Consider the following 56,236-nt stretch of genomic DNA (forward strand, 5'->3'; position numbering starts at 1 on the left):
GGGGGGGGGGGGGGGGGGGGGGGGGGGGGGGGGGGGGGGGGGGGGGGGGGGGCGGTCCCCGAGGAGGGGGTGGTCGTAGTGGCCGGTGCCCTCTCCCCCGGTCCAGGTGGCGGGGGTGCCGTTCCAGTGGCGTTCGTGTTGCCAGGGGTAGGTGGGGAGGTCGGTGACCTTGCCGGGGCGGGGGAAGTGGGTGCGGGGGTGGGGGCCTGCGCCTGCTGCGAGGAGGTGGGCGCGGGTGGTGTGGAGGGCGTCGGTTGCGGGGGTGTCGCGGGTGAGGGTGGTGGGGAGGGCGATGGGGGTGGGGGTGTTCTCGGTGAGGCGGCGGAGGTAGGGGCGCAGGACGGGGTGGGGTCCGATGTCGATGAGGACGTCGTGGTGGTGGTCGAGCAGGTGGTGGACGGCGGGGGCGAAGAGGACGGGGTGGCGGATGTTGTGCCACCAGTAGCCGGCGTCGAGTTCGGTGCCGTGGACGGGCCGGCCGGTGACGGTGGAGATCATCGGGATGCGGGTGGGGCGGGGTGTGAGGCCTTCGAGGGCGGTGCGCAGGGGTTTTTCGATGGGGTCCATGGCGCGGCTGTGGAAGGCGTGGTCGAGGGGGAGCAGGGTGCAGTCGGTGCCTTGTGCGGAGAGGTGTTCCACGAGTCGGGTGATGTGTTCGTGGGGGCCGGTGAGGGTGACGTCGCGGTGGGTGTTGTGACAGGCGAGTTCGAGGTGGGGGTGGCCGGCGACGAGGTCGGTGGCCTGCCGGGGTGAGAGGGGGACGGCGGCCATGGTGCCGCTGCCGGCGGTGGGGGCCTGGGCGGTGGCGCGGGCGGCGACGACGCGGGCGGCGTCGGTGAGGGTGAGTGCTCCTGCGGTGTGGGCGGCGGCGATTTCGCCGACGCTGTGGCCGGTGACGGCGTCGGGGTGGATGCCGTGGTGGTGCAGCCAGGTGACGAGTGCGGCCTGGACGGTGAACAGCAGGGGCTGGGCGGTCTCGGTGCGGTCGAGGGGGGCGCGGGTGGTGAGGGCTTCGAGGGCGGACCAGCCGAGGTGGGGGGCGAGTGCTTCGTCGATCTCCTCGACGGCCCGGTGGAAGAGGGGGTCGGTGGCGAGGAGGTCGGCGGCCATGCCGGTCCATTGGGCGCCGTTGCCGGAGAAGGCGAAGACGATGCGGCCGTGGGCGACGCGTGCGGCGCGTGCTCCGGCGGGGGTGGTGGGGGTGCGGGTGAGCTGGGTGAGGCGTTGGGCGGCCTGTGCGGGGGTGGTGGCGAGGACGGCTGCCCGGTGGGGGTGCTGTGCGCGCCTGAGGCAGGCGGTGTGGGCGAGGTCGTAGTAGGTGTGCGCGGTGCTGCTCTGAAGGTGTGCGGCGTGGCGGTGCAGTGCTTGGTCGAGGGCGGCCGGGGTGCGGGCGGAGACGAGGAAGGGCAGTTCGGGCTCGGGTCCCCGGAGGCGTACGGGGCCGGGTTCGGGGCCGGATCCGGGTTCGGGGCCGGGTCCGGGTTCGGGGCCGGGGCCGGGTTCGGCTTCAGGTACGGGCGGTGCCGGCGGTGGGGTGAGGATGGCGTGGGCGTTGGTGCCGCCGAAGCCGAAGGAGTTGACGCCGACGGCGCTGCGCGGGGTGAGGTGCAGGGGCAGGGGGTGCAGGACGGGGGCGAGGCGCAGGGCGGTGAAGTCGATGCGGGGGTTGGGCGGGGTGGCGTGCAGGGTGGGCGGGGCGGTGCCGTGGCGCAGGACGAGCAGGGCCTTGAGGAGGCCGGCGATGCCGGAGGCGGGTTCGAGGTGGCCGAGGTTGGATTTCACGGAGCCGACGGGCAGGTCGCCGGAGCGGGTGCGGTGCACGGCCAGGGCGTGTCCGACGGCCTGGCATTCGGCGGGGTCGCCGGCGGGGGTGCCGGTGCCGTGGGCTTCGAGGTAGGCGATGTCGTCGGGGTCGGTGCCGGTGCGGGCGTACAGGTCGCGCAGGAGGGCTTCCTGGGCCTCGGGGCGGGGCAGGGCGATGCCGGGGGTGCGGCCGTCGCAGTTGGTGGCGGTGCCGGTGATGACGGCGTGGATGCGGTCGCCGTCGGCGAGGGCGGTGGCCAGGGGTTTGAGCAGGAGCATGCCGCCGCCTTCGGCGCGTACGTAGCCGTCGGCGTGGGCGGAGAAGGAGCGGCAGCGGCCGGTCGGGGAGAGCATGGCGGCCTGGGAGAAGCCGATGTAGTGGTAGGGGCTCAGGAGCAGGTTGGCGCCGCCGGCGAGGGCGGTGGTGCAGCGGCCGGTGAGCAGGTCCCGGCAGGCCTGGTCGAGGGCGACGAGGGAGGAGGAGCAGGCGGTGTCGACGGCGATGCTGGGGCCGCGCAGGTCGAGGGCGTGGGAGATGCGGTTGGCGGCGAGGGAGGAGGCGGCGCCGAGGAGGGTGTAGGCGTTGACCCTGTCGGTCATGAGCATTTGCAGGGCGCCGTAGGAGTGGTCGGAGATGCCGATGTGGACGGCGGTGTCGGTGCCGGCGAGGGTGTCGGGGGCGATGGCGGCGTCGTCGAGGGCTTCGGCGGCGAGTTCGAGCAGGAGCCGGTGCTGGGGGTCCATCTGTGCGGCTTCCTTCGGCGAGATGCCGAAGTGGGCGGCGTCGAATCCGGCGATGTCGGTGAGGAAGCCGCCGGCGTGCGTGTAGCTCTTGCCGGGGCGGGGGCGGGAGGTGTCGACGAACCGTTCCGTCAGGAAGCGGTCGGGGGGTACGTCGCCGATGAGGTCGGCTCCGTCGTGGAGGGCTTGCCAGAAGGTGGTGAGGTCGGTGATGCCGCCGGGGAGGCGGCAGGAGACGCCCACGATGGCTATGGCCCGGTCGGCCGGGCTGGTTGTGTACCCGTCACGGCTCATGCGACATGGATGGGCGCGTCGCAGGCCCATGAAACGACTTGTCACTCCATGGGATTGCTTGCGGGGATTCGTCCGTGCGACGGCCGGATGCATGCGCGGTGAGCGGTCCGGCGGGCGGTGAAGGTTTGGTGCTTCGTACGTGGTGCGCGGGGCGGTGGCTGGTTCAGAATCAACGCGCGAATCCACGCGAATCTACGCGCGTTGACCACGCCACGCTGCTTCGCGTCGACCACTACTTGGGGAGAACAGCACACATGCCGCTCAACCGCAGGGACTTTCTGGGGCGTACGGCCGTCACGGGCGCCGGAGTGGCGCTCGCCGGGGCGTCGGGGGTGGCCCAGGCGGCTCCGGCCGCCGCCGGGGACCGGGGCCACGGCCGGCCGAAGAAGCGGTACGCGTTCACGGTGATGGGCACCACCGACCTGCACGGCAACGTCTTCAACTGGGACTACTTCACCGACGCGGAATTCGACGACAAGGCGCACAACGACGTGGGCCTGGCGAAGATTTCCACGCTCGTGAACCAGGTGCGGGGCGAGAAGGGCCGCGCCAACACCCTGCTGATCGATGCGGGTGACACGATCCAGGGCACGCAGCTGTCGTACTACTACGCCCGGGTCGATCCGATCACCGGTGCGCACGGTCCGGTGCACCCGATGGCGCGGGCGATGAACGCGATGGGGTACGACGCGGCGGCGCTGGGCAATCACGAATTCAATTACGGCATTCCGACGCTGCGGAAGTTCGAGGAGCAGTGCCGTTTCCCACTGCTCGGTGCGAACGCACTGGACGCGAAGACGCTGAAGCCGGCGTTCCGTCCGTACGTGATGAAGCGGGTGTGCACGCCGCACGGGCGGGACGTGAAGGTGGCGGTCCTGGGGCTGACGAATCCGGGCATCGCGATCTGGGACAAGGCGAACGTGCAGGGGAAGATGGTCTTCCCGGGCCTGGAGGAGCAGGCGGCGAAGTGGGTGCCGAAGCTGCGGTCCATGGGTGCGGACGTGGTGATCGTGGCGGCGCACTCGGGTGCGAGCGGCACGTCCTCGTACGGTGATGCGCTGCCGTACGTGGAGAACGCGGCGGCACTGGTGGCCGAGCAGGTGCCGGGGATCGACGCGATCCTGGTGGGGCACGCCCACACGGAGATCCCGGAGTACCGGGTAACAAACAAGAAGACCGGCAAGCAGGTCGTGCTCTCCGAGCCGCTGAAGTGGGGGCAGCGGCTGACGCTGTTCGACTTCTCCGTGGTGTGGGAGCGGGGCTCCTGGCAGGTGGAGTCGGTGTCGGCGAAGGTGCTGAACTCGAACACGGTCGCCGAGGACCCGAAGATCACGAAGCTGCTGGGTGCGGAGCACCGCAAGGTGGTGGCCTACGTCAATGAGGTGATCGGCACGTCGACGGCGGCGATGAGCGCGGCGGAGGCGGCGTACAAGGACACGCCGATCATCGATTTCATCAACCACGTGCAGGTGGAGACGGTGCGGGCGGCGCTGGCGGGTACGCAGTACGCCGCGCTGCCGGTCCTCTCGCAGGCGTCGTGCTTCTCGCGGACGGCGGGGGTGCCGTCGGGGAAGGTGTCGATCCGGCAGGTGGCGGGTCTGTACCCGTTCGAGAACACGCTGGAGGCGCGGGTGATGACCGGCGCACAGCTGCGGGACTACCTGGAGTTCTCGGCGCGGTACTACGTGCGGACGCCGTCCGGTGGGCCGGTGGACCCGGCGAAGCTGACGAATGCGGACGGCGTTCCGGACTACAACTACGACGTGGTGGGCGGCCTGTCGTACGAGATCGACATCGCGAAGGCGCCGGGGGCGCGGATCGTCAATCTCTCCTTCGACGGCAAGCCGCTCGACGACTCGGCGCAGTTCGTGCTGGCGGTGAACAATTACCGGGCCAGCGGTGGGGGCAATTTCCCGCACGTGGCGGGGGCGAAGCAGGTGTGGGCGAATTCGGAGGAGATCCGTAACACGATCATCGGCTGGGTGAAGGCGAAGGGCTCGATCGAGGTGGAGCGTTTCGCGTCAGTGGACTGGAAGCTGACGCGGGATGGTGTGCCGGTTTTCTGAGCCGGGGCCGCCGATGGCGTTCTGGGGTCGCGGCGCGGGCCGCGGCTCCAGGCCGAAGGTGGTGAAGGCGGTCCGGTCGGGCAGGGCGTAGACCGTCTTGCCGGCGAGGGCGTTGAGGATGACGGCGCTGCGCCAGGCGGCGAGGCCGAGGTCGGGGGTGCCGATGCCGTGGGTGTGGGACTCGGCGTTCTGGACGTGGATGGCGCCCTTGACGGAGGGGTCGAGGACGAGCCGGTGGTGTTCGTCGATGCGGGGGCGGCCGTTGGAGTCGCGGCGGATGTAGGGGTCGAGGGCGGCGAGGAGGGTGTCGACGCGGCGTTCGCGGTAGCCGGTGGCGAGGACGACGGCGTCGGTGGTCAGGCGGGAGCGGCTGCCCTGCTGGATGTGTTCGAGGTGGAGTTCGACGCGGGTGGTGCCGACGCGGCCGGCGGTGCGGACGAAGACGCCGGGGGTGAGGGTCACGTCGGGCCAGCCGCCGTGGAGGCTGCGGCGGTAGAGCTCGTCGTGGATGGCGGTGATGGTGTTGTTGTCGATGCCCTGGTGGAGCTGCCACTGCCGGGGCAGGACCTGGTCGCGCACGGGCTCGGGGAGCGTGCGGAAGTAGTGGGTGTAGTCGGGGGTGAAGTGCTCCAGGCCGAGCTTGCTGTACTCCATGGGCGCGAAGGCGGGGGTGCGGGCGAGCCAGTGGAGCTTCTCGCGGCCGGCGGGGCGGTTGCGCAGGAGGTCCAGGAGGACTTCGGCGCCGGACTGGCCGGAGCCGATGACGGTGATGTGCTCGGCGGCGAGCAGGGCGTCGCGGTGGTCGAGGTAGTCGGCGGAGTGCAGGACGGGGACGCCGGGGGCCTCGGCGAGGGGGCGCAGGGGTTCGGGGACGTAGGGGGCGGTGCCGACGCCGAGGACGAGGTTGCGGGCGTAGGCGCGGCCGAGGGCGTCGGCTTCGCCCTCGGGGTCGAGCTGGGTGTAGTCGATTTCGAACAGGACGCGTTCGGGGTTCCAGCGGACGGCGTCGATGTGGTGGTTGAAGTGCAGGCCGGTCAGCTGCCGGCTGACCCAGCGGCAGTAGGCGTCGTATTCGGCGCGGTGGATGTGCTGGCGCTCGGCGAAGTAGAAGGGGAAGAGGCGGTCTCGGCTTTTGAGGTAGTTGAGGAATGACCAGGGGCTGGTGGGGTCGACGAGGGTGACGAGGTCGGCGAGCCAGGGGACCTGGAGGGTGGTGTCGTCGATGAGCAGGCCGGGATGCCAGTGGAAGGCGGGGTTCTGGTCGTAGAAGGCGATGCGCAGGTCGGCCAGGGGCTGGGCGAGGGCGGCGAGGGAGAGGTTGAAGGGGCCGATGCCGACGCCGACGAGGTCGAGGGGTTGGTCGGGGGCGGAGGTGGGGGGCTGCGGGGTCATCGGGTGGTGTGGCCTTCCACGAGTGTCAGCAGGTGTCGGAGGTCGTCGGGGCGGGTGTGGGGGTTGAGCAGGGTGGCCTTGAGCCAGAGGCCCTGGGGGGTGGTGGCGCGGCCGAGGACGGCGTGGCCGGTGTGCAGCAGGCGGCGACGGATGCGGGCGGTGGTGTGGGGATCGGCACCGATGGGGCGGAAGAGAACGGTGCTGATGGTGGGGCGTGAGTGGAGTTCGAGGGCGGGGTGGGCCTCGACGAGGTCGGCGAGGTGCTGGGCGCTGGCGCAGACGTGTTCGACGAGGGCCGCGATGCCGCGGCGTCCGAGGGCGCGCAGGGTGACGGCGATCTTGACGATGTCGGGGCGGCGGGTGGTGCGCAGGGAGCGGTGCAGCAGGTCGGGCAGGCCGGCCTCGGTGTCGTCGGCGGGGTTGAGGTAGTCGGCGCGGTGCGCCAGGGGGCGCAGGTCGGCCGCGTCGGGGACGGCGAGCAGCCCGGCGGCGACGGGCTGCCAGCCGAGTTTGTGCAGGTCGAGGGCGACGGTGTGGGCGCGCTCGAGTCCGGTGAGGGCCGGTTTGAGGGTGTCGCTGAAGAGCAGGGGCCCGCCGTAGGCGGCGTCGACGTGCAGGCGGGCGCCGTGGGCGTCGCACAGGTCGGCGAGGGCGGGCAGGGGGTCGATGCGGCCGGCGTCGGTGGTGCCGGCGGTGGCGACGACGAGGGTGCGGCCGGGGTGGCGGCGGGCGAGGGCGGCGCGCAGGTCGTCGGGGTGCAGGACGCCGCTCGGCGTGGGCAGGACCTCGGGTGCGGGCAGGCCCAGCAGCCAGGCGGAGCGGTGGATGCTGTGGTGCGCGTTGGCCCCGCAGAGGACCCGCAGCGGCCCGGGCGGCGCGGCCCGGTGCCCCGGGGCGGTACGGGCGGCGGGGAGGGTGGCGCCCTCGTCCGCGGTGACCGGCGCCGCAGTGACCGGCGCCGCGGGGCCGTGCGCCACGGGGCCGTGCGCCGCCTCCCGGGCCAGGAGCAGCGCCAGCTGGTTGGACTCGGTGCCGCCGGTGGTGACGAGGGCGTCGGGTGCGGGGCGGTCGGGGTAGGCGAGGGCGGCGAGGGCGCGGGTGGTGAGGGCTTCGAGGGCGGTGGCGGAGGGCGACTGGTCCCAGGAGTCGAGGGAGGGGTTGAGGGCGCTGACGGCGAGGTCGGCGGCTGCGGCGAGGGCGAGGGGCGGGCTGTGCAGGTGGGCGGCGCAGCGGGGGTCGGCGGGGTCGGCGGCGCCTTCGGCGAGGGCTTGCAGGAGAGTGTGGAGGGCTTCGTCGGCGCCGGTGCCGTCCTCGGGGAGGACGGGGGTGGCGGTGGCGCGGATGCGGGCGGCGACGGCGTGGGGGCCGCCGGTGGGCAGCGGGCCGCCGCGGGCGGTGGCGCCGCGGGCGAGGGCGTTCAGGGCGATGTCGACGAGGGGGCGCAGGGCGTGGGTGCCTTGGGTGCCGCCCGCGAGGGGGGGTGCGGGGGTGAGGCGGGCCGGGGGCGGCGCGGGCATGGGGGTGCCCCTTCGGTCGGTGGTGCGGTGGTGCGTCGGACGGGTGGGGTGGGGGTCGTCCGGGCGGGGTGGTGGTGCGGGTGCGGCCCTTTCGGTCGGGGCGGCCGCACCAGCCGTTGAAGGTACCTGTGCGTGTACGTTCGGTGACATGGGGTGGGGGAGGTTTCGCCCGATGGTGGGTATTGGGGCGCCGATGCCTTGTGGTGGGGGCGGGTTGACCCCTTCGGTCGGGGTGGGTGGCGCGGGGCGGGGTGGGCGGCCCGGTATTGTGCACACCATGGCCATGACTTTTGCTCTCGACGTGGGGCCGCTGAAGCCCGACCTCGCACCGCTCGTTCTGGGTCTGGTGCTCTTCTTCCTCGTGTTCGCCGTGATGGCGAAGGTGATCCTGCCCCGGATCAACAAGGTGCTGGTCGAGCGCGAGCAGGCCACCGAGGGCCGGATGGACGAGGCGGAGGAGACGCGTGCCGAGGCGGCGCGGGTCCACGCCGAGTACCAGGAGCTGCTGGCCGAGGCCCGGCACGAGGCGGCGCGGCTGCGTCAGGAGTCGGTGGAGCAGGGTACGGCGATCATCGCCGAGCTGCGGGCCGAGGGTCAGCGGCAGCGGGACGAGATCATCGCCGCCGGTCACGCGGTGATCGACGCGGAGCGTGCGGTGGCCGAGGCGGAGCTGCGCGAGCAGGTCGGCGCGCTGGCGACGGAGCTGGCGGGCCGGATCGTCGGCGAGTCGATGGTGGAGTACGCGCAGCGCAGCGGCATCGTCGACCGTTACCTGGAGGAGCTGCGCACGGCGAAGGTGTCGGACGCGGCGGCGGGCGAAGCCCGCGACTGATCAGCCGGCGAAGCCATAGGCCCGGGCTCCCCGCACCCGTCAGGGTGCGGGGAGCCTTGTCTTTTGCGGGGTCGGTCAGGAGCGGGCGATGGTCTCGTGGTGGCGGATGACCTCGGCGATGATGAAGTTGAGGAACTTCTCCGCGAAGGCGGGGTCGAGCTTCGCGTTCTCCGCCAGCTGCCGCAGGCGCGCGATCTGGCGCGCCTCGCGGGACGGGTCGGCGGGCGGCATCTTGTGGGCCGCCTTGAGGTGCCCCACCTGCTGGGTGCACTTGAAGCGCTCGGCGAGCATGTGGATCACTGCGGCGTCGATGTTGTCGATGCTGTCCCGCAGCCGGACGAGTTCGGCCAGGACGGCCTCGTCGAGGGTGCCGGCGTCGGCGGCGGGGGCACGGTTGTTCTTGTCTTCCACGTCACCGACCCTATGCGGAAGTCGGCGGGGTGATGACCGGCGGGTGCTCCGGAGAGGGGACGCGGGCGCCGTGCCGGGCGCGGAAGCGGACGGGCGGGGTGCCGATGCGGCGGGTGAACAGGCGGCTGAAGTAGGCGGGGTCGGTGTAGCCGACGCGGCGGGCGACGGCGGCGACGGGCAGTTCGGTGGCGGCGAGGAGTTCCTTGGCGCGGCCGATCCGGATGCCGAGGAGGTAGTCCTTGGGGCTGCAGCCGGCGCCGCGTCGTACGGCCGAGCGCAGCTCGGCGGGGGTCATGCCGTGGCGGGCGGCGTGCTGGGCGACGGACAGGGGCAGGAAGGCGTCGCGGGCGAGGGCCTGCAGCAGGGGGTCGGCCGCGCGGGGGGCGTCGGCGCGGGCGCGGCACAGGGCGACGAGGAGTTCGTGGACGGCGGCGGAGGTCTCGACTTCGAGCAGGGGGTTGCCGGGGCGGGCGGCGCGGGCGATGCGGGTGACGGCGGCGCGGGCGGCGGTGGTGTCGGTGAGCGGTACGAGGGGGCGGTCGGGGTCGATGCAGCCGAGTTCGGTGTAGGCGTCGGCGGCGGGGCCGGTGAAGTCGACGTAGGCCTCGTCCCAGCCGGCGCCGCGGGCCGCACCGTAGTGGTGGGGGGTGCCGGGCAGCAGCCACAGCAGGCAGGGGGCGGTGACGGGGCGGGTGCGGCCGTCGGGGGTGCGCAGCCAGCCGCTGCCGGCGCTGATGACGACGGCGGTGTGGTGGTCGGGGGTGCGGGGGCCGACGGGGGGCAGGGCGCCGTGCTGGAGGCCGACGCCGAGGCAGACCAGGCCGAGGCGGTGGTGGACGGGGCGGGGGCTGAAGGAGCGCGCCCAGGAGTGGTACATGCCGCCCTCCGCCCGGTCGCCGGCGTCCCATCAGCGTCGATCTTCGTCCATGGTCCGCTCCCCCGCCAGAGGGCGACGGCGGCGGTCTTCACCGGGCCGGAAGCCGAGCCCCGTCCCGCTGGTCACCGGCCGATGACGGTGACCAACGGGACGGAACCCCGTTGCCTGTCTATTGCCCGACGGCGGCGGCGGTGAAGCCATTTTTTTGTGCGGGTACGAGGCGGGGTGTGGCACCGTGGGTTCATGATCGCGAAACTGCAGTGCCTCGTCGTCGACTGCCCCGATCCGCTGGCCCTCGCGGAGTTCTACGCGGCGATCCTCGGGTGGCGCGTCGAGGCCGACGAGGAGCCGGACTGGGTGTGGCTGACCGAGCCGGGCACCGGGCGGCGCATCGCCTTCCAGGGGGTGAAGGGCGAGTACGTTCCTGCGCGCTGGCCGCATCCGGAGCATCCGCAGCAGATGCACCTGGACTTCGATGTGCCGTCCCGGGAGGACGTGGAGCGGGCGCGGGAGCAGGTCGTCGCGCTGGGGGCGGTGTTCCTGCACGACAGCGGCGGAAAGGAGCGGGGGTTCGTGGTCTTCTCGGACCCCGCGGGGCATCCGTTCTGCCTGTGCTACGGGCAAGAGGGCTAGGGCGCGCCCCGTAGGGGCGCGGGGAACTGCGCGATCGGCCACCGACGGCCCGCAGCCGACGTGCCACCCCGGGGCCCGGGCGCAGCACGGCTCTCCGTCTGCGGGCGCGTCGTGGCTTGTCGCGCAGTTCCCCGCGCCCCTACGGGGCGCCGGACACCGTCCCCATCCGGTGGCCGAAGGGCACCGTGCCTACGCCGGCAGGCGTTCCGCTGCCGCGCGGAGTGCGGGGCCCGCGTTGCCGGTGAGGGGGGCGCCGTGGCCGAAACAGGCCGTTTGAACGTCGAGTGCGCACTGACGGTGGAAGGAGGCAACGGCCTGCCGCCGGTCGGTGTTGAAGACGCCCAGCATCACGTCCGGGTGCCGGGCGATCGTGTCGCCGGTGAAGAGCACCCGTGAGGGCGTCAGGTGCAGGGCGATGCTGCCCGGGGTGTGGCCCGGTACGGCGATAACTCGGACGGTCTCCTCGCCCCATTGCAGGGTGTCGCCGTCGGTGAGTTCCCGGTCGACGGGGCACGGCGGGACGGGCGGGACGTCGCGCAGGTTCGCGTGGACGGACTCGTACAGGGGGACCTCCCAGTCCTCCAGCACCGGCGGGGGGCCCGGTCGTTCGCCGCGGATGAAGGGGGCGTCGCCGGCGCCCGCCAGGACGCGGGCGCCGGTAGCCGCGGCGAGGTCGGCCGCGGAGCCGGCGTGGTCCATGTGGAAGTGGGTCAGCACGATGTCGCGGACGTCCTGCGGGCGCGCGCCCAGCCGGGCCAGCTCGTCGAGGAGCGGCTCGGCGTGACCGGGCAGGCCCGTGTCCACCAGGGACCAGCCGTCGCGGGAGCGCACCGCGTAGGACTGGCCGGCGGCGAAGGTGAACATCCATATGTCGGGCGTCACTTGGGTGGTGGTGATCTTCATGGGGGCACGCTAACCAGTCGCACTCCCCCGCCCCACCACTTTGCGCCTTGGGCGGATTGAGCCGAAGGCGAAGCGGGCGACGGAGCCGGCAGCCTCACGAGCCGTCGCCGCGGTCCACCGGGAAGAGGGCGGTGACCTGCCAGCCGCCCTCGGGGGCGGGGCCGGCGGTCAGGCGGCCGCCCATGGCCTTGGCGCGTTCGGCCAGGCCCACGAGGCCGAAGCCGCCGCCGCGGGCCTTCTCGGCGAGCTGGGCGGCGTGCTTGCCGTCGTCGGCGATGCGCAGTTCGACGCCGGCGGGCACGCCGCGTACGCCGATGCGCACGGCGGTGGCGTCGGCGGCGTGCTTGCGGATGTTGGTGAGGGACTCGCGCACGACGCGGTGGACGCCGGCGGCGACTTCGCCGGGGATCCAGGTCTCCATGCCCTTTTCGATGTAGAGGGCGACGGGTGGGCCCGTGCGGGCGAATTCCTCGGTCAGGGCGCGGACCTCGGGCAGGCCGGCGACGGGTTCGGTCTCGGGCTCGCCGCTCTCGCGCAGGACGCGCACCAGGCGGCGCATGGCGCCCAGGGCCTCGGTGGCGGAGGTCTCGATGCGCTGGAAGGTGGCGGCGGCGTCGGCGCCGCTGAGTGCGGTGAAGCGGGCGGCCTGGGCCTGTACGGCGATGCCGGTGATGTGGTGGGCGACCAGGTCGTGCAGTTCGCGGGCGAGTTCGAGGCGTTCGGCGGAGCGGACGGCGGCCATGTCGCGCAGGCGCTGGGTGGCGTGGCCGCGCAGGAGCAGGGAGTAGGTGCCGACGACGACGAGCAGGACGCAGAACAGGGCGGTGAACCAGCCGGGGTTCAGATCGCGCAGGGGGACGGCGACGATGGCGACGGCGAGGGCCGGTCCGAGGAGGGCGGCGGTGCGGTCGGGCGAGCGGGTGACGACGGCGCTGAAGAGCACCAGCAGGGCGATGTCCTCGCCCATGCCCCACACGGTGGTGGGGTGCTGCCCGGTCATCAGGACGCCGGAGGCCGTCCAGGAGACGGCGACGGCCGCGGCGGCGCGGGCGGGCAGCGGGATCCAGGTGTAGGGGACGGCGCACAGGCACACCAGGACGCCGGTGGCCAGGACGACGGCGTGCGGCCGGCTGGGCTGGGTGGCCAGGGCGATGCCCTCGAAGGCGACGAGGAACAGCAGGGCCGCCGCGAGCACCGCCTTGGCGGCCGCCGCGCGGTGCGGGTGGCGGGCGGCCCAGCCGGTCCATCTGCTCACGTGCTGCCCGTGGCCAGCCCGCTCTCCCAGGCCCAGGCGGCGATCTCGACGCGGTTGCGGGCGTCGAGCTTGAGCTGCACGTTGGCCAGGTGGGTCTTGACCGTGGACAGGGAGACGTACAGTTCGGCGGCGATCTCGGCGTTGGTGGCGCCGCGGGCCAGGCAGCGCACGACGTCGGCCTCGCGGTCGGTGAGCGGCTCGGTGGGCTGCTTGAGGGGGGCTCCTGCGGCTGCGTCGGCGGAGGCGGCGGCGGGTGCCATGTCGCGCAGGAGGCGGACGGTGATCGCCGGGGAGATCAGGGAGTCGCCGACGGCGGCGGCCTGCACGGCCTCGACGAGCATGGCGGGGCTGGCGTCCTTCAGCAGGAAGCCGGAGGCGCCGTTGCGCAGCGCGGTGTGCACGTACTCGTCGAGGTCGAAGGTGGTGACGATGACGATGCGGGGGCGCTGGGCGCGCTCGGGCCGGGTGGCGGCCAGGGCGGACAGGCGGCGGGTGACCTCCAGGCCGTCGAGCTTGGGCATGCGGATGTCGAGGAGCAGGACGTCGGGGTCGTAACGTTCGACGGCCTCCAGGGCGGCCTCGCCGTCGACGGCGTCGGCGACGACCTCGATGTCGGGTTGGCTCTCCAGGATCATCCGGAACCCGGTGCGGACCATTTCCTGGTCGTCGGCGATGACCACGCTGATCGGCATGCTGTGCCCTAGTTCCTCGAACGCTTCTGTGGGGTGTCGGATGCGGCCGGGCTCCTCCCATGTCACCGGTGGTGCCCGGGTGCCGCAACCGCAGCGGCGTACGGCCGAGGGGGCGGTCAGCCGGCGGTGCGGCCGCCGCGCCGCAGCGCCACCCGTACGCCGTAGGCGCCGCCGGCGGCGAGCACGGCGATGCCGCCGACGACGACGGGGGTGCCGACCTCGCCCGCGTCGTGGCTGGCCTTGATCACCTGGCCGGCCTCGACCACGCGCTTGACGGGGTTGCCGGAGGAGTCGTGGGGCGGCTTGCCGTGGTGGCCGGTGCTCCGGTGGCCGCCGGCGGCGGGCGTGTGCGGGGTGACGGTGACGGTGGTGGCGCCGCCCGTGGTGCCGGCGGGGAGGGTGTGGTGGTCCTTGGTGGTGCGGGCCCGGGTGCCGGAGGCGGTGGCGGCCGGGCGGGCGGCCTCGCCGGCGTCGAGGGTGTGCCGCAGGGCTCCGGAGGCGAAGTCGTAGTAGGTGGGCAGCCGGCTGCCGTCGAGGCGGGCGCTGAGGGTGGGGCGGGTGGTGTTGCCGCCGAGGATGCGCAGGTGGAGGCGGTCGAGGTCGGCGGCGGGGCGGCCGGTGTCGATGGTGCTGTGCTGGGTGCCGCGGGTGACGGTCACGCTGGTGCCGCCGCTGCCGGAGGTGAGCCGGGCGCGGCTGCCGTCGGGCAGCAGGACCTGCTGGACGGTGGTGGTGCCGGGGCCGCCGGGGCGGGTGTCGCGGTCGGTCTGCTGGGCCGCGAAGGCGGTCGCCGTCGGGTACACCACGGCGGCGACGGCGGCGGTGAGGACTGCGGCGGCTGCGACGCGGGGCGCGGCGGACGACGTGACGGACACGGAAGTGGTGCCTTTCCGTAACGGGCGGCTTCGGGGTGCTCCGCCGGTCCGGCGGGGCCACCCCCTTACGTTACGGACGTATCGGCGCCGCACACCTCGACTGTCCGACCATTCCCGTGTCGGCCGAAAGGATGACGAGGGGGCCCGGGGTCATACCGCAGAGGGGTTCCGGGGGTGCTTGCGGGCCCATACCGGCCGGCGGGGCCGGTACGGGCGCGCGGGGCGAACGGGGTACGGCGGGGGCTCAGCCGCCCAGGCTCGCCGCGGCGGAGGCGATGTCGGAGGCGAAGGTGCTGACCTCGGTGTAGACGCCGGGGTAGCCGGGGCGTGCGCAGCCCTGGCCCCAGCTGGTGATGCCGACCTGGATCCAGTTGCCGGAGTCGTCCTTGCGGAACATGGGGCCGCCGGAGTCGCCCTGGCAGGTGTCCACGCCGCCGGTGTCGAGGAGGCCGGCGCAGATCTCCTCGCCGGGTATGAGGTTGCCGTAGGCGCCCTGGCAGGTGGCGTCGTCGACGAAGGGCACGTCGGCCTTCTGCAGGTAGCGCTGCTGGCCGCCGCCCTCGCTGGTGGCGCCCCAGCCGGCGACGGTGAAGGTGCCGTTGTTGTACGAGGGGTTGTCGGCGGTCTTGAGGGTGGGCAGGTTGATCGGCCTGGCGAGTTTGATCAGCGCCCAGTCCTTGCCGGAGCCGTTGTAGCCGGGGGCCTGCAGGACGCGGGTGGACTTGACCTTGATCGCCTGGGAGGAGTTGAGGTCGACGACGCCGGCGGTGGCGGTGATGGAGGTGTTGGCGCCGCTGCCGCTGACGCAGTGGGCGGCGGTGAGGACGATCTGGTGGGTGTACAGGGCGCCGCCGCAGCCCATGGACAGCCGCACCATCCACGGGAACTCGCCCTGGGCGGCCGGCACGCCGCCGACGACGCTCGGGCCGGGAGTGGGGCCGGGGGTGGGGCCGGGGTCCTGGGCCGCGGCGCCGCCGACCTGGAGGGAGAGGGCGGCGAGGGCGACGGTGCCGATGGCGGTGATTCTCCTGAGCGCCTGGGGGTGGTTGCGCAACGGACTTCCTTTCGTGGGAGGTTGTGCGCATCGCACGCGTGGTGGGAGGTGCATGCTTGTTGGGCTCATGACAATGCGCGAGGCGATTATCCGGCCGCACGACACCCGCGCCCCAGCCCCCTTTTCGGACAGTCGCCCGGACGTTCGTTCGGCCGGTGGTCCGGTCGCGTGCAGGCACCCTGGCGGGCCGCGCGCACGCCCCTAGAGTGGAAGGGCACGGGCCGCCGGCCCGCTCCTGTCGTGCCCTTCCCCGAAGGGTGGTGCCGCGTGGCCCCGGACGTCGCGATCGAGCACGGCTTCCCGCACCTGGAGACCGTGCGGGCGGCGATCCACGCCCTGTACAAACGGCTGTCCTACGACGGGGTGCGCTCCTTCGAGGTCAGCGTCCCGCCGGCCGACGTGGCCTTCCCCGACACCGACGACCTCTACCTCGGCGTCCAGCGCGTCGCCCGCGAGATGGTGCGGCACCTGCGGCTGCCGGACGCCCGCATGATCGTCGCCTTCCGCGACATGCGGCACGCCGGCAACGTCGAACTCGCCGCCGGGCCCGAGTACTTCATCGAGCTCAACTCCCGCTTCAAGACCCACCGCAGGGACATCGGGGCCGCCCTCTCCCACGAGGTCATGCACGTCTACCTGCACCGGCTCGGGCTGGAGTTCGCCGGCACCCGGGACAACGAGATCCTCACCGACACCGCCGCGGCGTACCTCGGGGCCGGCTGGCTGCTGCTCGACGCCTACCGGGAGTCGGAGGTCTCGACGCAGAAGCTGGGGTACCTCACGCCCGAGGAGTTCGGGTACGTGCTGGCCAAACGGGCGCAGGCGTTCGGCGAGGACCCCTCGCCGTGGTTCACCAGCGCGCAGGCGTACGACGCGTACGTCCGCGGGCGCGAGCGCGCCCGGCAGGACGCCCGCCGGCCGCCGCTGGCCGCCGCCGGACGGCTGGGGCGCCACCGCTACGCCCGCGACCGGCGGGCGGGGGCGGCGGGGGCGGGCTACGCGTTCGAGGGCGCGCGGGTGACGTTCGCGTGCCCGGAGTGCGACCAGCAGCTGCGGGTGCCGGTGCGGGGGCGCTTCCGCGCGCGGTGCGGGCTGTGCCGGGCGGTGCTGGACTGCGACACGTAGCCGCCTACGGCGGGCTCGTCCCCCGTCCCGGGTGCCCGCCCCGGGCCCCGGACCGGGCTGCGCCCGGCGGCCTCGGCGCCGGCCGGGCCGGAAGGTGCGCCCCCGGGGGCCCACGAGGGCGAGGGCGCTCACTCCCCCCGCAGCCACCACCGTCGCAGCACTTTTTCCGCCGGTTTGCCGTGGGGCGTGTAGGCCAGTTTTTTGGCCGTCTCGCCGCTGTCGGGCCAGTCGTCCCACATCCACCAGCATACGCCCGCCCACCACGGCTTGCCGTCGAACGTCGCCAGGAGGGCCTCGTAGCCGGCCGCCTGTTCCGCATCGCCGTCGCGCTTGCTGACGGTCCAGGAGTAGGGGGCCGTGGTGGAGCCGCGCTGGCTGACGTAGCCGGCCTCGGTGAAGAGGATCTTGCGCTTGGTGCGGGCGGAGAACGCGGCCAGTTCGTCCACGATCGGCTGCCACGCCTGCCGCAGCCGCGCCGTGTCCGTCGTCGGTTTGTCGCCCAGGGGCCAGTACGCGTCGATGCCGACGAGGTCGAGGTCCTTCCAGAAGGCGACCTTGCGGTACTCGTCGTAGTTGGCGGCGTAGGTCAGCGTGCCCTTGTAGCGCTCGCGCACGGCGGCCACGACGCGGCTCCAGTGCGCGCCGTCGCCGGAGGTGCCCGCCAGTTCCGTGCCCACCGCGAACTGCTCGACGCCCGCGTCGGCGGCCAGCCCCGCGTAGTGGGTGATGAAGCGCTCGTACGCCGCGAACCAGGCGTCAGCGTCGCCGGGGTGGATCTCCGCGCGGTCGCCGCCCTTGGTGAGGTCGACGTGCGGCTTGAGCATGGTCTTCAGGCCGGCCTCGTGGGCGAGGCGGATGATGTGGCGCAGGCTGGCGTCGCTGGCGGTCTCGTCCGTGGTGCGCATGGCCGCGTCGGTCACGGTGTCCTGGTACCAGGTGGGGGTGAAGGTGACCCACCGGGCGCCGGTGTCCGCTATCTGGCGAAGATACGTTCCGGCTTGCGGGCCGGCGTAGTCGTCGGTGTTCCACGAGGGGAGCGTGATGCCGCGCAAGCCGCTCACCTTCCTGCTCGACGAGGGATCGGGACTGTCGTCGGGTGCGTCGTCGCCGGAGCCGGAGCATCCGGCGACGAAGAGGACGGCCACCGCCGCGAGTGCGGCGGCCGTCCTCCTCATCACGTTCACTTCGACCGGACTCCTTGAGTCACTGGGCTCGGGTCACTGGGCGAGGTCCGTCGGCCCGACGAAGGTGTAGCCGAGGGCCTTGATGCCGTCGACGGTCTGCTTCAGCGGGTCGACGGCGTAGTACGGGTGGTAGAAGAAGCTCGCCACGCCGTCGCGGACGGCCAGGTTGGCCTTGGCCGAGGCGATGAGGTCGGCGGGCAGGCGGGCCGGGTGGTTGTTGTAGGGCAGGGGCTCGTAGTTGCCGATGTTCTCCGGCAGCACGGTCGTACCGTAGACGTCCTTGACGCTGTACGGGAAGAACTGGCCGATGTAGCGCGAGGCGTTCACCGTGCCGCCGCCGAGCGTTCCGGCGAAGTACAGCGAACGCTCCAGGCGGTAGGTGTAGTTCAGCCCGAGGGTCTTGTAGTCGGTGGCGGAGGCCGCGTAGTGCGGCGTGGTCCAGATGGCCGGCTTGGGCAGCCCGGCGGCGGTGAAGCCGGCGAGCGCGGAGGTCACCCGGCCCTGGGCCCAGGCGGCGCTGTCCTCGGCGACGGGTCCGTCGTAGACGACGTTGTCGGAGGCGTCGACGTGGGCGCGGAAGAACTCGAAGTCGTCGCCCGTGACCCCGGTGTAGGGGTTGTTGACGTTGCTGTACTGGTGCGTGTAGCCGTGGTTCATCAGCACCGCGCCGTGGGAGAGCATGTACTTCAGCGCGGAGACGACCTGCGGGGCCTGGGCGAGGGTGACGGTCTCGGCCTTGCCGCCGTTGTAGACGCCCTTGGGGTCGGTGTAGACCGGGATGACGTTGATGCCGTACGGGATCTTCTGGCCGTACAGGTAGTCGGCCATGGCCCGCAGTTCGGTCGGGTCCGACTTGGGGCTGATGTCCTCCAGCCGGACGAAGGCCCGGTGGCGTTCGGCGGTGGCGGGGGCGAGGGCGTCGAAGAGGAGGTCCTCGAAGACGATCACGCGGTCCGACTCGGAGACGTAGGTGAAGGGGATCTCACCGAGGTAGGTGAGGTTGCCCGAGCGGATGGCCCACGGCGAGGTGGTGCCGCTGTTGGCGTCGGTGGCGGTGGCCAGCTGGGTGACCGCGGGGTAGCCGGTGCCGGTGACGATGGCGGGGTGCAGCACGCCGCCGTCGAAGCCGGCCGGGATCTTCCGGGTCAGCTGCTGGTTCTTGTACGTGACCTCGGTGATGTTCCCGACGGTGCCGTTGGTCTCGTAGTACGAGTTGGTCGGGTCCCAGCCGTACTTCTGCTTGAACGCCTCGATGCCGATGGCGTTGGCCATGTTCCAGATGTTGTCGCCGATCCAGTCGACCGGCTTGGACGTGTTCTTGACGTCCTGGTAGAAGGCGGCGGGCACGGCGTCGGGGATCGTGCCGCCGTAGTACGTCGAGCCGACGTAGACGGTGGCACTGTAGTTCTCGACCATGCCCGCGGTGTAGGCGGAGACGGGCTTGGCGGTGACGGTGCCGAAGTGGCCGGCGAGGTTGGCGATCGCCATGGCGTACAGCTCGCCGAGGTAGCCGTACGGGCCGGTCGTGTCGTAGAGCACGAGGGCCGAGGTGCCCGGGGCGGCGGCCAGGGTCTGCAGCGGGGCCGAGGCGGTGGTCGCCTTGGTGGCCGGGGCCGGGCTGATCGTGAGCGAGTGGGACGCGCGCTTGCGGTCGTTGGCCAGCTGGGTGGAGACCCAGGACTTCAGGTCGCCGGTGCCGGTCGGCGAGACGGAGGCGGGGCCGGTGCCCTGCAGGCCGTGCGGCGGCCGGGGCTTGCCGCCGCCCTGGCCTATCGCCGCCTCCGCGCCCGTGGAAAGAGTCGCGCCGCCCAGCAGGGCGGCGATGACGGCCAGGACGATCGAGACCCGGGAAACCCCTGATCTCGGCCGCATGTTCTTCATTTTGGTTCCCCCCAGAATGTCGCGCGGTTGTTCGCGCAGTTGCCGATTCCTCCACCAATGGCAGGCCGATGGTGTGGAGGTGCCGACAGTTGGCTGATTCTTGTGGGGTGGCGGATGGGTGTCAATAGACAACTTTGGTCCACAGCGGGCAATTAGCGACAAGCCCATTGGACTGGACCGGAGATCACTCCCGTAACACCACAGCCACCATCAGGCATAACTACCGGTTGGTCCACAGAATTCAGTGTTCCGATTCAACAACTCCCACCATCAACCTCTAAACACACCGGCTGATCTGATACTTTCCCTGCGCACGCCTCAGGTGAGGGATTGAGGCGCAATCCGGGGGGAACTCATGTACGGAAAACCCGCTCTGGGGACAGTCCTGCCCTTGGCCGGGCTGACGGCGGCCCCAGAAGTCCTGCCGGGCATACCCTTTGCGAAGGGCCTGCAGGAAGCGGCCGGAGCCGGCTTTCTTCTCTACTGCGCGATAGCCGCCGTTCTTCTTTCGGCGAAGCTGTGGTTCGTCCTCCGGGGTTCCGGCGGACATTCATGATCAACGAAATTCTGCTGTGGGCGAGCATCGCCATCATCGTGATGGCCGGCTGCTACAACACCACCCTTTTCGTCCTCTCCAGACTCCGCGTCCGCCGCGACCGCGGCCCGCGCGCCGAGCGCCTGTACGTCTTCCTCCTCGCCTGCCTGAACGAGGAGAAGGTGCTCGCGGAGAGCCTCGCCCGCATCACCGCCCTGCCGGCCGGGAATTTCCTGGCCCTCGTCATCGACGACGCCTCCGACGACCGCACCGCCGACATCGTCCGCGCGGTGGAATCCGACCGCGTACGCCTGCTGCAGCGCACGCTGCCGAACGCGCGCAAGGGCAAGGGCGCGGCCCTGAACGCCGGCATCCGCCACCTTCGGGAGTCCGGCATCCTCGACGGGCGCGACCCCGCCGACGTCATCGTCTGCGTCGTCGACGCCGACGGCCGCCTCGATCCGCACATCGTCCAGGCGGTCGATCCCTACTTCGACGACCCGCGCACCGGCGCCACCCAGGTCGGCGTGCGCATGTACAACCGCCACAAGGGCCTGCTCGCCCGGCTCCAGGACATGGAGTTCGTCATCTACGGCGACGTCTTCCAGTCCGCCCGGCGCTACTTCGGCAGCGTCGGCATGGGCGGCAACGGGCAGTTCATGCGGCTCGCCGCGCTCGACACCCTGAGCGCGGCGAGCGGCGGGCGCGGGCCGTGGAGCGACTCCCTGACCGAGGACCTCGACCTGGGCGTCCGGCTCATCGCCCGCGGCTGGATCAACCACCACTGCACCACCGCCGCCGTCTCCCAGCAGGCCGTTCTCGACGTGCGCCGGCTGGTGCGCCAGCGCTCCCGCTGGTTCCAGGGCCACCTGCAGTCGGCCAACCTCGTGCCGCTCATCCTGCGCGAGGTGCCCGTACGGGCCGCCGTCGACCTGCTCTACCACCTCTCCAGCCCCGTGCTGATCCTGCTCACCTCACTGCTGCCGCTGTCCTTCCTCATCGCCGTGGCCGGTGCCGTCATCGGATCCGTGCAGGCCGGGCACCCGCTGCTGTCGCCCATGTGGGTCGTCGGCCCGTACGTGCTGTCGTTCACGGCGGCGTACGCCTACGGCTGGGTGTACCACCGGCGGGAGAAGGGCATCGGGCTCGTCCGTGCCGTCCTGTACTCCCACCTGTTCGTCTTCTACGGCTACATATGGTTCGCCGCCGGGTGGTGGGGCCTGTGGCGCATGCTCACGGGCAAGCAGACCTGGCTGAAGACCGCGCGCACCTGAGCGCCGCCGCACCCTGCGGCGCCGCCGACTTGCGCGGCACTCCCCCACCGAGACTCCTCCACCAAGTTCGAGCACGCACCTTTCTAGGGAGACCCATGTCCCCGAACGTCATCACCACACCCGTGCGCGCCATGCTCGTCCTGGGCACCCGCCCCGAGGCGATCAAGCTGGCCCCGGTGGCCCGCGCCATGGCCGCCTCGCCCCTGTTCGAACCGCTGGTCGTCACCACCGGCCAGCACCGCGAAATGCTCCACCAGATGCTGCAGATGCTGCAGATCCCGGCCACGGTGGAGCTCGACGTGATGCGCGAGCGCCAGGAGCTGTCGACGCTGACGGCACGGCTGGTGGACGGCCTCGGCGAGGTCGTCCGCGCCGAGCGGCCCGACCTCGTCGTCGTCCAGGGCGACACCACCTCCGCCCTCACCGGGGCCCTCGCCGCCTTCTACGAGCACGTGCCCGTCGCCCACGTCGAGGCCGGCCTGCGCACCGGGGTGCTGGACAACCCCTTCCCCGAGGAGCTCAACCGGCGGCTCATCGGCCGCATCGCCCGCTGGCACTTCGCCCCCACGCCCCGGGCCGCCGGCCACCTGACGGCCGAGGGCGTCCCCGAGGCCGAGGTCTTCGTCACCGGCAACACCGTCATCGACAACCTGCTGTGGATCCTTCAGCAGGGCACCGGGCGCAGTGCCTTCCGCAGCGACCTGCGGCGCGTCCTGGTCACCTTGCACCGCCGGGAGAACCAGGGCGAGAAGATGCGGGCCATGGGCAAGGCGCTGCGCAGGCTCGCCGACCGCGGCGACGTGGAGATCGTGCTGCCGCTGCACAAGAGCCCGGCCGTGCGCGAGGCCCTGCTGCCGGAGCTGACCGGTCACCCGCACGTGCGCATCGTCGAGCCGCTGGACTACGTGGACTTCTCCGCCACGCTCGCCGGCTGCGACCTGGTCCTCACCGACTCCGGCGGCATCCAGGAGGAGGCGCCGAGCCTGGGCAAGCCCGCGCTGGTGCTGCGCACCACCACCGAGCGGCCGGAGGCGGTGGAGGCGGGGGCCGCCCGGCTGGTGGGCACCGAGCCGCAGGTCATCCTGGAGGCGGCGATGCACCTGCTGGACGACGCGCAGACCTACGGGCGGATGGCGACGGCGGGCAACCCGTTCGGGGACGGACGGGCCACCGAGCGCATCGTGGCCCAGCTCGCCGAGGACTTCGGGGCGGACGCCGAAGCGCCTGCCGCGCCCGAGCCGCTGGTCGCCACGCAGCCCGACTGAGCGGGGCCATACTCGACGGCATGACCAGACGCCGGCTCCTCGTTCTCGTCCTGTTGGTGGTCGCCGCGGTGGCGGGTATCGCCATAGCCGTGAGCACCATCTGGGAGAACAGCGGGGAGCCGGAGCGGCCGTGGGCCGAGGGCTCGGTGCACGGCCCCTGGCGGTCGGTCTTCGACGGGCACGGGGAGAACATCGGCCGGCACGACGGCCTGGCCCTGTCCCCCAAGCCGTCGCGGGAGCCCGGCGAGACCCACGCCGGGCTCATCGTCTCCGTCCGCCGCTACGGGGACGTCGACTTCCGGGCGAAGATGCGCACGCTCGCCCAGCTGCGCACCCCCAGGCCGAACCCGTGGGAGGTGCCGTGGCTGGTGTGGGCGTACAGCGACCCCGAGCACTTCTACTACGTGACCCTCAAGCCGAACGGCTGGGAGCTCGGCAAGCGGGATCCGGCGTACCCGGGCGGGCAGCGGTTCCTCGCGACCGGCTCGGAGCACTTCCCCGTGGGCCGGGCCTCCGACGTGCGCGTCGCGCAGCGCGGCGGGCGGATGGAGGTCAGCGTGGACGGCAAGGGGCTGGTGGCGTACGAGGACCACGAGCGGCCGTACACGGGCGGCAGCGTGGGGGTGTACACCGAGGACGCCCGGGTGCTGTTCACCGGCATCTCGGCGCAGGAGCCGGAGCAGGAGTGACGGCGCCCGCCCCTCGGGCCGGGGACGGGCGGGCGCCGGGCTTGTCGGGACCGGTGGCTGTCAGACGGCCAGGGCCCGGTCGGTCGGCCGGATCGGGGCGGGCAGGGTGCTGGTGCCGGTCAGGTAGCGGTCGACGCCGCGGGCGGCGGAGCGGCCCTCGGCGATGGCCCAGACGATGAGCGACTGGCCGCGTCCGGCGTCACCGGCGACGAAGACGCCGGGCACGTTGGTGGCGAAGTCGGCGTCGCGGGCGATGTTGCCGCGCTCGTCCAGCGCCAGGCCGAACTGCTCGACGAGACCGTTCTGCCGGTCGGTGCCGGTGAAACCCATCGCGAGGGTGACGAGCTGGGCGGGGATGCGCCGCTCGGTACCGGGCTTCTGCTCCAGCTTGCCGCCGGTGAACTCGACCTCCACCAGGTGCAGCCACTGGACGTTGCCGTCCTCGTCGCCTTCGAAGTGGGTGGTGGAGACGGAGTAGACGCGCTCGCCGCCCTCCTCGTGGGCCGAGGTGACCTTGTAGAGCATGGGGAAGGTGGGCCAGGGCTGGCCCGCGCTGCGCTCCTGGCCGGGCCGGGGCATGATCTCCAGCTGGGTGACGGAGGCCGCACCCTGCCGGTGGGCGGTGCCGACGCAGTCGGCGCCGGTGTCGCCGCCGCCGATGACGACGACGTGCTTGCCCTCGGCGCTGATCGGGGAGACCGTCAGGTCGCCCTCCTGCACCTTGTTGGCGAGCGGCAGGTACTCCATCGCGAAGTGGATGCCCTTGAGCTCGCGGCCGGGCACGGGCAGGTCGCGGGAGGTGGTGGCGCCGGCGGCGACGACGACGGCGTCGTAGCGCTTGCGGAGCGTGGCGGCGTCGATGTCCCGGCCGATCTCGATCTCGGTGCGGAACTTGGTGCCCTCGGCGCGCATCTGCTCGATGCGGCGGTTGATGTGCCGCTTCTCCATCTTGAACTCGGGGATGCCGTAGCGCAGCAGGCCGCCGATGCGGTCGGCGCGCTCGTAGACGGCGACCGTGTGGCCGGCGCGGGTCAGCTGCTGGGCGGCGGCCAGGCCGGCGGGGCCGGAGCCGATGACGGCGACGGTCTTGCCGGAGAGGCGCTCGGGCGGCTGGGGGGTGACATGGCCGGCGTCCCAGGCCTTGTCGATGATGGTGACCTCGACGTTCTTGATGGTCACGGGCTGCTGGTTGATGCCGAGCACGCAGGCCGCCTCGCAGGGGGCGGGGCACAGCCGGCCGGTGAACTCGGGGAAGTTGTTGGTGGCGTGCAGGCGTTCGCCGGCGGCCCGCCAGTCGTCGCGGTAGGCGTAGTCGTTCCACTCGGGGATCAGGTTTCCGAGCGGGCAGCCGTTGTGGCAGAAGGGGATGCCGCAGTCCATGCAGCGGCCGGCCTGCTTGCTGATGACGGGCAGGAGCGAGCCGGGGACGTACACCTCGTTCCAGTCGCGGACGCGCTCGGCGACCGGGCGGGTGCGGGCGAGGACGCGGTCGGTGGTCAGAAAGCCCTTCGGGTCAGCCATGGGTCGCCGCCTCCATCATCTTCTCGTGGGTCTCGGTCTCGGTCAGACCGGCTCGCTCGGCGGCGTCCTTGGCGGCGAGCACTGCCTTGTAGGTGGGGGGCACGACCTTGCGGAAGCGGGTCGCTGCCGTGGTCCAGTCGGCGAGGAGGGCGGCCGCGACGGTGGAGCCGGTCTCCTCCTGGTGGCGGCGCACGACGTCGTGCAGCCACGTCCGGTCGGTGTCGTCGAGTTCCTCGACGGCCGCGGCCAGTTCCTTGTTGACGTGTCCGGGGGCGAGGTCGAGGACGTAGGCGACGCCGCCGGACATGCCGGCCGCGAAGTTGCGGCCGGTGGGGCCGAGGACGACGGCGCGGCCGCCGGTCATGTACTCGCAGCCGTGGTCGCCGACGCCTTCGGAGACGACGGTGGCGCCGGAGTTGCGGACGCAGAAGCGCTCGCCGACGCTGCCGCGCAGGAACAGCTCGCCGCCGGTGGCGCCGTAGGCGAGGGTGTTGCCGGCGATGGTGGAGTACTCGGCGAGGTGGTCGGCGCCGCGGTCGGGGCGGACGACGATGCGGCCGCCGGAGAGGCCCTTGCCGACGTAGTCGTTGGCGTCGCCCTCCAGGCGCAGGGTGATGCCGCGGGGCAGGAAGGCGCCGAAGGACTGGCCGGCGGAGCCGGTGAAGGTGATGTCGATGGTGTCGTCGGGCAGGCCCGCGCCGCCGTAGCGCTTGGTCACCTCGTGGCCGAGCATGGTGCCCACCGTGCGGTTGATGTTGCGGATGGGCAGCCGGGCGCGGACGGGCTGGGGGGCCTCGGTGCCGACGACGTCCAGGGCGTCGGCGGCGAGCTTGATGAGCTGGTTGTCCAGGGCCTTGGCCAGGCCGTGGTCCTGCTCGGCGATGCGGTGGCGGGCGGCGCCGGCGGGCAGGTCGGGCACGTGCAGCAGCGGCTCCAGGTCCAGGCCCTGGGTCTTCCAGTGCCGTACGGCGCGGGTGACGTCGAGGAGCTCGGCGTGGCCGACGGCCTCCTGAAGGGTGCGGAAGCCCAGTTCGGCGAGGAGTTCGCGGACCTCCTCGGCGATGAACTCGAAGAAGTTGACGACGAATTCGGCCTTGCCGTTGAAGCGTTCGCGCAGCACCGGGTTCTGGGTGGCGATGCCGACCGGGCAGGTGTCCAGGTGGCACACGCGCATCATGACGCAGCCCGAGACGACCAGGGGGGCGGTGGCGAAGCCGAACTCCTCGGCGCCGAGGAGGGCGGCGATCACCACGTCGCGGCCGGTCTTGAGCTGGCCGTCGGTCTGCACGACGATGCGGTCGCGCAGACCGTTGAGCAGCAGGGTCTGCTGGGTCTCGGCCAGGCCGAGCTCCCAGGGGCCGCCGGCGTGCTTGAGGGAGGTCAGCGGCGAGGCGCCGGTGCCGCCGTCGTGACCGGAGATGAGGACGACGTCGGCGTGGGCCTTGGAGACGCCGGCCGCGACCGTGCCGACGCCGACCTCGGAGACCAGCTTGACGTGGATGCGGGCGGCCGGGTTGGCGTTCTTCAGGTCGTGGATGAGCTGGGCGAGGTCCTCGATGGAGTAGATGTCGTGGTGCGGCGGCGGGGAGATCAGGCCCACGCCGGGCGTGGAGTGCCGGGTCCTCGCCACCCACGGGTAGACCTTGTGGCCGGGCAGCTGGCCGCCCTCGCCGGGCTTGGCGCCCTGGGCCATCTTGATCTGGATGTCGTCGGCGTTGACGAGGTACTCGCTGGTGACGCCGAAGCGCCCGGAGGCCACCTGCTTGATCGCCGAGCGCCGGGCCGGGTCGTACAGGCGCTCGGGGTCCTCGCCGCCCTCGCCGGTGTTGGACTTCGCGCCCAGCCGGTTCATGGCGATGGCGAGGGTCTCGTGGGCCTCCTGGGAGATGGAGCCGTACGACATGGCGCCGGTGGAGAAGCGCCTGACGATCTCGCTGACGGGCTCGACCTCGTCGAGGGGGACGGGAGTCCGGTCGCTCTTGAACGAGAACAGGCCGCGCAGGGTCATCAGCCGCTCGGACTGCTCGTTCACGCGCTGCGTGTACTGCTTGAAGATGTCGTAGCGGCGCTCGCGCGTGGAGTGCTGCAGGCGGAAGACCGTCTCGGGGTCGAACAGGTGCGGTTCGCCCTCGCGGCGCCACTGGTACTCGCCGCCGATCTCCAGCCGTCGGTGGCTGGCGGGGATGCCGGTGGCGGGGTACGCCTTGGCGTGCCGCTCGGCGACCTCGCGGGCGACGACGTCCAGGCCGACGCCGCCGATCTTGGTGGCGGTGCCGTGGAAGTAGGTGTCGGTGAAGGCCTCGTCCAGGCCGACGGCCTCGAAGACCTGGGCGCCGCGGTAGGAGGCCACGGTGGAGATGCCCATCTTCGACATCACCTTCAGCACGCCCTTGCCGAGCGCCTTGATGAGGTTGCCGATGGCCTCCTCGGGGGTGATGCCGGACAGGAAGGTCTGCGCGCGCAGCAGGTCCTCGACGGACTCCATCGCCAGGTACGGGTTGACGGCCGCCGCGCCGTAGCCGATGAGCAGCGCGACGTGGTGGACCTCGCGGACGTCACCGGCCTCGACCAGCAGGCCCACCTGGGTGCGCTGCTTGGTGCGGATGAGGTGGTGGTGGATGGCGGAGGTCATCAGCAGGGACGGCACCGGCGCGTGCTCGGCGTCGGAGTGCCGGTCGGAGAGCACGATGAGCCGGGCGCCGTCGGCGATGGCGGCGTCCGCCTCGGCGCACATCGCCTCCAGGCGGGCGGCGAGGGCCTCGCCGCCGCCGGCGACGCGGTAGAGGCCGGAGAGGGTGACGGCCTTGAAGCCGGGCAGGTCGCCGTCGGCGTTGATGTGGATGAGCTTGGCGAGCTCGTCGTTGTCGATGACGGGGAAGGGCAGGGTGACGCTGCGGCAGGAGGCCGCGGTCGGCTCCAGCAGGTTGCGCTGGGGGCCGAGGGAGGAGATCAGCGAGGTGACGAGCTCCTCGCGGATGGCGTCCAGCGGCGGGTTGGTGACCTGCGCGAAGAGCTGGGTGAAGTAGTCGAAGAGCAGGCGCGGCCGGGCGGAGAGCGCGGCGATGGGCGAGTCGGTGCCCATCGAACCGATCGGCTCGGCGCCGGTCCTGGCCATGGGGGCGAGGATGACGCGCAGCTCCTCCTCGGTGTAGCCGAAGGTCTGCTGGCGGCGGGTGACCGAGGCGTGGGTGTGCACGATGTGCTCGCGCTCGGGGAGGTCGGCGAGCTCGACGAGCCCGGCCTGCAGCCACTCCTGGTAGGGCTGTTCGGCGGCGAGGGCGGCCTTGATCTCGTCGTCCTCGATGATGCGCCGGGCCTCGGTGTCGACGAGGAACATGCGGCCGGGCTGCAGCCGGCCCTTGCGCACGACCTTGGCGGGGTCGAGGTCGAGGACGCCGACCTCGGAGGAGAGCACGACCAGGCCGTCGTCGGTGACCCAGTAGCGGCCGGGGCGCAGGCCGTTGCGGTCGAGGACGGCGCCGACGAGGGTGCCGTCGGTGAAGGTGACGCAGGCCGGGCCGTCCCAGGGCTCCATCAGGGTGGAGTGGTACTGGTAGAAGGCGCGGCGGGCGGGGTCCATGGAGGGGTGGTTCTCCCACGCCTCGGGGATCATCATCAGCACGCTGTGCGGCAGCGAGCGGCCGCCGAGGTGGAGCAGCTCCAGGACCTCGTCGAAGGAGGCGGAGTCGGAGGCGTCGGGCGTGCAGACGGGGAAGAGCCGCTCCAGGCCCTTGTCCTGGCCGAACAGGCCGCTGGCCAGCTGGGATTCGCGGGCGTGCATCCAGTTGCGGTTGCCCTTGACCGTGTTGATCTCGCCGTTGTGGGCGACGAAGCGGTAGGGGTGGGCGAGCGGCCAGCTGGGGAAGGTGTTGGTGGAGAAGCGGGAGTGGACCAGCGCGATGGCGGTGGCGAACCGCCGGTCGGACAGGTCCGGGAAGAACGGCTCCAGCTGCCCGGTGGTGAGCATGCCCTTGTAGACGAGGGTGCGGGCGGAGAGCGAGGGGAAGTAGGTGTCCGCCTCGCGCTCGGCGCGCTTGCGCAGGGCGAAGGCCTTGCGGTCGAGGGCGATTCCCTCGCTGACCCCGTCGGTGACGAACAGCTGCCGGAAGTCGGGCATGGTGGCCCGGGCGGCGGCACCGAGGAGCTCGGGAGCGACGGGAACGGGGCGCCAGCCGAGGACGGTCAGCCCCTCCTCGGCGGCGATCGTCTCGATGTGCGAGACGGCTTCGGCCGCCTGCCGGTCGTCGGCGGGCAGGAAGGCGATGCCGACGGCGTACGCGCCGGGGGCCGGGAGGGTGAAGCCCTCGACACTGCCGCGCAGGAAGGCGTCCGGGACCTGCGTGAGGATGCCGGCGCCGTCGCCGGAGTCCGGGTCGGATCCGGTGGCGCCGCGGTGCTCCATGTTCCGCAGGACGGTGAGCGCCGCTTCCACGAGCTCGTGGCTCGCGTCGCCGGTGAGGGTCGCGACGAAGCCGACGCCACAGGCGTCGTGTTCGTTGCGGGGGTCGTACATCCCCTGCTGGGCGGGGTGGGATGCGTGGCGCATCGGCGCTCCCGTCGTCGTCTTGGCAGTCATGGCGTGATGCATGTGCCGAGGGACGACGCTGGCCCTCCGCGAAGAAGAATGTGCTGCGCGCTGAGAAATTTGGTGCAGGTTACATGATGGGCCGCTTCCCGAAAAGTGGAAGCAACATTCCAGCATGTGGACAGCTTGCCGGTGGCTGCGGTCGACAGGTGCAGCAACAGGTGCAGCAGGGGCGGGCGCTCCGAGGGCCCCGGGATCGCCGGGCCGGGCACCGCAGGGGAGAGATCGCGCAGCTGCGGCGGCGTTGCCCCGCTGCGCTCACGGATTGTGCCCCGCCGCCGGGCTGCCGAAACAATGACGTAACCGGCAACCACTGATTATGCGGCGGGGCGCATAGGATCACCCGACAGCGGTGCCGAAAGCAATACCGAGGAGATACGTCACACCGGCGGCCGCGCCACCGAGCAGCAGCTGCCGCAGCCCGCTGTACCACCAGGTGCGCGCCGTCACGCGGGCCACCACGGCCCCGCAGGCAAACAGACCCACCAGCGCCAGCAGCACCGCCGGCCACAGCTCGCTGGCGCCCAGCAGGTACGGCAGGACGGGCAGCAGCGCGCCGAGGGCGAACGAGGCGAACGAGGAGACCGCGGCCACGGCGGGCGAGGGCAGGTCGCCGGGGTCGATGCCGAGCTCCTCACGGGCGTGGATCTCCAGCGCCTGCTCCGGGTCCTTCGACAGCTGCCGGGCCACCTCGCGGGCCAGCTTCGGCTCCACGCCACGGGACTCGTACAGCGCCGCGAGCTCCTCCAGCTCGTCGGTGGGGTGCTTGCGCAGCTCGCGCCGCTCGACGTCCAGCTCGGCGAGGACCAGGTCGCGCTGCGAGGCCACGGAGGTGTACTCCCCCGCCGCCATCGAGAACGCGCCGGCCGCCAGACCGGCGAGCCCGGCGATCACGATCGTGCCGGAGGAGGCGCTGCCGCCGGCGACGCCGGTCATCAGGGCGACATTGGAGACGAGCCCGTCCATCGCCCCGAACACGGCGGGCCGCAGCCAGCCGCCGTTCACATCGCGGTGCGTGTGATTGTCGCGGTGGGCTATGTGCGTGGCCGCGGCCGTATCGAGGACAGCCATTGCTCCGGGTGCTCCCTTGATCCAGGGGGCGAGGACCCTGCGCCCCGCCCCTGTTCTGTCGACGGTAGGCACGCGAGGCCGTGATCCGCTAGCAAGGAAGGCCGAACTTACCTCGCTGACCTGCGGATTTGCGGTGGGGGTAAAGAAAAATGCCCCCGCGGCGGAAGGTTCCGCCGCGGGGGCACGGGGCGTGGGGCGTCAGAGCTTCCTGCCCTCGGGCGCAGGCTCGGACGTGGGCTCGGGCTTGGACTCGGCCTCGGACTCGGCCTTGGTGAGGTCGGCCTTGGTGTCGGCCTTGGTGAGGTCGGCCTTGGTGTCGGCCTTGGACTTGGTGTCGGCGGGCGCGGTCTCCGTCGCGGCGTCCTCCTGCGGGCCGTCCTCCGGCGCACCGGGCTCGACGACGGCTTCCCGCCCGGGGACGCGCTTGGTGGAGACGACGATGTAGGCGACGGCGGCGAGGAAGAGCAGGATCGCCGTCCAACCGTTCAGGCGCAGGCCGAGCACGTGGTGGGCGTCGTCGACGCGCAGGTACTCGGTCCAGAAGCGGCCCACGGTGTAGGCGGCGACGTACACCGCGAAGGCCCGGCCGTGCCCCAGCTTGAAGCGGCGGTCGGCCCAGATCACCAGCGCGGCGACGCCGAGGCACCACAGCGACTCGTACAGGAACGTCGGGTGGTACGTGCCGCCCACGCGGCCGATCGCCGGGTCCGGGTCGATCTTCAGCGCCCAGGGCAGGTCGGTGGGCCGGCCGTAGAGCTCCTGGTTGAACCAGTTGCCCCAGCGCCCGATGGCCTGCGCGATCGCGATGCCGGGCGCGACGGCGTCGGCGTACGCGGGCAGCGGGATCCCGCGCCGGCGGCACCCGATCCAGGCGCCCACGGCACCGAGCGCGACGGCGCCCCAGATGCCGAGGCCGCCCTCCCAGACCTTGAAGGCGTCGACCCAGTTCCGACCGGAGCCGAAGTACAGCTCGTAGTCGGTGATCACGTGATAGAGCCGCCCGCCGACGAGCCCGAAGGGCACCGCCCATACGGCGATGTCCGCCACGGTCCCGGCCCGGCCACCGCGCGCGACCCACCGCTTGTTGCCGAGCCAGACGGCGACGAAGACGCCGATGATGATGCAGAAGGCGTAGCCGCGCAGCGGGATCGGCCCGAGGTGGATCACGCCGGTCGAGGGGCTGGGGATGTATGCGAGTTCCATGACAGCTACGAACCTACCGTGTGCGGCGCGCAAGTCCCAGAGTGGGCTTCGGGACCGGTTACTCGTAGTAGCGACGCCCGACCCGACCGAAGCGGGCACAGGATGTCGGGTCCGGTGGGGTGCCCCCTTCATAGCGTGACGGTCGTAAGGAAACGGAAGGAGGGGCCGGGAGTGCTCCAGCAGCTGAACCGGGCCATGGACCACATCGAGGAACACCTCGACGGGCCGCTCGACGTGGCGGATCTCGCACGGATCGCGATGACGTCGGAGTACCACTTCCGGCGGTTGTTCTCGGCGCTGGCGGGGTTGCCGCTGTCCGAGTACGTCCGCCGGCGGCGGCTCACGGTCGCGGGTGCGGAGGTGCTGGCGGGCGAGCGCACGCTGCTCGACGTCGCCGTCCGCTACGGCTACGGCTCCGCCGAGGCCTTCGCCCGCGCGTTCCGTGCGATGCACGGCGTCGGCCCGGGCGAGGCCAGGCGGGGCGGTGCGGCACTGCACTCCCAGCCCCGGATGTCCTTCCGCCTCATCGTCGAAGGGAACAGCAGCATGCGATACCGGATCGTGGAGAAGGACGAGTTCCAGGTGGTCGGCGCGAAGGCACGCCTGCCGCTCGTGCACCTGGGGCCGAACCCGGCGATGGTCGAGGTCCTCCAGGGCATCGACGCGGGGACGCGGCAGCAGTTGCAGGAGCTCGCCGACCGATCACAGGAAGGGCCGCGCGGCATGGTCAGCGTCTGCGACGACCTCGACCCGAGCCGTGCGGAGGGCACGGAGTTCGACTTCTACTTCGGTGCCGTGACGAACACGGCGGACGGCCACGGCATCTCCGGCGCGGCCACCCTCACGGTTTCCGCCGGCACCTGGGCGGTCTTCGAGCACACGGGCCCGTACCCGGAGGCCCTCCAGTACCTGTGGCGCGACGTGTTCACCCAGTGGTTCCCCTCCAACCCCTACATCAGCCGCCCGGGCCCGGAGATCCTGCGCACGGTGATATCCCCGGACGGCAAGGAGGCGGAGGCCGAGCTCTGGATCCCGGTGGAGCGCACGCCGGCGGGGTGACGTCCGCCGGCGGTCATCAGCCCTTCTGCGCCTCCGCCACCATGTCGCGCAGCTTCTGCGGTGTCAGGGGGTTGGCCGGGTCGCCGTAGATGGACTTGCCGTTGAGCAGGACCGTCGGGGTGGCCCGGTACTGGGACTTGGAGAAGGTCTCCTGGGACTTCTTCACCCAGCTGTCGTGCGTGCCGTTCTCCACGCACTGCTGGAACGTGGAGGTGTTCAGGCCCTCGACCTTGCCGGCCAGTTCCAGCAGGCGGGACTTCTTGCCGTAGGCGTCCTGCGTCTCCGGCGGCTGGTTCTTGTAGAGCTCGTCGTGGTAGGCGAGGAACTTGCCGGCGTCCTGGGCGCAGGCGGCGGCGTTGGCGGCGTTGACGGAGCCGGAGCCGCCGAGGTTCTTGTCGATGAGGGTGACGAGGTGGTACTCCGCCTTGAGCTGGCCCTTGTTCTCCAGGTCGTGGACGGTGTCCCGGTAGACGTTCTCGAACTGGCCGCAGCCGGGGCAGCGGAAGTCCTCGTAGACGGTGAGCGTGGCCTTGGCGGCGGGGACGCCGACGGGGATGGCGAGGTTCTCGGTGCCGGTGGCGCCCTGGGGGGCCAGCAGGGGGCCGGCGGTCTGCCGCTTGTTGTCCTTGGCGGAGTGGGAGCCGGCCACGAGGGCCGCGATGCCGCCCCCGGCGGCGAGGACGGCGACCACCACGGCGGCGGCGATCAGGGTCCGCTTGCGCTTCGCGCGGCTCTCCTCGAGCCGGCGCTGTTCCTGCAGCCGCTCGCGGGCGCTGCGCTTTCCGTCGCTGTTCTTCTGGCTCACATCCCCCTACAACGAACCGGGGGCGGCCTCATGGGCCGCCCCCGGTCGCTTTTCCTTCCAAAGAGTTACGCGCGCGTCCGCACGCCCTCGGCCAGGTCGCCCGCGAGCGCGCGGACGGCCGCGAGGCCGCTCTCCAGGTCGGGGGCGTCCAGCAGTCGCTTGACGAACGCGGAGCCGACGATGACGCCGTCGGCGAACTGGGCGACCTCGGCCGCCTGTTCGGCGGTGGAGACGCCCAGGCCCACGCACACCGGCAGTTCGGTGGTGGCGCGGGTGCGGCGCACCAGGTCCTGGGCCTCGCGGCCGACGGACTCGCGGGTGCCGGTGACACCCATGAGGGAGGCGGCGTAGACGAATCCGGAACCGGCGGCGGTGATCTTGGCGAGGCGTTCGTCGCGGCTGCTCGGCGCGACCACGAACACCGTGGCCAGGCCGTGCTCGTCGGCGGCCTTGCGCCAGGCGGTGGACTCCTCGACCGGCAGGTCCGGCAGGATGCAGCCGGCGCCGCCCGCGGCGGCCAGGTCGGCGGCGAAGCGCTCGGGGCCGTAGCGGTCGACCGGGTTCCAGTACGTCATGACCAGGACGGGGGCGCCGGTGAGCTCGTGCGCCTCCTTGACGGTGCGCAGCACGTCGGCGATCTTGACGCCGCCGCGCAGGGCGATGTCGTCGGCAGTCTGGATGACCGGGCCGTCCAGGACGGGGTCGCTGTGCGGCAGACCGACCTCGACCACGTCGCAGCCGCCGTCGAGCATGGTGGTGATGGCCCGTACGCCGTCGGCCACCGTCGGGAAGCCTGCCGGCAGGTAGCCGACGAGTGCGGCGCGGTTCTCCGCCCGGGCCGCCGCCAGGACGTCCCTGAGCAGATCGATGTTGCCTGCCATCACTTCTCCCCCGCCGCGTCGTCGTACAGCCCGAAGTAGCGGGCCGCCGTGTCCATGTCCTTGTCGCCGCGTCCGGAGAGGTTGACCAGCACCAGGCCGTCCTCGCCGAGCTCGCGGCCGACCTCCAGGGCGCCCGCCAGGGCGTGCGCGCTCTCGATGGCCGGGATGATGCCCTCGGTGCGCGAGAGCAGCCGCAGGGCCTGCATGGCCGCCTCGTCGGTGACGGCGCGGTACTCGGCGCGGCCGCTGTCCTTCAGGTACGAGTGCTCGGGGCCGATGCCCGGGTAGTCCAGGCCGGCGGAGATCGAGTACGGCTCGGTGATCTGGCCGTCCTCGTCCTGCAGCACGTACGAGCGGGAGCCGTGCAGGACGCCGGGCGTGCCCTCGGTGAGGGTGGCGGCGTGCTCGCCGCTCTCCACGCCGTGGCCGCCGGGCTCGCAGCCGATCAGGCGCACGCCCTCGTCGGGCAGGAAGGCGTGGAAGAGGCCGATGGCGTTGGAGCCGCCGCCGACGCAGGCGATGGCCGCGTCGGGCAGCCGGCCGGTGCGCTCGAGGACCTGGCGGCGGGCCTCGACGCCGATGACGCGGTGGAAGTCGCGCACCAGGGCGGGGAAGGGGTGCGGGCCGGCCGCGGTCCCGAAGAGGTAGTGGGTGCGGTCGACGTTGGCGACCCAGTCGCGGAACGCCTCGTTGATGGCGTCCTTCAGGGTGCGGCTGCCGGACTTCACGGAGACGACCTCGGCGCCGAGCATGCGCATGCGGGCGACGTTCAGCGCCTGGCGCCGGGTGTCGACCTCGCCCATGTAGACGGTGCACTCCAGGCCGAACAGCGCGCAGGCGGTGGCGGTGGCGACGCCGTGCTGGCCGGCGCCGGTCTCGGCGATGACCCGGGTCTTGCCCATGCGCTTGGTGAGCAGGGCCTGGCCCAGCACGTTGTTGATCTTGTGGGAACCGGTGTGGTTGAGGTCCTCGCGCTTGACGAAGATCCGGGCGCCGCCGGCGTGCTCGGCGAAGCGCGGCACCTCGGTCAGCGGGCTGGGCCGGCCGGCGTAGTTGACCATCAGGTCGCTGAGCTCGGCGGCGAACGCGGGGTCGGCCTTGGCCTTCTCGTACTCCGCGGCGACCTCGTCGACGGCCGCGACGAGGGCCTCGGGGATGAACTTGCCGCCGAAGGCGCCGAAGTAGCCCTCGGCGCTGGGCACCTGGCCGCCCGTGTCGGGGAAGAAGAAGGCCGAGGCGTCCGGGGAATCCGGCGATGCGGAAGATGCAGGTGTCACTGACGTACTCCTGGCAGGTGGGCGTTGGTGAAGGTACGGCTGCGGGCTCGGCTACTGCGAGCGGCCACCGCGCCATCGCCGCCCGTTGATCTGCCCCGGCTCGCAGCCGATGTGGTACCGCACGCGGCGGCCCAGCACCCGCCGCGCGGGCGCACGTGCGCCCCGGGGCCGGCAGCCCCGGGCCAGTCGCGCGTACGCCCGCATTCCGGTCATCGCCGGTTCAGCTCCGCCCGTGCCGCAGCGCCGGGTGGGCGCCGGCGGCGACCAGGTCGGCCACGGCCGCCTTGGGGTCGCGGCCGGTCACCAGCGACTCGCCGACCAGCACCGCGTCGGCGCCCTCGTTGGCGTAGGCGATCAGGTCGTGCGGGCCGCGCACGCCCGATTCGGCGATCTTGACGATGCCGTCGGGGATCTCGGGGGCGACGCGGGCGAAGGTGTCCCGGTCGACCTCCAGGGTCTTGAGGTTGCGGGCGTTGACGCCGATGACCCGCGCGCCGGCGTCGACCGCGCGCCGGACCTCCTCCTCGTCGTGCACCTCGACCAGCGGCGTCAGACCGATGGACTCGGCCCGCTCGATCAGGGAGACCAGGGCCTCCTGCTCCAGGGCGGCGACGATCAGCAGGGCGAGGTCGGCGCCGTGGGCACGGGCCTCCCACAGCTGGTAGGCGGTGACGATGAAGTCCTTGCGCAGCACCGGGATGTCCACCCGGGCGCGCACCGCCTCCAGGTCGGCCAGCGAGCCGCCGAAGCGCCGCTGCTCGGTCAGGACGCTGATCACGGCCGCGCCGCCCGCCTCGTAGTCGGCCGCGAGGCCGGCCGGGTCGGCGATGGCCGCGAGCGCACCCTTGGACGGGCTGGACCGCTTGACCTCGCAGATCACGCTGACGTTCTCGCCGCGCAGGGCGGCCGCCCCGTCCTTGGCCTGCGGGGCCCTGGCCGCTCGCTCCTTGAGCTCATCGAGGCCGACGTGCGCCTGGCGCTCCGCGAGGTCGGCTCGTACCCCGTCGATGATCTCGTCGAGCACACTCACGCGAGCGGCCCCCTTCCGGACTCGGCTGTCTGGGCTGGTGTCGTGATCCTTCGGACGCCACCGGAGATCACCGGGGCATCCTCCTCACTTCACCAGGCACTGCGATGGTACTTGCCGGAAGGCGAAGGTTTCGCATCCGGTTGACGCTTTGCCCACTGCGTGGACGCCCGTTCGGCGCGTCGGGCACATCCGGCGCATCGGCGCGTCCGGCGCTCAGGGTGCGAGCGCCGCGCCGAACGGCAGATTGCGTACGACGGTGAAGACCAGCACCACGCCGGCCACCGCCCACGCGTGCCGCGCCCCCGGCCGCAGCGGCATGCCGCCGCCGCTGCGCGCCGCCCGCACCAGCCAGCGGGCCCACAGCACGGCGAAGACCGCGTAGCCGGCGACGGCCAGGGCGTTCGCCCCGACAGCGGCGGCGAGGTCGCCGTGGACCAGGGCGTGCAGGCCGCGCAGGCCCCCGCAGGCCGGGCAGTACAGGCCCGTCCAGTGCAGCAGCGGGCAAACCGGGTAGCGGCCGGGCACGCCCGGGTCCACCGCACCGACGCCGGCGCAGGCCGCGCCGAGGGCGGCGGCCACCCCCAGCGGCGGTGCCAGCCGGGCGGGCAGCGCGCCGGCCCCCCGCATGCGTGCCGCTGTCCTCACACCGCCGAGTGTCCGCCGCACAGCACGAAGGCGCAGCCCGGGCGCCGCGTACCGACGGTCGGTCGGTACGGGCCGCCCCGGCCGCGCCTTTGCGCCGGGTGGTGACAGGAGTGCGGGCCGCAGGCCCGGCGGCTCAGCCCTGGGACTGGGAGGCGCTCGTGCGCAGCACGGCGCCCTTGGGGTCCTGGCCGAGGCCCATCATGCGCATGATGCCGCCGACGACGGCGCCGAGCAGGGTCAGTGCGATGCCCACCCAGAAGCCGACCGGCTTGGCCATCACCACGAAGGCGGAGGCGACGCAGAAGCCGATGAAGGCGATGATGACGCCGGTCCAGGCGGCAGGGGTGTGCCCGTGGCTGTCGTGGTTGCTACCCGACATGAGTTGACTCCTCGTTGCTGTGGCGCGCCGGCGGGCGCAGTTGATCGCTGGGGTCATTCTCCCCGACCGGGCGAGCGGGATGGAGCTGGGGTGGGCGTGTCACCCTCGCCGGCCCCGCCGGTGGGGTCCTCGCCCCGGTCCAGGGCCTTCCACAGCTCCTCCGGGCGGTCCGGGTCCGGCGCCGCCGCACGGCGGGAGCGGCGGGCCTGCGGGGCGCCCGTGCGCTCGTAGCGGCCGGACATCGCGGGCCAGCCGCGGCCGTACCGCAGCGCCAGCAGCCCCGCCACGAGCAGCAGCACACCGCCCGCGACCGCCACCCACGGCCAGGCCGTATGGGTGACGTCCGCCACGGAGGCCCGGGTCAGCCCCGCGACCTTGGCGGCCTTCTCCTCCAGGGCGCCCGTGTCACCGCGGCCGGCGACCGCGGCGGCGACGACGCCGGCGCCGCTCAGCGCGAGCAGCGCGGCGACGAGGACGCGGGCGAAGCCGCGCACGGCGAAGACGGCCACCAGCGCGGCCAGGCCGACGATCGCCAGGGCGCCCGGCAGGGCGGTGACGTCCTGGCCGCTGGCCTGCTGGGCGACGCCGTCGTTCGCCACGGCGACGGCGGTGCCGCGGACCCAGGGGCGGCCGGCGGCCAGCAGGGTCACGGCGGCGCCGGCGGCGGCGAGGACGAGGGCGGCGGCGACGGTGCGCTTGGCAGTGGCGGGGGACGGTACGGGTGCTGCACTCACGCCTACCACTATCCCTGGTCGGGAGCGGGGGCCGTCGCCCGGGTGCGGGCCGGTGGGCGGTGTGCCCACCCGTTCCGCCCTGCGGAACGCCTGCCCACACCGCCAGCGGCTACATCCGGTTCGCCGTGTGGACTGCCCGCAGGACCGCTGCTGCCTTGTTGCGGCATTCGGCGTCCTCGGCCGCCGGGTCGGAGTCGGCGACGACGCCGGCGCCCGCCTGGACGTAGGCGGTGCCCTCGCGCAGCAGGGCCGTGCGGATGGCGATGGCGGTGTCGGAGTCCCCGGCGAAGTCCAGGTAGCCGACACAGCCCCCGTACAGCCCGCGGCGGGTGGGCTCCAGCTCCTCGATGATCTGCATCGCCCGCGGCTTGGGCGCGCCGGAGAGGGTGCCGGCCGGGAAGCAGGCGGTGAGCACGTCGAAGGCCGTGCGGTCCGGGGCGAGGCGGCCGGTGACGGTGGAGACGATGTGCATCACGTGGCTGTAGCGCTCGATCGACATGAAGTCGACGACCTCCACGCTGCCGGGCTCGCAGACCCGTCCCAGGTCGTTGCGGCCGAGGTCGACGAGCATCAGGTGCTCGGCGCGCTCCTTGGGGTCGGCCAGCAGTTCGTCGGCGAGCGCGGCGTCGGCCTGCGGGGTGGCGCCGCGCGGGCGGGTGCCGGCGATGGGGTGCACCAGCGCCTGGCCGTCCTCGACCTTGACCAGGGCCTCCGGGCTGGAGCCGACGACGTCGAACCCGTCGAACCGCAGCAGGTACATGTACGGGCTGGGGTTGGTGGCCCGCAGCACGCGGTAGACGTCCAGGGCCGAGGCGGTGCAGGGCGTCTCGAAGCGCTGGGAGGGCACGACCTGGAAGGCCTCGCCCGCGCGGATGCGCTCCTTGATGTCCTCGACGGCCGCCATGTAGTCGCTGCCGCCCCAGCGGGCGGTGTACTCGGGCAGCTCGGAGGCCGGCAGGGCGGTGGGGCCGGTCGGGGCGGGCCGGGCCAGGTCGGCCGTCATGGCGTCGAGGCGGGCCACGGCGTCGGCGTACGCCTCGTCCACACCGGTTTCGAGGTCGTTGTGGTTGATCGCGTTGGCGATCAGCAGGACGGTGCCGTTCCAGTGGTCGAGGACGGCGAGGTCGGAGGTGAGCAGCATGGTCAGCTCGGGCAGGCCCAGGGCGTCCTCGCCGTGCTCGCCGATCTTCTCCAGGCGGCGGACGACGTCGTAGCCCAGGTAGCCCACCATGCCGCCGGTGAAGGGCGGCAGCCCGGCACCCTCTATGAGGTCGCGGGGCGTGTGCAGGGTCTCCAGGGTGGCGCGCAGGGCGGCCAGCGGGTCGCCGTCGGTGGGCACGCCGACGGGCGGGGTGCCCAGCCAGTGCGCCCGGCCGTCGCGGACGGTGAGGGTGGCGGCGCTGCGGACGCCGACGAAGGAGTAGCGGGACCAGGTGCGGCCGTTCTCCGCGGACTCCAGCAGGAAGGTGCCCGGGCGTTCGGCGGCGAGCTTGCGGTACAGGCCCACGGGGGTGTCGCCGTCGGCGAGGAGGCGGCGGGTCACCGGGATGACGCGGCGGTCCTTCGCGAGCATGCGGAACGTCTCCGCGTCGGGGAGGACGTTCCCGCCGGCACCGCTCGGCGTGGCAGGGGCAGTTGCGGACGTGGCAGCCATGGCGCGGAGCCTACTGCCCCAGCGGCAGGTCGCCGGCATCGAAACAGGTGCGGGTGCCGGTGTGGCAGGCGGGTCCGACCTGGTCGACCTTCACCAGGATGGTGTCGGCGTCGCAGTCCAGGGCGACCGACTTCACGTGCTGGACGTGGCCGGAGGTGTCGCCCTTGACCCAGTACTCGCGGCGGCTGCGGCTCCAGTAGGTGCAGCGGCCGGTGGTCAGGGTGCGGTGCAGGGCCTCGTCGTCCATCCAGCCCAGCATGAGCACCTCGCCGGTGTCGTACTGCTGCGCGATGGCGGGGACCAGGCCGTCGGCGCTGCGCTTGAGGCGGGCGGCGAGGGCGGGGTCGAGCGGGGAGGGCTGGGCGTTGCCGGTCATGCCCCCATTGTGCCCGTCCGCGGCGGGCCGATCGGCGTCCGCGATGCGGGCGGGCGGCGCGGGGCCGGTCCGCCTGGCGGTACGGGACGGGTGCGGGGCCCCGCCGGACACGCCCCACCGGACACGCCTGGGAACGAGGTGCCGTGGCCGCGGCGGGGCACCCGCCGTAGGCTGACGCCATGTCGACCCATGCCCAGCGCGAACGTCTTCTTCTCGCCGACCTGTTGGAGACGGTCGGCCCCAACGCGCCCACGCTCTGCACCGGCTGGCGCTCCCAGGACCTCGCGGCGCACGTCGTGGTGCGCGAGCGGCGCTCCGACGCGGCGGCCGGTGTCGTCTTCAAACCACTGGCCGGGCGCCTGGAACGGGTGCAGGCGGAGTTCGCCGCCAAGCCGTACGAGGAGCTGATCCAGCTCATCCGCACCGGCCCGCCCCGGCTGTCGCCGTTCAGCCTCAAGCCGGTGGACGAGGCGGCCAACACCGTCGAGTTCTACATCCACACCGAGGACGTGCGCAGGGCACAGCCCGAGTGGACACCGCGCACGCTGGACCCCGTCTTCGCCGACGCGCTGTGGAGCCGCCTGGAGCGCACCGCGCGGCTGCTGGGCCGCAAGGCGCCGGTGGGCCTGGTGCTGCGGCGGCCGGACGGGCGCACGGCGGTGGCCCAGCGCGGCGCGCCCGTGGTGACGGCCACCGGGGAGCCCGGGGAGCTGCTGGTGTTCGCCTTCGGGCGGATGGACGCGGCGAAGGTGCAGCTGGAGGGCGAGGGAACGGCGATCGCCAAGCTCAAGGCCTCCTCGCTGGGCATCTAGGCAACCGCCGCGGGACACTGGGAGTGATGGACGGAAGAAGGTGTCCCGACCATGGCTCTCCGCAGAGGGGAGGGCTACGCGCGCTCCCTTGAAGGCATCTCCCTCGGGCTCCTGCTGATCCGGATGATGCTGGGCATCATCATGATGGTGCACGGCACGCAGAAACTCTTCGGATGGTTCGAGGGGCCGGGGATCAACGGCACGGCGAAGTTCTTCGCCCAGGTCGGCTACCCCGCACCGAAGACGATGGCGGTGGTGGCGGGGATGAGCGAGGGGCTCGGCGGGGCGGGGATCTTCCTGGGCCTGCTGACCCCGCTGGCCGCGGCGGCCCTGCTCGGCACGATGATCAACGCGCTCGGTGTGACGTGGGACCGCGGCTTCCTGCTGCCGCAGGGGGTCGAATACACGCTGCTGATCGCGCTGACGGCGGCGGGGCTGGCGCTGACGGGGCCGGGCGTGTACGCCGTGGACCGCTTCGTACCGGGGTTGCGGCCGCCGCCGCGGGTGGCCGTGGGGGTGGCGGCGATTGCGCTGGCGTGCGTGGCGGGGGCGGTGTTCCTGCTGCTGCGGCGGTAGGCGCCCTGCGGGCGGCCTTTCCCCCACCCCGCCCCTTCCCGAAACCGGGGGCAAGCCCCCGGACCCCCGGACCGGGCGCAGCTCCGGCCTCGGGGAACATCGGTACAGCGGTTATCGGTGAGAACAATCATGGTCGTCTAGCACAGTGATCCACTTCGCCGCTGGGGTTCGGTGAAACGCCTCCGGGCCTGGTCCGGGGCTGGCTACGGTCCGGCTCGTGCCGGTGGAATTTCTGAGCGATGAGCAGGCCGAGGCGTACGGGACGTTCGCCGAGGAGCCGACGAGGCCCGAGCTGGAGCGGTTCTTCTTCCTGGACGACGTGGACCGGGACCTGATCGCGCTGCGGCGGACGGAGCATCACCGGCTCGGGTTCGCGCTCCAGATGTGCACGGTGCGGTACGTCGGTCTGTTCCTGGAGGACCCGCTGGCGGTGCCGTGGCCGGTGGTCGAGCACTTGGCCGTGCAGCTGGGCATCGAGGACCCGTCGGTGGTCAAGCGGTACACGGAGCGGCGTCAGACGCTGTACGACCACGCGTGGGAGATCCGGGACGCCTACGGCTACCACCCCTACGAGGACGGCGAGTGGGGCCGGCGGTTCCGTACGTTCCTGCACGGGCGGGCGTGGACGCACGCCGAGGGCCCGAAGGGGCTGTTCGACCATGCGGTGGGCTGGTTGCGCCGTCACCGGGTGCTGCTGCCCGGGGTGTCGGTGCTGGCCCGGCAGGTGTCGGAGGCGCGGAAGGTCGCGGAGAAGCGGCTGCACGCCACGGTTGCGGGAGCTGCCCGCCGCGCGGACCCGTCGCTGCCCGGGGATCTGGTGGCGACGCTGAAGACGCCGGAGGGCTCGCGGTTCTCGGAGCTGGAGCGGCTGCGCCGGCCGCCGACGCGGACGACGGGCACGGCGTTCGCCCGTGCGCTGGAGCGGGTGGATGAGATCGGCGCGTATCGGCTCGGCAGGTTGAGGCTGTCGCAGATCCCGCCGAACCGGATGGCGGCGTTGGCCCGGTAGGCGCTGGGGTCGAAGGCGCCGCTGCTGGAGCGGGCGGCGGAGCCGAAGCGCACGGCGATGCTGACCGCGGTGATGCGGCACCTGGAGGCGAAGGCGATCGACGAGGCCCTGGACCTGTTTCAGGTCCTGATGGCCACGCGGCTGCTGAACACGGCGAAGCGGAAGACGGAGAAGGAGCGGCTGTCGACGCTGCCGCAGCTGGAGAAGGCGTCACGGGTTCTCGCGCGGGCGGCGAAGGTGCTGTTCGAGGAGTTAGAGCTGGTCGAGGAGCAGGCGGCGGACCTGGACGTGGCCGCGCTGTGGGCGGCGGTGGAGGAGGTCGCCCCGCGCGCCGCCGTGATGACCGCGGCCGCCACCGTGGGCCGCGCTCGCGAACCGGTACGCCACCGTGCGCCCGTTCCTGTCGCTGTTGGGTGAGTCGAAGGCGCTGGACGCGGCGAGCGCCGGGAAGCGGGTCCTGGCCGGGGTGCGGGGTCTTCCGGCGCTGGCGCGGCGGAAGGTGGGCGTCAAGCCGCTGCTGCCGCGCGAGGTGGACGACAAGCTGGTGCCGCCGGCGTGGCGCAAGGCGGTGTACGCCAACCCGGATCTGCCGCAGGGTGCGGTGGACCGGGACGCGTACGTGGTGTGCGTGCTGGAGCAGCTGCACCGGGCTCTGAACAACCGCGACGTCTTCGCCGCACCGTCGCACCGCTGGTCCAATCCGCGCGCCCGCCTGCTGGACGGGCCGGACTGGGACGCGGTGGAGGAGGACGTCCTGGCGGCCCTGAGCCTGGACATGCCCGTCACCGAGCACCTGGCGGAGCTGGTGCGGGGCCTGGACGCCGGATGGAAGCAACTCGCGACGCGCCTGGAAGAGGCGGGGCCGGCGGCGAAGGTCTCCATCGAGGTCGCCGGCGACGGGCGGGTGAAGCTGAACGTCGACAAGCTCGGCGCCCTTGGCAAGCCGAAGTCCCTGACCTGGCTGCGCCAACGGGTCGGGAAGATGCTCCCGAAGATCGACCTGCCGGACCTTTTGTTCGAGGTGAACGCCTGGACCGGGTTCCTGGACGCCTTCGTGCACCTCGGCGACGGCACGACCCGGATGAAGGACCTGCCCACCTCGGTGGTCGCGCTGCTGGTGTCGGAGGCGTGCAACATCGGCCTGGCCCCGGTGGTCAACCCCGGCTACGAGGCGCTGACTCGGGCGCGGCTCGTGCACGTCGACCAGTACTACCTGCGCGCCGACACCATCGCCGCGGCGAACGCACGGCTCATCGCCGCGCAGGCCGGCATCCCGATCGTGCGTTACTGGGGCGACGGGCTGTTGGCCTCCGTGGACGGGCTGCGCTTCCAGGTGCCGGTGCGCACCATTAACGCCGCTCCGTCGCCGAAGTACTTCGGGTTCAAGCGGGGCATCACCTGGCTCAACGCCGTCAACGACCAGGTCGCGGGCATCGGGCAGATGGTCGTGCCCGGCACCCCGCGGGACTCCCTGCACATCCTGGACGCCCTGCTGAATCTGGACGGCGGGGTGAAGCCGGAGATGGTGGCGACCGACAACGCCTCGTACTCGGACATGGTGTTCGGCCTGTTCAAGATCCTTGGCTACAACTTCAGCCCGCGCTTCCGGGACCTGGACGACCAGCGGTTCTGGCGGGCCACGATGCCCGGCGTCGAGACCAGCAACTACGGTGCGGTGGAGGATCTGGCCCGCAACCGTGTGAACCTGAACAAGGTGATCACGCACTGGCCGGACATGCTGAAGGTTGCCGGTTCCCTGGTCACCAACCAGGTCCGCGCCTACGACCTGCTGCGTATGTTCGGCCGCGACGGGCGCCCGACGCCGCTCGGGGCGGCGTTCGCGGAGTACGGGCGGATCGCGAAGACCGAGCACCTGCTGCGCGTGGTCGACCCGGTCGACGACACCTACCGCCGGCAGATGAACCGGCAGCTCACCGTGCAGGAGTCCCGCCACAAACTGGCCCGGGACGTGTGCCACGGCAAGCGCGGCACCATCCACCAGGCGTACCGCGACGGGATGGAGGACCAGCTCGGCGCGCTCGGCCTGGTCCTCAACGCCATCGTGCTGTGGACGACGCGCTACATCGACGCCGCCGTCGCCCAGCTCCGCGCCGAGGGCCACGAGATCCCGGGTGAGGACATCGCCCGGCTCTCCCCGCTCAAGCACCGCAACCTGAACCTGCTCGGCCGCTACAGCTTCACCGCTCAGGTCCCTGCCGCCGGCGCCCTGCGCCCGCTGCGCGACCCGGACGCACCAGAACTGGACGAGGACGACGACGGTGCCGTGCAGGAGTGACCTGGTCTCAAATGAGGGTCACGGCCTTCGCGATGAGTTTTTGCAGGCTGGGCTCGTTGGCTCCGGCCAGCTCATCGTGCTTCTTGCCGTTCTTGTAGAGCTTGAAGGTCGGCAGGGCTGTGATGCCTACCTCTGCCGCGAGGTCCGCCTGGTCGTCGATGTCAACCTTGTAGAACCCCACACCGTCGTGCGTCGCATCGTCTGAAAACTGTTCGAACTTGGGGCTGATCGCCGTGGACTGGTCGGCCCAGACTGCCCAGAACTGGATGACGCACGGCCCGTCTCCGTTGATGACCTGCCTGAACTCAGCCATGCTCGTGATGGGAAAGACAGCCATACTCAGGCACCTCACTCTGATTGGCGTAAAGTAACGGTACCGCTACACATCGCGATTCTAGCGTGTCGGGGTAGGCGTCTTCGCTTCCCAAGAAGGCGGCTGACGCCCTCGTCGGGGCGCCTCGCGGGCTGTCGGGCACCATTCATTTCTTCAGCAAGCGCGGCCTCCGACCTGCGCACTGAAGTTTCTGCCGAGGGCGCTGGCGTGTGCATCCGTTTCACGGGATGCTTCAGTGCGCAGCTCACGCATATCCACGGGCACACTTCGAGCAGGGGCTGCTCGCCGGTCAGTGACACCCGGCCAGACGGTGGGGAACGGCCGTTGTTCTCAGCAGAGCGAAGATCCTTGTGGCTCATCAGGAGGCAAGGGCGAGTTCGGGACGGGTGTGGTGGCTGATGCCGGCGGCCCGCTGGGCGAGCGCACACGCCGTCGCCCTTGCGGGGAACGGCGCGCGGGAGCAACAGCGCGGCGGCACGCGTGGCGTGCAGCCGCGCTCCGTACCGGCGGCGGGCGCCCGCACACTCACGGCAGGGAGAGCTCGCGGATGACCCTCGAATCCCACGGGCACCACTGGCAGCCCGGGAGAAACGCTCCGCACGCCTCATCCAGGTGGTCTTCGACGTACTCCATGTTCGCGTCACACACCTCGATCCCCTGATCGAAGAACTGAATGCTCGCCGGGTCGAGGTGGAAGTCCCAGTCAGGGTTGTAGGACACCTTTTTCTTGACGATCTTCCCCGCGACGTGCACTCGCTCGGTCTCCTCGCCCGACACGATCTTCCGGGCGTGGGCGATCTTTTCCTCATCGGTGACTTCGAAAACGAACACCTGACCCGGCCGCTGCGTGAAAACGAAGTACGCCATGCTCTCCCCTCGGCTCGTTCCCGTCCACATGTCCCATTCGAGGCTATCGGCCTGTTCGCCCGAGGGGCTATCACTCGATCGGGTTGTCAGAAGGGGTAGCTTGACGTGTGCACCGGCCGGCGGCCCGTTCGCCCCTGGTCGAGGATGTGTCAGGGACCCTCGTGTGATGGAACGTTTTGGCGCGCTCGTGCGGGTGATGACGGCTGCCCAGCCGTGCCTCGGAACGTGCCCCAGTCGTCCTCAGACCGACAGTCACCACTATGTGATGGGAGTTTGATATGGACGCGCTTTCCAGCCTCCTGGACAGCCTCGACGGTGTCTTTGCCGGGCTGGGCCTCGGCGGTTTCCTTGCCGGGCTGGGCCTTGTCTGACGCTAGCTGGCGAACGCCCGCAGCTCTCATCCGGAGCCCCGTCCGTATGCGGCGTCGGATGAGAGCCGCGGCATATCCGGCTGGGCCCACACAGCGCCTACGCCGCGTCGATGGCCGGTCGTGCGCGCGAAGACCTGGGTGAGAACCGCGGCAACGTGGATGAACGCGGATCAGGACCGCGTCGGCACACTGACCCGCCGGACAGAATCTAGCCCGCCAGCCACCGCACGTTCCGCACCAGCACCGCATCCGGGGCACCCAACAGCCGGAACTCCCACCCCGCCTGATCGCAGGCCGCCCCGTCGCCTCGAACCTCGCGTCCCGCGGCCGCCGTCGCCCGGCAGGGCGGCAGCACCCCCCACACCGCGTCCGCTAGACCCTGGAGGCGTAACCCCACAGCTCGGCAGCCGCTCTGGGGGCCTGCTGCAGCCACATCGAACGAGGCACTGAAGCACTCAGCGAAACACTGAAGTACTGAGCGACGCCCGACACGGGCCAGGCGGCGCTGGGGCTGCCGATCCGATGCCGTCACCAAAGGATCGTTTGACGACAGGCAGGAGGGGCGTCCAATGAACCCGCGAAATCACAGGGTTCGCGGCGGCGCGAATCCAATCAGATCCGATGGTGATTGCTGACAGGGTTTGACGACAGATAGGGTCCGACCCTCCGTACGGAAGGGGCCCTCGGTGGCGAACCTGGTCTACAAGCGGGTCTCGACCGACCAGCAGTCCACCGCCCGGCAGAACCTCGTCCTCGACGAGGCCGGCATCGAGGACCCGGTCGTCTTCGAGGAGGACGGCGGCACCTCCAGCCGCCTCCACCCCCTCCAGCGGTCGAAGTTCCGCGCGCTCCTCGACTACGCGCGGCCCGGGGACACCGTGCACATCTCCGAGATGTTCCGCCTCGTCCGCGGCACCGGCCACATCCTCGACGTGCTCGACGTCCTCCACACAGGCCGCCTCGCCCTGCGCATCCACGACGGCGCGTTCTCCGCCATGGACCTCACCGCCCGCCACCCGCGCACCGGCGAACTGCTGTCCACCGTGAAGTTCATGGTGCAGACCCTCGCTGCCGCCGGCGAACTCCAACGCGACCTCCAGCGGGAGCTCACCTACGACGGGCTGCGGGCCGCCGAGGCCAAGGGCAACAAGGGCGGACGCCGGCCCACCGTGGCGGCCGAGAAGACCGCCGCCGTGCGCGCCGCGTACCTGGAGGGCCGCTCCATCGCCGCCCTCGCCCGCGACCACGGCGTCAGCCGCGGCGCCATCCGTACGGCCGTCGCCGACCTCCTGCCCGACCACACCGCCACCAAGGAAGGCGACCCAGCCCCGGAACTGCCGGTCACCCTCGACATGCCGGGCAAGGTCGCCGACTATCTCCGCACCACCGACCTTGACCCCGCCGAGCGTGCCGCGCTCGACCAGGGGACGACCGTACGGCGCGGCCAGGGCTACACCCTGCGCGTCAGTGCCGTCCCCGCCGTGCACCGCCAGCTCCTCGCCCGCTGCCAGCCGCTCGACGGCGCCCAAGGCGTCGCGGTGGTCCCGGCCCAGCGCAAGGCCCGACGCGAGTACGAGAACCGGGTCAACGCACTCGCGCCGACCGGACCATGATCAATCTCACCGGGGTGCCTATGCCGCACACACCGGTGACGTCACGTCACATGGGATTAGGCTCACCAGGCACGATAACCAGACGGCGACAACAGGCCGGGTGTTCAAGGCGGGCTGACCATCAGCAACGTCGAGCTGCGGCCGTCGTCGCACCATCGCCACTGTGTTGGTTGAACTGAGGGGTTGGACATGAGTGACACGGAGTACCTGGTTCAAGCGGAAGCTGTGCTGACAGTCGTCGAACGAACGGTTGACGCGGCCAATGAAGCCGACCATGACATTGACCTGGATCGCAACGGCGACACGCTGACACTGGCGTTCGCAAACGGTTCGAAGATCATCATAAAACTGCAGCCATCGGCGCGAGAGGTGTGGGTTACCACCAAGGCTGGCGGCTTCCACTACCGGTTCGTCGACGGCAAGTGGCGCGATACGCGCACTGGCGCGGATCTTTTCGCCGCGCTGTCGGACTACGCGACTCAGCAGGCAGGCATGCCCCTGACGTTCAGCGCCTGACCTGCGTACCGCCGGGTGCTCTACGTGCACCCGGCGGCCCAGTCAGACAGCTCCGCAACCCTGGTCACCGTAGTGTGACACGGCTTCTTAGCGTCACGGCTGTACCGATGTCCAGGACCGGACGCGGCCAGGACTACGCCCTGCGCGTCAGCGCCATCCCCGCGGTCCCCGGCCCAGCGCAAGGCCCGACGCGAGTACCAGAACCGGGTCAGCACACTCGCGCCGACCGAATCATGATCGTTCTCAGCGCCAACCGCTGTACCGATGTTCCCCGAGGCCGAGGTCGCCGACTTCCTCCGCACCACCGAGCTGGAGCCCGCCGAGCGGGCCGCGCTCGACCAGGGCGTCACCGTACGACGCGGCCAGGGCTACACCCTGCGCGTCACCGCCCCCGCCGTGCACCGCCGGCTCCTCGCCCGCTGCCAGCCGCTCGACGGCGGCCACGGCGTCCCAGCGGTCCCGGCCCAGCGCAAGGCCCGACGCGAGTACGAGACCCGCGTCAGCGCACTCACACCCTGACCAAGATCGTTCTCACCGATAACCGCTGTACCGATGTTCCCCGAGGCCGAGCTCGGTACGCCGTCTGCGGGCGCGTCGTGGCTTGTCGCGCAGTTCCCCGCGCCCCTACGGGGCACCGCCCTAGCGGACGGGGTGGCCGGCCTCGCGCAGGGCGGACTTGACGTCCGGGATGCGCAGGTCGCCGAAGTGGAAGACCGATGCCGCCAGGACCGCGTCCGCGCCCGCCGCCACCGCCGGGGCGAAGTCCGCGAGCTTGCCGGCGCCGCCGCTGGCGATGACGGGGACGGTCACGTGGCGGCGCACCGCCGTGATCATCTGCGTGTCGTAGCCGTCCTTGGTGCCGTCCGCGTCCATGGAGTTCAGCAGGATCTCGCCGGCTCCCAGCTCCGCGGCCCGGTGGGCCCACTCGACGGCGTCGATGCCGGTGCCGCGGCGGCCGCCGTGGGTGGTGACCTCGTAGGAGGAGGCGCCGGGCGCCGTGCGGCGGGCGTCGACGGACAGGACGAGCACCTGGCGGCCGAAGCGTTCGGCGATCTCGCGGATGAGGTCGGGGCGCTCGATGGCCGCCGTGTTGACGCCGACCTTGTCGGCGCCGGCGCGCAGCAGCTTGTCGACGTCGTCGGCGGTGCGCACGCCGCCGCCGACGGTGAGGGGGATGAAGACCTGTTCGGCGGTGCGGCGTACGACGTCGTACGTGGTCTCGCGGTTGCCGGAGGAGGCGGTGATGTCGAGGAAGGTCAGCTCGTCGGCGCCTTCGCGGCCGTAGAGCGCGGCCATCTCGACGGGATCGCCCGCGTCGCGCAGGTTCTGGAAATTGACGCCCTTGACGACCCGGCCGTTGTCGACGTCCAGGCAGGGGATGACTCGGACCGCGAGGGTCACGCCGTGCTCCTAAGCTCCTTCGAAGGCTTCATTGAAGGCTTCTACTTCCACTTCCACCAGTACCCGCGAGTCGACGAAGCCGGAGACCACGACGAGGGTCGAGGCCGGGCGGACGGCGTCGAACAGCTCCTTGTGGGCGCGGCCGACGGCTTCGACGTCGCGCAGGTGGGTGACGTACATGCGGGTGCGCACGACGGCTTCGGGGCCCAGGCCGAATTCCTTCAGCGCGTCCAGCGCGTTGCGGAAGGCGGCGCGCGTCTGCTCGTAGGGGTCGCCCTCGCCCTGCAGGACGCCGTCGACCAGCGGCATGGTGCCGGCGACGTGCACCCGGTCCCCGGCCGCCACGGCGCGTGCGAATCCGATCGTCTCTTCCCAGGGACTGTTCGTCTGTACGCGCCGTGCGGCCGGGGTCTCACTCATGCGGACACTGCCTCCAGGGCCTCTTCCAGGGTGAACGCCTTGGCGTAGAGGGCCTTGCCGACGATGGCGCCTTCGACGCCCTCCGGTACCAGGGTGGCAATTGCCCGCAGGTCGTCAAGGGAGGAAACGCCACCGGAGGCCACGACGGGCTTGTCGGTGACGGCGCAGACGTTCTTCAGCAGCTCCAGGTTGGGGCCGGTGAGGGTGCCGTCCTTGGCGATGTCGGTGACGACGTAGCGGGCGCAGCCCTCGGAGTCGAGGCGGGCGAGGGTCTCGTAGAGGTCGCCGCCGTCGCGGGTCCAGCCGCGGCCGCGCAGGGTGGTGCCGCGGACGTCGAGGCCGACGGCGATGCGGTCGCCGTGCTCGGCGATGACCTTGGCGACCCACTCGGGGCTCTCCAGGGCGGCGGTGCCGAGGTTGACGCGGGTGCAGCCGGTGGCGAGGGCGGCGGCGAGGGAGGCGTCGTCGCGGATGCCGCCGGAGAGTTCGACCTTGATGTCCATGGCGCGGACGACCTCGGCGATCTGCGCGCGGTTGTCGCCGGTGCCGAAGGCGGCGTCGAGGTCGACCAGGTGCAGCCATTCGGCGCCGGCGCGCTGCCAGGCGCGCGCGGCGGCGAGGGGGTCGCCGTAGGAGGTCTCGGAGCCGGATTCGCCGTGCACCAGGCGGACGGCCTGCCCGTCGCGGACGTCGACGGCGGGGAGGAGTTCAAGCGTGGGCATCAGAGCGTCTCGATCCAGTTGGTCAGCAGCTGGGCGCCGGCGTCGCCGGACTTCTCGGGGTGGAACTGGGTGGCCCACAGGGGTCCGTTCTCCACCGCGGCGACGAAGGGCTCGCCGTGGGTGGCCCAGCTGACCTTGGGGGCGTCGATGCGGGGGTTGCCCGTCTCGAAGTCCCAGGTGCGTACGGCGTAGGAGTGCACGAAGTAGTAGCGGGTGCCGGCGTCGAGGCCGGCGAAGAGCCGGGAGCCCTCGGCGGGGGTGACGGTGTTCCAGCCCATGTGGGGCACGACGTCGGCCTTGAGGGGTTCGACGGTGCCGGGCCACTCGTCGAGGCCCTCGGTCTCCACCCCGTGTTCGACGCCGCGTTCGAAGAGGATCTGCATGCCGACGCAGATGCCCATGACCGGGCGGCCGCCGGCGAGCCGTTCATGGCGGCGTCGTAGTCGCGGGTGATCTCGACGTCGGCGCCGACGTGGGCGAGGGCGCGCTCGGCGGAGCGGACGTTGCCGAAGCCGTAGTCGAGGACGACGACCTTCTTGCGGGAGGTGGTGGGGGAGCTCATGACCACAGTCCTTCGATACGCAGCACACCGGCGGTCAGGCACATGGCCGCGCCGATGCCGAGCAGCACGATCACGCCCTTGGGCATGCCCTGCTTGAGGAACGAGATGATGCCGCCGACCAGGAACAGCCCGACGAGGATCAGCGCCGTGGAAGTGCCGTTCACAGCGCGCCCTTCGTCGACGGGATGATCCCCGCGGCCCGCTCGTCGCGCTCGCAGGCGTAGCGCAGGGCCCGGGCCAGCGCCTTGAACTGGCACTCCACGATGTGGTGGGCGTTGCGCCCGTACGGGACGTGGACGTGCAGGGCGATCTGGGCCTGGGCGACGAAGGACTCCAGGACGTGCCGGGTCATCGTCGTGTCGTAGCTGCCGATCATCGGCGCCATGTTCTCGGGCTCGGTGTGCACGAGGTAGGGGCGGCCGGAGAGGTCGACGGTGACCTGGGCGAGGGCCTCGTCCAGAGGCACGGTGCAGTTGCCGAAGCGGTAGATGCCCACCTTGTCGCCGAGGGCCTGGCGGAAGGCGGCGCCGAGCGCGAGGGCGGTGTCCTCGATGGTGTGGTGGGTGTCGATGTGCAGGTCGCCGTCGGTCTTGACGGTGAGGTCGAACAGACCGTGCCGGCCGAGCTGGTCGAGCATGTGGTCGTAGAAGCCGACGCCGGTGGAGACGTCGACCTGTCCGGTGCCGTCGAGGTCTATCTCGACCAGGACGGAGGTTTCCTTGGTGGTGCGCTCGACGCGCCCAACGCGGTTCATCGGTTGTTCTCCTTCATAACTGCGCGCATCGCGTCGAGGAACGCGTCGTTCTCGGCGGGGGTGCCCGCGGTGACCCGCAGCCGGCCCGGTACGCCGTTGTCGCGCACGAGCACGCCGTGGTCGAGCAGCGCCTGCCAGGTGGCATGGGCGTCGTCGAAGACGCCGAACTGGACGAAGTTGGCGTCGGAGTCGGTGACCTCGCAGCCCATGGCGCGCAGCTCGGTCACGAGGCGGTCGCGTTCGGCCTTGAGCTGCTCGACGTAGCCCAGGAGGGTGTCGGTGTGCTCCAGGGCCGCGAGCGCGGTGGCCTGGGTGACGGCGGAGAGGTGGTACGGCAGGCGGACCAGCTGGACGGCGTCGACGACGGCGGGGTCGGCGGCGAGGTAGCCCAGGCGCAGCCCGGCGGCGCCGAACGCCTTGGACATGGTGCGGGAGACGACCAGGTGCGGCCGGCCCGCCAGCAGCGGCAGCAGCGAGGGGTGGTGGCTGAACTCGCCGTACGCCTCGTCGACCACCACCATCGAGGGCTTCGCGGCCTGTGCGGCGTCGTGGAGGCGCAGCACGGTCTGCGCGTCGACGGCGGTGCCCGTGGGGTTGTTGGGCGAGCAGATGAACACCACGTCCGGCTTGTGCTCGGCGATGGTGCACTCCGCGGCCTCGACGTCGATGGTGAAGTCCGCCCGGCGGGGGCCGTGCAGCCAGCCGGTGCCGGTGCCGCGCGAGATGAGGGCGTGCATCGAGTACGAGGGCTCGAAGCCGAGGGCGGTGCGGCCGGGGCCGCCGAAGGTCTGCAGCAGCTGCTGCAGGACCTCGTTGGAGCCGTTGGCGGCCCACACCTGGGCGCGCGTCACCTGGTGGCCGGTGGTGCGGGTGAGGTACGCGGCCAGCTCGGTGCGCAGCTCGACCGCGTCGCGGTCGGGGTAGCGGTTGAGGTGGCGGGCGGCCTCGGCGACGCGCTCGGCGATGCGGGCGACCAGCGGCTCGGGCAGGGGGTAGGGGTTCTCGTTGGTGTTCAGCCGTACGGGCACCTCCAGCTGGGGGGCGCCGTAGGGGGTCTTGCCGCGCAGCTCGTCCCGGAGGGGGAGGTCGTCGATCCGGGTCACTTCTCCTCCGGGACGTTCCATCCGAACCGCGCCTTGATCGCGGCGCCGTGCGCCGGCAGGTCCTCGGCCTCGGCGAGGGTGACCACGTGCCCGGCGACCTCGGCGAGTGCCTCGCGGGTGTAGTCGACGACGTGGATGCCGCGCAGGAAGCTCTGCACGGACAGGCCCGAGGAGTGGCAGGCGCAGCCGCCGGTGGGCAGGACGTGGTTGGAGCCGGCGGCGTAGTCGCCGAGGGAGACCGGGGCCCAGGCGCCGACGAAGACCGCGCCGGCGTTGCGGACGCGGGCGGCGACGGCGGCCGCGTCGGCGGTCTGGATCTCCAGGTGCTCGGCGGCGTAGGCGTCGACGACCGCAAGGCCGCACTCGATGTCGTCGACGAGGACGATGCCGGACTGCCGGCCGCCGAGGGCGGGCAGGATGCGGTCCTCGACGTGGCGGGTGGCGGCGACCTGGGTGGCGAGCTCCTTCTCGACGGCGTCCGCCAGGTCCTCGGAGTCGGTGACCAGCACGGCTGCGGCCAGCGGGTCGTGCTCGGCCTGGCTGATGAGGTCGGCGGCGACGTGGGCGGGGTCGGCGCTCGCGTCGGCCAGGATCGCGATCTCGGTGGGGCCGGCCTCGGCGTCGATGCCGATGCGGCCCTTGAGCAACCGCTTGGCGGCGGCGACCCAGATGTTGCCGGGGCCCGTGACCATGTTGACCGGGCGGCACTCCTCGGTGCCGTAGGCGAACATGGCGACGGCCTGGGCGCCACCGGCCGCGTACACCTCGTCGACGCCCAGCAGGGCGCAGGCGGCGAGGATCGTGGGGTGCGGCAGCCCGCCGAAGCCGGCCTGCGGCGGCGAGGCGACGGCCATGGAGCCGACGCCGGCCTCCTGGGCGGGGACGACGTTCATCACGACGGACGAGGGGTAGACCGAGCGGCCGCCCGGTACGTACAGCCCGACGCGCTCGACGGGGACCCAGCGCTCGGTGACCGTGCCGCCGGGCACGACCTGGACGGTCGTGTCGGTGCGGCGCTGCTCGCGGTGGACGATGCGGGCGCGCCGGATGGACTCCTCGAGGGCGGCGCGCACGGCGGGGTCGAGCTCGTCGAGGGCCTTGGCGATCGCCTCGGCGGGCACCCGCACGCGGTCGATCGTCACTCCGTCGAAGCGCTCCGCGTAGTCGATCAGGGCCGCGGTGCCGCGATGATGCACGTCGTCGCAGATGGGCCGCACCTTTTCCAGGGCGGCCGCGACGTCGAGCTCGGCACGGGGCAGCATGTCGCGGTCGATGCCCCCGGTGGGGAAGGCGTCGCCGCGCAGATCGATTCGGGAGATCACACGCCCAATTGTCGCAGACCCGTCCCGCCCCACGGCTCCCCGTACCACCGACTGATACGCCGACCGGTGGCCGCGGACGTGCCGCCAATGAGTTGATCTTTACCTGACCGCGGACGGACAATCGGCTCTCACCGCGGGTGTCCGGCCGGTCACCCGGCGGGAAGGTGGCCCGTACGGGGGTCCGTGAGAAGGGGGACAGTCGTGTCCGAGCCTGCCGACGGCGCGCCGCCCAGCGGCCTGGAGCTCACCGTGACCGAGCGGGACATGTGGGAGGCGTTCCGCACCGGCACCACCCTCGACCGGCGCAGCCCCGAGCCCGGCCGCAACGACCCCGCGGGCGCCGACACCTGGGGGCCCGAGCGCAGCGTGCGCGCCCGGATCGTGGCACTGCTGCTGCTCAGCGGCCCGCCGCCGCGCCCGGGCCGGGTCGCCGCGCTCAAGCTCAACGGGCTGCAGATCACCGGCACCCTCGACCTGTCGGGGGGAACCGTCTCCCCGTACGTGGAGATGCACAACTGCCGCTTCGAGCAGCAGCTGCTGCTGCCGGAGAGCACCTTCACCACGCTGCGCCTGGTGGGCTGCGCGATACCGCGCGTGGAGGCGGCCCGCATCCGCACCGAGGGCGATCTGCACTTACCCCGCTGCCAGGTCCAGCACGGCATCCGGCTGACCGACGCGCACATCGGCACCGACCTGCTGCTCAACCAGCTGGTGGTGCGCCGGGACCGGCGCGGGCTGTCGATCGCCGCCGACGGGATGACGGTGGGCCAGGACCTGCAGGCGGAGATGATGCGCTCGCACGGCGAGCTGAGCATGCGCGGGGCGACGATAGGGGCCTCGCTGAGCCTGCGCGGCTCCACCTTGAACAACCCCTACGGCCGGCGCGCCCTGAACGCCCCGCAGCTGACCGTGGAGCGCACGGTGTACCTGACGTCGGCGGGCCTGGGCTACGCCCGCTACGCCTCCGGCGCCACTCCCCCGTACGGCATCGCCACCGGCACCCAGGGCTCGGCGCGGATGCGGCGCTTCGAGTGCCTGGG

At 72.0% G+C, this 56,236-nt stretch carries 49 protein-coding genes and 3 pseudogenes (1 of these 52 cut by a window edge); 15 read left to right on the forward strand and 37 right to left on the reverse strand.

Annotated elements, in window-relative coordinates:
• The coding region (locus ABD361_RS27345) for a type I polyketide synthase (RefSeq protein ID WP_344439096.1) at window positions 1-2,838 on the reverse strand (2,838 nt) is incomplete at its 3' end.
• Between the two features lie 254 nt (window positions 2,839-3,092).
• Between ABD361_RS27345 and ABD361_RS27350 the strand changes: the two genes are divergently transcribed.
• Complete coding sequence (locus tag ABD361_RS27350) at window positions 3,093-4,904, forward strand: 5'-nucleotidase C-terminal domain-containing protein (RefSeq protein WP_344439261.1); 1,812 nt, start codon at window positions 3,093-3,095, stop codon at window positions 4,902-4,904.
• Here the strand turns inward: ABD361_RS27350 and ABD361_RS27355 are convergent.
• Both ABD361_RS27355 and ABD361_RS27360 read right to left on the reverse strand, forming a co-directional pair.
• Complete coding sequence (locus ABD361_RS27355) at window positions 4,860-6,296, reverse strand: lysine N(6)-hydroxylase/L-ornithine N(5)-oxygenase family protein (RefSeq protein ID WP_344439099.1); 1,437 nt, start codon at window positions 6,294-6,296, stop codon at window positions 4,860-4,862. The two genes, ABD361_RS27350 and ABD361_RS27355, sit on opposite strands and share 45 nt — an antisense overlap.
• Window positions 6,293-7,813, reverse strand: a complete 1,521-nt coding sequence (locus ABD361_RS27360) for a pyridoxal phosphate-dependent decarboxylase family protein (protein ID WP_344439102.1) — start codon at window positions 7,811-7,813, stop codon at window positions 6,293-6,295. Before ABD361_RS27360 ends, ABD361_RS27355 begins: the two co-directional genes overlap by 4 nt.
• A gap of 277 nt (window positions 7,814-8,090) precedes the next feature.
• Between ABD361_RS27360 and atpF the strand changes: the two genes are divergently transcribed.
• The gene (gene atpF / locus ABD361_RS27365; RefSeq protein ID WP_344439104.1) at window positions 8,091-8,645 is read left to right on the forward strand and encodes a F0F1 ATP synthase subunit B; all 555 of its coding nucleotides are present in this window, start codon (window positions 8,091-8,093) and stop codon (window positions 8,643-8,645) included.
• Window positions 8,646-8,720: 75 nt separating this feature from the next.
• On the opposite strand, the gene ABD361_RS27370 is transcribed toward atpF, so the two are convergent.
• Complete coding sequence (locus tag ABD361_RS27370) at window positions 8,721-9,056, reverse strand: chorismate mutase (protein ID WP_344439107.1); 336 nt, start codon at window positions 9,054-9,056, stop codon at window positions 8,721-8,723.
• A 10-nt stretch (window positions 9,057-9,066) separates the two neighbouring features.
• Window positions 9,067-9,933 (reverse strand): helix-turn-helix domain-containing protein, encoded by an 867-nt coding sequence (locus ABD361_RS27375; protein WP_344439110.1) that lies wholly within the window; start codon window positions 9,931-9,933, stop codon window positions 9,067-9,069.
• Between the two features lie 243 nt (window positions 9,934-10,176).
• Between ABD361_RS27375 and ABD361_RS27380 the strand changes: the two genes are divergently transcribed.
• Window positions 10,177-10,566 (forward strand): VOC family protein, encoded by a 390-nt coding sequence (locus tag ABD361_RS27380; protein WP_344439113.1) that lies wholly within the window; start codon window positions 10,177-10,179, stop codon window positions 10,564-10,566.
• A 189-nt stretch (window positions 10,567-10,755) separates the two neighbouring features.
• Here ABD361_RS27380 and ABD361_RS27385 read toward each other — a convergent pair whose 3' ends face one another.
• The 5 genes from ABD361_RS27385 to ABD361_RS27405 form a co-directional block, all read right to left on the reverse strand.
• Window positions 10,756-11,469 carry an MBL fold metallo-hydrolase gene (locus tag ABD361_RS27385; protein ID WP_344439116.1) on the reverse strand — a complete coding sequence of 238 codons (714 nt, stop codon included), beginning with the start codon at window positions 11,467-11,469 and terminating at the stop codon, window positions 10,756-10,758.
• Between the two features lie 94 nt (window positions 11,470-11,563).
• Window positions 11,564-12,724 (reverse strand): sensor histidine kinase, encoded by a 1,161-nt coding sequence (locus ABD361_RS27390; protein WP_344439118.1) that lies wholly within the window; start codon window positions 12,722-12,724, stop codon window positions 11,564-11,566.
• Entirely contained in the window at window positions 12,721-13,416 is a 696-nt protein-coding gene (locus ABD361_RS27395; protein ID WP_344439121.1) for a response regulator, read from the reverse strand. Before ABD361_RS27395 ends, ABD361_RS27390 begins: the two co-directional genes overlap by 4 nt.
• Before the next feature lie 116 nt (window positions 13,417-13,532).
• Window positions 13,533-14,291 (reverse strand): hypothetical protein, encoded by a 759-nt coding sequence (locus ABD361_RS27400; RefSeq protein ID WP_344439123.1) that lies wholly within the window; start codon window positions 14,289-14,291, stop codon window positions 13,533-13,535.
• 244 nt (window positions 14,292-14,535) lie between these two features.
• On the reverse strand, window positions 14,536-15,345 hold the full coding sequence (locus ABD361_RS27405; protein WP_344439126.1) for a S1 family peptidase: 810 nt from the start codon (window positions 15,343-15,345) through the stop codon (window positions 14,536-14,538).
• 267 nt (window positions 15,346-15,612) lie between these two features.
• Between ABD361_RS27405 and ABD361_RS27410 the strand changes: the two genes are divergently transcribed.
• Window positions 15,613-16,470, forward strand: a complete 858-nt coding sequence (locus ABD361_RS27410; RefSeq protein WP_344439129.1) for a hypothetical protein — start codon at window positions 15,613-15,615, stop codon at window positions 16,468-16,470.
• Window positions 16,471-16,598: 128 nt separating this feature from the next.
• Here the strand turns inward: ABD361_RS27410 and ABD361_RS27415 are convergent, their stop codons facing one another.
• Both ABD361_RS27415 and ABD361_RS27420 read right to left on the reverse strand, forming a co-directional pair.
• Window positions 16,599-17,645 carry a glycoside hydrolase family 113 gene (locus ABD361_RS27415; RefSeq protein ID WP_344439263.1) on the reverse strand — a complete coding sequence of 349 codons (1,047 nt, stop codon included), beginning with the start codon at window positions 17,643-17,645 and terminating at the stop codon, window positions 16,599-16,601.
• A 42-nt stretch (window positions 17,646-17,687) separates the two neighbouring features.
• Window positions 17,688-19,526 carry a DUF2334 domain-containing protein gene (locus ABD361_RS27420; protein WP_344439132.1) on the reverse strand — a complete coding sequence of 613 codons (1,839 nt, stop codon included), beginning with the start codon at window positions 19,524-19,526 and terminating at the stop codon, window positions 17,688-17,690.
• Between the two features lie 561 nt (window positions 19,527-20,087).
• Between ABD361_RS27420 and ABD361_RS27425 the strand changes: the two genes are divergently transcribed.
• The 3 genes from ABD361_RS27425 to ABD361_RS27435 all read left to right on the forward strand — a co-directional run bounded on the left by ABD361_RS27425 (window position 20,088) and on the right by ABD361_RS27435 (window position 23,298).
• Window positions 20,088-21,344 carry a glycosyltransferase gene (locus tag ABD361_RS27425; protein WP_344439135.1) on the forward strand — a complete coding sequence of 419 codons (1,257 nt, stop codon included), beginning with the start codon at window positions 20,088-20,090 and terminating at the stop codon, window positions 21,342-21,344.
• 95 nt (window positions 21,345-21,439) lie between these two features.
• Window positions 21,440-22,609 carry a non-hydrolyzing UDP-N-acetylglucosamine 2-epimerase gene (gene wecB, locus ABD361_RS27430; RefSeq protein WP_344439138.1) on the forward strand — a complete coding sequence of 390 codons (1,170 nt, stop codon included), beginning with the start codon at window positions 21,440-21,442 and terminating at the stop codon, window positions 22,607-22,609.
• 20 nt (window positions 22,610-22,629) lie between these two features.
• Complete coding sequence (locus ABD361_RS27435; RefSeq protein WP_344439141.1) at window positions 22,630-23,298, forward strand: calcium-binding protein; 669 nt, start codon at window positions 22,630-22,632, stop codon at window positions 23,296-23,298.
• Between the two features lie 60 nt (window positions 23,299-23,358).
• On the opposite strand, the gene ABD361_RS27440 is transcribed toward ABD361_RS27435, so the two are convergent.
• The 4 genes from ABD361_RS27440 to lgt all read right to left on the reverse strand — a co-directional run bounded on the left by ABD361_RS27440 (window position 23,359) and on the right by lgt (window position 31,678).
• The gene (locus ABD361_RS27440; protein ID WP_344439144.1) at window positions 23,359-24,819 is read right to left on the reverse strand and encodes a glutamate synthase subunit beta; all 1,461 of its coding nucleotides are present in this window, start codon (window positions 24,817-24,819) and stop codon (window positions 23,359-23,361) included.
• A complete protein-coding gene (gene gltB, locus ABD361_RS27445; protein WP_344439265.1) occupies window positions 24,812-29,365 on the reverse strand; it encodes a glutamate synthase large subunit in 4,554 nt (1,517 codons plus the stop codon). The genes ABD361_RS27440 and gltB overlap by 8 nt, the downstream gene beginning before the upstream one ends.
• A 378-nt stretch (window positions 29,366-29,743) precedes the next feature.
• Entirely contained in the window at window positions 29,744-30,475 is a 732-nt protein-coding gene (locus ABD361_RS27450; RefSeq protein ID WP_344439147.1) for a VIT1/CCC1 transporter family protein, read from the reverse strand.
• 198 nt (window positions 30,476-30,673) lie between these two features.
• Window positions 30,674-31,678 (reverse strand): prolipoprotein diacylglyceryl transferase, encoded by a 1,005-nt coding sequence (gene lgt / locus ABD361_RS27455; protein ID WP_344439150.1) that lies wholly within the window; start codon window positions 31,676-31,678, stop codon window positions 30,674-30,676.
• A gap of 171 nt (window positions 31,679-31,849) precedes the next feature.
• Between lgt and ABD361_RS27460 the strand changes: the two genes are divergently transcribed.
• Entirely contained in the window at window positions 31,850-32,737 is an 888-nt protein-coding gene (locus tag ABD361_RS27460) for an AraC family transcriptional regulator (protein WP_344439153.1), read from the forward strand.
• Window positions 32,738-32,753: 16 nt separating this feature from the next.
• Here ABD361_RS27460 and ABD361_RS27465 read toward each other — a convergent pair whose 3' ends face one another.
• The 10 genes from ABD361_RS27465 to hisI all read right to left on the reverse strand — a co-directional run bounded on the left by ABD361_RS27465 (window position 32,754) and on the right by hisI (window position 40,518).
• Window positions 32,754-33,542 carry a DsbA family protein gene (locus ABD361_RS27465; protein ID WP_344439156.1) on the reverse strand — a complete coding sequence of 263 codons (789 nt, stop codon included), beginning with the start codon at window positions 33,540-33,542 and terminating at the stop codon, window positions 32,754-32,756.
• A gap of 65 nt (window positions 33,543-33,607) precedes the next feature.
• Entirely contained in the window at window positions 33,608-34,423 is an 816-nt protein-coding gene (gene trpA, locus ABD361_RS27470; protein WP_344439159.1) for a tryptophan synthase subunit alpha, read from the reverse strand.
• A complete protein-coding gene (trpB, locus tag ABD361_RS27475) occupies window positions 34,423-35,700 on the reverse strand; it encodes a tryptophan synthase subunit beta (RefSeq protein WP_425583337.1) in 1,278 nt (425 codons plus the stop codon). Before trpB ends, trpA begins: the two co-directional genes overlap by 1 nt.
• A 51-nt stretch (window positions 35,701-35,751) precedes the next feature.
• Entirely contained in the window at window positions 35,752-35,913 is a 162-nt protein-coding gene (gene trpM / locus ABD361_RS30745; RefSeq protein ID WP_425583338.1) for a tryptophan biosynthesis modulator TrpM, read from the reverse strand.
• A gap of 7 nt (window positions 35,914-35,920) precedes the next feature.
• Entirely contained in the window at window positions 35,921-36,730 is an 810-nt protein-coding gene (gene trpC, locus ABD361_RS27480) for an indole-3-glycerol phosphate synthase TrpC (protein WP_344439162.1), read from the reverse strand.
• A 213-nt stretch (window positions 36,731-36,943) separates the two neighbouring features.
• Window positions 36,944-37,357 (reverse strand): DUF2752 domain-containing protein, encoded by a 414-nt coding sequence (locus ABD361_RS27485; RefSeq protein WP_344439269.1) that lies wholly within the window; start codon window positions 37,355-37,357, stop codon window positions 36,944-36,946.
• 151 nt (window positions 37,358-37,508) lie between these two features.
• Complete coding sequence (locus ABD361_RS27490; protein WP_344439165.1) at window positions 37,509-37,754, reverse strand: HGxxPAAW family protein; 246 nt, start codon at window positions 37,752-37,754, stop codon at window positions 37,509-37,511.
• Between the two features lie 53 nt (window positions 37,755-37,807).
• Window positions 37,808-38,488 carry a TIGR02234 family membrane protein gene (locus ABD361_RS27495; protein ID WP_425583339.1) on the reverse strand — a complete coding sequence of 227 codons (681 nt, stop codon included), beginning with the start codon at window positions 38,486-38,488 and terminating at the stop codon, window positions 37,808-37,810.
• Window positions 38,489-38,597: 109 nt separating this feature from the next.
• The gene (locus ABD361_RS27500; protein ID WP_425583343.1) at window positions 38,598-40,061 is read right to left on the reverse strand and encodes an anthranilate synthase component I; all 1,464 of its coding nucleotides are present in this window, start codon (window positions 40,059-40,061) and stop codon (window positions 38,598-38,600) included.
• 91 nt (window positions 40,062-40,152) lie between these two features.
• The gene (gene hisI, locus ABD361_RS27505) at window positions 40,153-40,518 is read right to left on the reverse strand and encodes a phosphoribosyl-AMP cyclohydrolase (RefSeq protein ID WP_344439174.1); all 366 of its coding nucleotides are present in this window, start codon (window positions 40,516-40,518) and stop codon (window positions 40,153-40,155) included.
• 179 nt (window positions 40,519-40,697) lie between these two features.
• On the opposite strand from hisI, the gene ABD361_RS27510 reads away from it, so the two are divergent.
• From ABD361_RS27510 to ABD361_RS27520, 3 genes and pseudogenes are all read left to right on the forward strand, one after another.
• Entirely contained in the window at window positions 40,698-41,330 is a 633-nt protein-coding gene (locus tag ABD361_RS27510; RefSeq protein WP_344439177.1) for a TIGR03085 family metal-binding protein, read from the forward strand.
• Window positions 41,331-41,381: 51 nt separating this feature from the next.
• A complete protein-coding gene (locus ABD361_RS27515) occupies window positions 41,382-41,906 on the forward strand; it encodes a DoxX family protein (protein WP_344439180.1) in 525 nt (174 codons plus the stop codon).
• A 217-nt stretch (window positions 41,907-42,123) separates the two neighbouring features.
• Window positions 42,124-45,211: pseudogene (locus ABD361_RS27520) on the forward strand (Tn3 family transposase).
• 7 nt (window positions 45,212-45,218) lie between these two features.
• Here the strand turns inward: ABD361_RS27520 and ABD361_RS27525 are convergent.
• Together ABD361_RS27525 and ABD361_RS27530 are read right to left on the reverse strand one after the other, a co-directional pair.
• Window positions 45,219-45,524 carry a thioredoxin family protein gene (locus ABD361_RS27525; protein WP_344439183.1) on the reverse strand — a complete coding sequence of 102 codons (306 nt, stop codon included), beginning with the start codon at window positions 45,522-45,524 and terminating at the stop codon, window positions 45,219-45,221.
• Window positions 45,525-46,070: 546 nt separating this feature from the next.
• Window positions 46,071-46,412, reverse strand: a complete 342-nt coding sequence (locus ABD361_RS27530) for a BP74-related protein (protein WP_344439186.1) — start codon at window positions 46,410-46,412, stop codon at window positions 46,071-46,073.
• A gap of 1,057 nt (window positions 46,413-47,469) precedes the next feature.
• Between ABD361_RS27530 and ABD361_RS27535 the strand changes: the two genes are divergently transcribed.
• The 3 genes from ABD361_RS27535 to ABD361_RS27545 all read left to right on the forward strand — a co-directional run bounded on the left by ABD361_RS27535 (window position 47,470) and on the right by ABD361_RS27545 (window position 49,431).
• Window positions 47,470-48,396: a recombinase family protein gene (locus ABD361_RS27535; protein ID WP_344439189.1), complete on the forward strand. Its 927-nt coding sequence runs from the start codon at window positions 47,470-47,472 to the stop codon at window positions 48,394-48,396.
• 189 nt (window positions 48,397-48,585) lie between these two features.
• Entirely contained in the window at window positions 48,586-48,912 is a 327-nt protein-coding gene (gene cyaY, locus ABD361_RS27540; RefSeq protein ID WP_344439192.1) for an iron donor protein CyaY, read from the forward strand.
• Between the two features lie 264 nt (window positions 48,913-49,176).
• Window positions 49,177-49,431 carry a hypothetical protein gene (locus tag ABD361_RS27545; RefSeq protein ID WP_344439195.1) on the forward strand — a complete coding sequence of 85 codons (255 nt, stop codon included), beginning with the start codon at window positions 49,177-49,179 and terminating at the stop codon, window positions 49,429-49,431.
• 120 nt (window positions 49,432-49,551) lie between these two features.
• Here the strand turns inward: ABD361_RS27545 and hisF are convergent, their stop codons facing one another.
• The 9 genes and pseudogenes from hisF to hisD all read right to left on the reverse strand — a co-directional run bounded on the left by hisF (window position 49,552) and on the right by hisD (window position 55,196).
• On the reverse strand, window positions 49,552-50,313 hold the full coding sequence (hisF, locus tag ABD361_RS27550) for an imidazole glycerol phosphate synthase subunit HisF (RefSeq protein WP_344439197.1): 762 nt from the start codon (window positions 50,311-50,313) through the stop codon (window positions 49,552-49,554).
• Between the two features lie 9 nt (window positions 50,314-50,322).
• A complete protein-coding gene (locus ABD361_RS27555; protein ID WP_344439199.1) occupies window positions 50,323-50,733 on the reverse strand; it encodes a RidA family protein in 411 nt (136 codons plus the stop codon).
• Complete coding sequence (priA, locus tag ABD361_RS27560; RefSeq protein ID WP_344439201.1) at window positions 50,730-51,455, reverse strand: bifunctional 1-(5-phosphoribosyl)-5-((5-phosphoribosylamino)methylideneamino)imidazole-4-carboxamide isomerase/phosphoribosylanthranilate isomerase PriA; 726 nt, start codon at window positions 51,453-51,455, stop codon at window positions 50,730-50,732. Before priA ends, ABD361_RS27555 begins: the two co-directional genes overlap by 4 nt.
• Window positions 51,455-51,877: pseudogene (gene hisH / locus ABD361_RS27565) on the reverse strand (imidazole glycerol phosphate synthase subunit HisH); the annotation flags it as partial. The gene priA and the pseudogene hisH, both read right to left, overlap by 1 nt.
• Before the next feature lie 2 nt (window positions 51,878-51,879).
• A pseudogene (locus ABD361_RS30750) lies at window positions 51,880-52,017 on the reverse strand (imidazole glycerol phosphate synthase subunit HisH); the annotation flags it as partial.
• Window positions 52,014-52,181, reverse strand: a complete 168-nt coding sequence (locus ABD361_RS27570) for a hypothetical protein (protein ID WP_344439203.1) — start codon at window positions 52,179-52,181, stop codon at window positions 52,014-52,016. The pseudogene ABD361_RS30750 and the gene ABD361_RS27570, both read right to left, overlap by 4 nt.
• Window positions 52,178-52,771, reverse strand: coding sequence for an imidazoleglycerol-phosphate dehydratase HisB (hisB, locus tag ABD361_RS27575; RefSeq protein WP_344439204.1), 594 nt, complete (start codon window positions 52,769-52,771; stop codon window positions 52,178-52,180). Before hisB ends, ABD361_RS27570 begins: the two co-directional genes overlap by 4 nt.
• A complete protein-coding gene (locus ABD361_RS27580) occupies window positions 52,768-53,874 on the reverse strand; it encodes a histidinol-phosphate transaminase (protein ID WP_344439206.1) in 1,107 nt (368 codons plus the stop codon). The genes hisB and ABD361_RS27580 overlap by 4 nt, the downstream gene beginning before the upstream one ends.
• Complete coding sequence (hisD, locus tag ABD361_RS27585) at window positions 53,871-55,196, reverse strand: histidinol dehydrogenase (protein ID WP_344439208.1); 1,326 nt, start codon at window positions 55,194-55,196, stop codon at window positions 53,871-53,873. Before hisD ends, ABD361_RS27580 begins: the two co-directional genes overlap by 4 nt.
• A 201-nt stretch (window positions 55,197-55,397) precedes the next feature.
• Between hisD and ABD361_RS27590 the strand changes: the two genes are divergently transcribed.
• On the forward strand, window positions 55,398-56,236 hold the 5' portion of the coding sequence (locus tag ABD361_RS27590) for an oxidoreductase (RefSeq protein WP_344439209.1). Its footprint extends 763 nt past the window's final position; 839 of the gene's 1,602 nt are visible here — the first part of the coding sequence; it begins with the start codon at window positions 55,398-55,400; its stop codon lies beyond the right edge, outside the window.

The organism is Streptomyces luteosporeus, from assembly GCF_039532865.1.
GTDB classification, from domain to species: Bacteria; Actinomycetota; Actinomycetes; order Streptomycetales; family Streptomycetaceae; genus Streptomyces; species Streptomyces luteosporeus.

Bases quoted from the DNA above. Each gene is read 5' to 3' on its own strand.
- ABD361_RS27350 (WP_344439261.1), top strand. From the start codon at position 3,093: ATGCCGCTCAACCGCAGGGACTTTCTGGGGCGTACGGCCGTCACGGGC.
- ABD361_RS27355 (WP_344439099.1), bottom strand. From the start codon at position 6,296: ATGACCCCGCAGCCCCCCACCTCCGCCCCCGACCAACCCCTCGACCTC.
- ABD361_RS27360 (WP_344439102.1), bottom strand. From the start codon at position 7,813: ATGCCCGCGCCGCCCCCGGCCCGCCTCACCCCCGCACCCCCCCTCGCG.
- atpF (WP_344439104.1), top strand. From the start codon at position 8,091: ATGGCCATGACTTTTGCTCTCGACGTGGGGCCGCTGAAGCCCGACCTC.
- ABD361_RS27375 (WP_344439110.1), bottom strand. From the start codon at position 9,933: ATGTACCACTCCTGGGCGCGCTCCTTCAGCCCCCGCCCCGTCCACCAC.
- ABD361_RS27380 (WP_344439113.1), top strand. From the start codon at position 10,177: ATGATCGCGAAACTGCAGTGCCTCGTCGTCGACTGCCCCGATCCGCTG.
- ABD361_RS27385 (WP_344439116.1), bottom strand. From the start codon at position 11,469: ATGAAGATCACCACCACCCAAGTGACGCCCGACATATGGATGTTCACC.
- ABD361_RS27395 (WP_344439121.1), bottom strand. From the start codon at position 13,416: ATGCCGATCAGCGTGGTCATCGCCGACGACCAGGAAATGGTCCGCACC.
- ABD361_RS27415 (WP_344439263.1), bottom strand. From the start codon at position 17,645: ATGAGGAGGACGGCCGCCGCACTCGCGGCGGTGGCCGTCCTCTTCGTC.
- ABD361_RS27420 (WP_344439132.1), bottom strand. From the start codon at position 19,526: ATGCGGCCGAGATCAGGGGTTTCCCGGGTCTCGATCGTCCTGGCCGTC.
- ABD361_RS27425 (WP_344439135.1), top strand. From the start codon at position 20,088: ATGATCAACGAAATTCTGCTGTGGGCGAGCATCGCCATCATCGTGATG.
- wecB (WP_344439138.1), top strand. From the start codon at position 21,440: ATGTCCCCGAACGTCATCACCACACCCGTGCGCGCCATGCTCGTCCTG.
- ABD361_RS27435 (WP_344439141.1), top strand. From the start codon at position 22,630: ATGACCAGACGCCGGCTCCTCGTTCTCGTCCTGTTGGTGGTCGCCGCG.
- ABD361_RS27440 (WP_344439144.1), bottom strand. From the start codon at position 24,819: ATGGCTGACCCGAAGGGCTTTCTGACCACCGACCGCGTCCTCGCCCGC.
- gltB (WP_344439265.1), bottom strand. From the start codon at position 29,365: ATGCGCCACGCATCCCACCCCGCCCAGCAGGGGATGTACGACCCCCGC.
- ABD361_RS27450 (WP_344439147.1), bottom strand. From the start codon at position 30,475: ATGGCTGTCCTCGATACGGCCGCGGCCACGCACATAGCCCACCGCGAC.
- lgt (WP_344439150.1), bottom strand. From the start codon at position 31,678: ATGGAACTCGCATACATCCCCAGCCCCTCGACCGGCGTGATCCACCTC.
- trpA (WP_344439159.1), bottom strand. From the start codon at position 34,423: ATGGCAGGCAACATCGATCTGCTCAGGGACGTCCTGGCGGCGGCCCGG.
- trpM (WP_425583338.1), bottom strand. From the start codon at position 35,913: ATGACCGGAATGCGGGCGTACGCGCGACTGGCCCGGGGCTGCCGGCCC.
- ABD361_RS27485 (WP_344439269.1), bottom strand. From the start codon at position 37,357: ATGCGGGGGGCCGGCGCGCTGCCCGCCCGGCTGGCACCGCCGCTGGGG.
- ABD361_RS27490 (WP_344439165.1), bottom strand. From the start codon at position 37,754: ATGTCGGGTAGCAACCACGACAGCCACGGGCACACCCCTGCCGCCTGG.
- ABD361_RS27500 (WP_425583343.1), bottom strand. From the start codon at position 40,061: ATGCTCGCGAAGGACCGCCGCGTCATCCCGGTGACCCGCCGCCTCCTC.
- hisI (WP_344439174.1), bottom strand. From the start codon at position 40,518: ATGACCGGCAACGCCCAGCCCTCCCCGCTCGACCCCGCCCTCGCCGCC.
- ABD361_RS27510 (WP_344439177.1), top strand. From the start codon at position 40,698: ATGTCGACCCATGCCCAGCGCGAACGTCTTCTTCTCGCCGACCTGTTG.
- ABD361_RS27515 (WP_344439180.1), top strand. From the start codon at position 41,382: ATGGCTCTCCGCAGAGGGGAGGGCTACGCGCGCTCCCTTGAAGGCATC.
- ABD361_RS27525 (WP_344439183.1), bottom strand. From the start codon at position 45,524: ATGGCTGAGTTCAGGCAGGTCATCAACGGAGACGGGCCGTGCGTCATC.
- ABD361_RS27530 (WP_344439186.1), bottom strand. From the start codon at position 46,412: ATGGCGTACTTCGTTTTCACGCAGCGGCCGGGTCAGGTGTTCGTTTTC.
- cyaY (WP_344439192.1), top strand. From the start codon at position 48,586: ATGAGTGACACGGAGTACCTGGTTCAAGCGGAAGCTGTGCTGACAGTC.
- ABD361_RS27545 (WP_344439195.1), top strand. From the start codon at position 49,177: ATGTTCCCCGAGGCCGAGGTCGCCGACTTCCTCCGCACCACCGAGCTG.
- ABD361_RS27555 (WP_344439199.1), bottom strand. From the start codon at position 50,733: ATGAGTGAGACCCCGGCCGCACGGCGCGTACAGACGAACAGTCCCTGG.
- priA (WP_344439201.1), bottom strand. From the start codon at position 51,455: ATGCCCACGCTTGAACTCCTCCCCGCCGTCGACGTCCGCGACGGGCAG.
- hisB (WP_344439204.1), bottom strand. From the start codon at position 52,771: ATGAACCGCGTTGGGCGCGTCGAGCGCACCACCAAGGAAACCTCCGTC.